34 protein-coding genes and 1 pseudogene are annotated in these 51,580 nt (G+C 75.0%); 7 read left to right on the forward strand and 28 right to left on the reverse strand.

Annotation, left to right across the window (positions count from 1 at the left end):
- Positions 1-160 precede the first annotated feature (160 nt).
- Positions 161-1,537 (reverse strand): hypothetical protein, encoded by a 1,377-nt coding sequence (locus tag ACZ4W5_RS26225; protein WP_465657277.1) that lies wholly within the window; start codon positions 1,535-1,537, stop codon positions 161-163.
- Between the two features lie 287 nt (positions 1,538-1,824).
- On the opposite strand from ACZ4W5_RS26225, the gene ACZ4W5_RS26230 reads away from it, so the two are divergent.
- A complete protein-coding gene (locus ACZ4W5_RS26230; RefSeq protein ID WP_465657278.1) occupies positions 1,825-2,295 on the forward strand; it encodes an ArsI/CadI family heavy metal resistance metalloenzyme in 471 nt (156 codons plus the stop codon).
- A 20-nt stretch (positions 2,296-2,315) separates the two neighbouring features.
- On the opposite strand, the gene ACZ4W5_RS26235 is transcribed toward ACZ4W5_RS26230, so the two are convergent.
- Together ACZ4W5_RS26235 and ACZ4W5_RS26240 are read right to left on the reverse strand one after the other, a co-directional pair.
- Complete coding sequence (locus ACZ4W5_RS26235; RefSeq protein WP_465657280.1) at positions 2,316-3,032, reverse strand: type 1 glutamine amidotransferase domain-containing protein; 717 nt, start codon at positions 3,030-3,032, stop codon at positions 2,316-2,318.
- Positions 3,033-3,133: 101 nt separating this feature from the next.
- Positions 3,134-4,381 carry an NADH:flavin oxidoreductase/NADH oxidase family protein gene (locus ACZ4W5_RS26240; protein WP_465657281.1) on the reverse strand — a complete coding sequence of 416 codons (1,248 nt, stop codon included), beginning with the start codon at positions 4,379-4,381 and terminating at the stop codon, positions 3,134-3,136.
- A gap of 99 nt (positions 4,382-4,480) precedes the next feature.
- Between ACZ4W5_RS26240 and ACZ4W5_RS26245 the strand changes: the two genes are divergently transcribed.
- Positions 4,481-5,071, forward strand: coding sequence for a TetR/AcrR family transcriptional regulator (locus tag ACZ4W5_RS26245; protein WP_465657283.1), 591 nt, complete (start codon positions 4,481-4,483; stop codon positions 5,069-5,071).
- Positions 5,072-5,138: 67 nt separating this feature from the next.
- Here ACZ4W5_RS26245 and ACZ4W5_RS26250 read toward each other — a convergent pair.
- The 4 genes and pseudogenes from ACZ4W5_RS26250 to ACZ4W5_RS26265 all read right to left on the reverse strand — a co-directional run bounded on the left by ACZ4W5_RS26250 (position 5,139) and on the right by ACZ4W5_RS26265 (position 8,396).
- Positions 5,139-6,207 (reverse strand): annotated as a pseudogene (locus ACZ4W5_RS26250) (NAD(+)/NADH kinase).
- Positions 6,208-6,433: 226 nt separating this feature from the next.
- Positions 6,434-7,210 carry a polyprenyl diphosphate synthase gene (gene uppS, locus ACZ4W5_RS26255; protein ID WP_465657284.1) on the reverse strand — a complete coding sequence of 259 codons (777 nt, stop codon included), beginning with the start codon at positions 7,208-7,210 and terminating at the stop codon, positions 6,434-6,436.
- A 66-nt stretch (positions 7,211-7,276) separates the two neighbouring features.
- The gene (locus ACZ4W5_RS26260; RefSeq protein ID WP_360232836.1) at positions 7,277-8,065 is read right to left on the reverse strand and encodes a hypothetical protein; all 789 of its coding nucleotides are present in this window, start codon (positions 8,063-8,065) and stop codon (positions 7,277-7,279) included.
- A gap of 31 nt (positions 8,066-8,096) precedes the next feature.
- A complete protein-coding gene (locus ACZ4W5_RS26265; protein ID WP_402476142.1) occupies positions 8,097-8,396 on the reverse strand; it encodes a PadR family transcriptional regulator in 300 nt (99 codons plus the stop codon).
- Between the two features lie 84 nt (positions 8,397-8,480).
- Here ACZ4W5_RS26265 and ACZ4W5_RS26270 point away from each other — a divergent pair, with 84 nt between their 5' ends.
- Positions 8,481-9,530, forward strand: a complete 1,050-nt coding sequence (locus ACZ4W5_RS26270) for a hypothetical protein (RefSeq protein WP_465657286.1) — start codon at positions 8,481-8,483, stop codon at positions 9,528-9,530.
- 122 nt (positions 9,531-9,652) lie between these two features.
- Positions 9,653-10,012: an alpha/beta fold hydrolase gene (locus ACZ4W5_RS26275; RefSeq protein WP_465657287.1), complete on the forward strand. Its 360-nt coding sequence runs from the start codon at positions 9,653-9,655 to the stop codon at positions 10,010-10,012.
- A 59-nt stretch (positions 10,013-10,071) separates the two neighbouring features.
- Here ACZ4W5_RS26275 and ACZ4W5_RS26280 read toward each other — a convergent pair whose 3' ends face one another.
- The 10 genes from ACZ4W5_RS26280 to ACZ4W5_RS26325 form a co-directional block, all read right to left on the reverse strand.
- Positions 10,072-11,874 (reverse strand): ABC transporter ATP-binding protein, encoded by a 1,803-nt coding sequence (locus tag ACZ4W5_RS26280; RefSeq protein WP_465657289.1) that lies wholly within the window; start codon positions 11,872-11,874, stop codon positions 10,072-10,074.
- Positions 11,871-13,682: an ABC transporter ATP-binding protein gene (locus tag ACZ4W5_RS26285; RefSeq protein WP_465657291.1), complete on the reverse strand. Its 1,812-nt coding sequence runs from the start codon at positions 13,680-13,682 to the stop codon at positions 11,871-11,873. The genes ACZ4W5_RS26280 and ACZ4W5_RS26285 overlap by 4 nt, the downstream gene beginning before the upstream one ends.
- Positions 13,679-15,283 carry a (2,3-dihydroxybenzoyl)adenylate synthase gene (locus tag ACZ4W5_RS26290; RefSeq protein ID WP_465657292.1) on the reverse strand — a complete coding sequence of 535 codons (1,605 nt, stop codon included), beginning with the start codon at positions 15,281-15,283 and terminating at the stop codon, positions 13,679-13,681. The genes ACZ4W5_RS26285 and ACZ4W5_RS26290 overlap by 4 nt, the downstream gene beginning before the upstream one ends.
- Positions 15,284-15,408: 125 nt before the next feature.
- On the reverse strand, positions 15,409-16,830 hold the full coding sequence (locus tag ACZ4W5_RS26295; protein WP_465657293.1) for a salicylate synthase: 1,422 nt from the start codon (positions 16,828-16,830) through the stop codon (positions 15,409-15,411).
- On the reverse strand, positions 16,827-22,196 hold the full coding sequence (locus tag ACZ4W5_RS26300; RefSeq protein WP_465657295.1) for a non-ribosomal peptide synthetase: 5,370 nt from the start codon (positions 22,194-22,196) through the stop codon (positions 16,827-16,829). The genes ACZ4W5_RS26295 and ACZ4W5_RS26300 overlap by 4 nt, the downstream gene beginning before the upstream one ends.
- Positions 22,193-23,554 (reverse strand): FAD-binding oxidoreductase, encoded by a 1,362-nt coding sequence (locus ACZ4W5_RS26305; protein WP_465657296.1) that lies wholly within the window; start codon positions 23,552-23,554, stop codon positions 22,193-22,195. The genes ACZ4W5_RS26300 and ACZ4W5_RS26305 overlap by 4 nt, the downstream gene beginning before the upstream one ends.
- 3 nt (positions 23,555-23,557) lie before the next feature.
- Positions 23,558-24,253 (reverse strand): VOC family protein, encoded by a 696-nt coding sequence (locus ACZ4W5_RS26310; protein WP_465657298.1) that lies wholly within the window; start codon positions 24,251-24,253, stop codon positions 23,558-23,560.
- Positions 24,247-26,562, reverse strand: a complete 2,316-nt coding sequence (locus ACZ4W5_RS26315) for a Gfo/Idh/MocA family oxidoreductase (RefSeq protein ID WP_465657299.1) — start codon at positions 26,560-26,562, stop codon at positions 24,247-24,249. The genes ACZ4W5_RS26310 and ACZ4W5_RS26315 overlap by 7 nt, the downstream gene beginning before the upstream one ends.
- Complete coding sequence (locus tag ACZ4W5_RS26320; RefSeq protein ID WP_465657300.1) at positions 26,559-27,662, reverse strand: saccharopine dehydrogenase NADP-binding domain-containing protein; 1,104 nt, start codon at positions 27,660-27,662, stop codon at positions 26,559-26,561. The genes ACZ4W5_RS26315 and ACZ4W5_RS26320 overlap by 4 nt, the downstream gene beginning before the upstream one ends.
- A complete protein-coding gene (locus ACZ4W5_RS26325) occupies positions 27,659-35,455 on the reverse strand; it encodes an amino acid adenylation domain-containing protein (protein ID WP_465657302.1) in 7,797 nt (2,598 codons plus the stop codon). The genes ACZ4W5_RS26320 and ACZ4W5_RS26325 overlap by 4 nt, the downstream gene beginning before the upstream one ends.
- A 248-nt stretch (positions 35,456-35,703) precedes the next feature.
- Here ACZ4W5_RS26325 and ACZ4W5_RS26330 point away from each other — a divergent pair, with 248 nt between their 5' ends.
- Complete coding sequence (locus ACZ4W5_RS26330; protein ID WP_465657303.1) at positions 35,704-37,287, forward strand: MFS transporter; 1,584 nt, start codon at positions 35,704-35,706, stop codon at positions 37,285-37,287.
- A 112-nt stretch (positions 37,288-37,399) separates the two neighbouring features.
- Here ACZ4W5_RS26330 and ACZ4W5_RS26335 read toward each other — a convergent pair whose 3' ends face one another.
- From ACZ4W5_RS26335 to ACZ4W5_RS26385, 11 genes are all read right to left on the reverse strand, one after another.
- Positions 37,400-38,143 (reverse strand): thioesterase II family protein, encoded by a 744-nt coding sequence (locus tag ACZ4W5_RS26335; protein ID WP_402476175.1) that lies wholly within the window; start codon positions 38,141-38,143, stop codon positions 37,400-37,402.
- An 11-nt stretch (positions 38,144-38,154) separates the two neighbouring features.
- Positions 38,155-40,668: an ABC transporter ATP-binding protein/permease gene (locus tag ACZ4W5_RS26340; RefSeq protein ID WP_465657305.1), complete on the reverse strand. Its 2,514-nt coding sequence runs from the start codon at positions 40,666-40,668 to the stop codon at positions 38,155-38,157.
- Positions 40,665-41,642, reverse strand: coding sequence for an ABC transporter permease (locus tag ACZ4W5_RS26345; protein WP_465657307.1), 978 nt, complete (start codon positions 41,640-41,642; stop codon positions 40,665-40,667). Before ACZ4W5_RS26345 ends, ACZ4W5_RS26340 begins: the two co-directional genes overlap by 4 nt.
- Positions 41,639-43,225 carry an ABC transporter substrate-binding protein gene (locus ACZ4W5_RS26350; RefSeq protein ID WP_465657309.1) on the reverse strand — a complete coding sequence of 529 codons (1,587 nt, stop codon included), beginning with the start codon at positions 43,223-43,225 and terminating at the stop codon, positions 41,639-41,641. Before ACZ4W5_RS26350 ends, ACZ4W5_RS26345 begins: the two co-directional genes overlap by 4 nt.
- A gap of 189 nt (positions 43,226-43,414) precedes the next feature.
- Positions 43,415-43,903, reverse strand: a complete 489-nt coding sequence (locus ACZ4W5_RS26355) for a Fur family transcriptional regulator (protein ID WP_465657310.1) — start codon at positions 43,901-43,903, stop codon at positions 43,415-43,417.
- A 3-nt stretch (positions 43,904-43,906) separates the two neighbouring features.
- Positions 43,907-44,767: a metal ABC transporter permease gene (locus ACZ4W5_RS26360; protein ID WP_465657312.1), complete on the reverse strand. Its 861-nt coding sequence runs from the start codon at positions 44,765-44,767 to the stop codon at positions 43,907-43,909.
- On the reverse strand, positions 44,764-45,681 hold the full coding sequence (locus tag ACZ4W5_RS26365) for a metal ABC transporter permease (protein ID WP_465657314.1): 918 nt from the start codon (positions 45,679-45,681) through the stop codon (positions 44,764-44,766). Before ACZ4W5_RS26365 ends, ACZ4W5_RS26360 begins: the two co-directional genes overlap by 4 nt.
- Positions 45,665-46,627: a metal ABC transporter ATP-binding protein gene (locus ACZ4W5_RS26370; protein WP_465657315.1), complete on the reverse strand. Its 963-nt coding sequence runs from the start codon at positions 46,625-46,627 to the stop codon at positions 45,665-45,667. Before ACZ4W5_RS26370 ends, ACZ4W5_RS26365 begins: the two co-directional genes overlap by 17 nt.
- Before the next feature lie 73 nt (positions 46,628-46,700).
- Positions 46,701-47,678, reverse strand: coding sequence for a metal ABC transporter solute-binding protein, Zn/Mn family (locus ACZ4W5_RS26375; protein ID WP_465657316.1), 978 nt, complete (start codon positions 47,676-47,678; stop codon positions 46,701-46,703).
- Between the two features lie 340 nt (positions 47,679-48,018).
- Positions 48,019-49,809 carry a serine/threonine-protein kinase gene (locus ACZ4W5_RS26380; protein ID WP_465657318.1) on the reverse strand — a complete coding sequence of 597 codons (1,791 nt, stop codon included), beginning with the start codon at positions 49,807-49,809 and terminating at the stop codon, positions 48,019-48,021.
- 207 nt (positions 49,810-50,016) lie between these two features.
- Entirely contained in the window at positions 50,017-50,244 is a 228-nt protein-coding gene (locus ACZ4W5_RS26385; protein WP_465657320.1) for a hypothetical protein, read from the reverse strand.
- A gap of 273 nt (positions 50,245-50,517) precedes the next feature.
- On the opposite strand from ACZ4W5_RS26385, the gene ACZ4W5_RS26390 reads away from it, so the two are divergent.
- Both ACZ4W5_RS26390 and ACZ4W5_RS26395 read left to right on the forward strand, forming a co-directional pair.
- Positions 50,518-51,129 (forward strand): TetR/AcrR family transcriptional regulator, encoded by a 612-nt coding sequence (locus tag ACZ4W5_RS26390; RefSeq protein WP_465657321.1) that lies wholly within the window; start codon positions 50,518-50,520, stop codon positions 51,127-51,129.
- The gene (locus ACZ4W5_RS26395) at positions 51,122-51,472 is read left to right on the forward strand and encodes a nuclear transport factor 2 family protein (protein ID WP_360232866.1); all 351 of its coding nucleotides are present in this window, start codon (positions 51,122-51,124) and stop codon (positions 51,470-51,472) included. Before ACZ4W5_RS26390 ends, ACZ4W5_RS26395 begins: the two co-directional genes overlap by 8 nt.
- The last annotated feature ends 108 nt before the right edge of the window (positions 51,473-51,580 follow it).

The following is a 51,580-nucleotide window of genomic DNA, read 5'->3' on the forward strand; positions in this document are numbered from 1 at the left end:
TTCCGGAGGGGATGACAGGCAGGCGGAACCCTCGGCTCCGCCCCACGCCCTCACACCCCACCGGGGTGGACCCCCCCCCCCCCCCTCCCCCCCCCCCCCCCCCCCCCCCCCCGCCCGGGTTTCGGAGACGGCGGTCAGCGGCAGCGAGCAGTGGCAGCGATCAGCGACGGCGGAACAGCCCGCGCCGCTTCGCCGGGGGCGGCGGCGGGGGCGGGGGCGGGTCGAGCAGCGTCGTGACGGCGTGCAGGAAGGGCCGGGCCTGGGCGGTCATGCCCGTCCGGTGCAGCCGGTGGCGGCCCTCCCCCTCCCACTCGCCCAGCACCGCCCCGCGCTCGCCCGTGATCGGGTCGATCCCGTACTCCAGGGTGAAGAAGCGCTGCGCCGAGCCGTCGCCCGGCCAGGCCAGCACCACCGCGAAGGCCTCGGTCGCCGCCCGTGGCCTCGGCAGCACGACCAGGAGCAGCCGGTGCTGCCCGACCTGGACGAACCCGCCCTGGAGGCCCTCCGGCGCCACCCGCTGCTCCGCGGGCAGGCTCGCGCCGTACTCCTCCCACAGCCGCAGCAGTTCGGCGTCGATCCGCTTCCCCGGCACCGACCCCAGGTGGGTCTGCGAGGGCAGCACCCGGTGCGCGAAGCGGTAGTGGTGCCGGCGCGGCGCGGGCAGGTCCCCCTCCCCCTCGGCCAGCCGGGTGACGGCGGCGATCACCTCGTCCGCGTGCACGAGCTCCAGCAGTCCGCCCTCGGCCACCCGGGTGAGCGGGGTCAGCTCCCCGTCGCGCCACCAGTAGGTGTGCACGGACAGCGGCGCGCTGGACGCGTCGTACTCCCGGGCGGCCCTCTCGATCAACACCTCCAGCACGCCCGGGACTTGGAGGTCGAACGGCGCGAACAGCAGCCGGAACGGCGTGGGGAACGCCACCACCGCGCCGTCCGGGGGCAGTTCCCGGCCCGTGACCTCGCGGTGGACGGCGTCCAGGGCGAGGACCCGGCTCCCCGTCAGCGCCGAGTCCCCGGTGACGACGTGGAGGCCGCCGCCCTGCCCGGTCGGCAGCACCTCGTGCTGCTCGACGGGCAGCCGGGCGAGCCGCGCCCGCGCGGCCTCCCGCAACCGCGGCACCACCCCCAGTTCGGTGACCGCCTCCGAGGTCAGCACCTGCCAGCCGACGGGCGACTCCAGGGCGAGGAACTCCAGTACTCCCGGGGCGACTTCGAGCGCGTGCGGGTGCCGCGCGGACTCGGCCAGCGACGCGGCGTCCAGCAGCAGCGGATAGAGCCGGGCGGTCACCTCCTCCGGCGAGCCGCCGCCCGCCCCCGGGCCCCGCACGGCGGCGACCAGTTCCCGGACGTGGGCCCGGACCAGCTCCGGCAGCGGGACGTCCGCCCGCCGACCCACCAGGTCGAGCAGCCCGCCGAGCCCGTAGTCGCGCCCCTGGGCGTCCCGGGCGACGTCCCCGTGCAGGGTGACCTCGCACCCCGACGCCGCGAACGCCGCCCGCACCAGCGCGGCCAGCTCCGGCTCCAGCTCCTGCCGTGCCATCGTCCCCTCCCCACTCACGCTCCACCCCCGCCCCTTCGGGGACGCCACCAGCCCCCTGCCCGGTTGCCGTGCCCCGGACACCTCTGGCGGAGCGGCGTGGTGGGCCGGTCAGGCCCGGGGCTGGACGCCGAGGTCGGCGAGCAGGCCGCGGCCGCCGCCTCGTCCTGGTCGAGCACCCATCAGTTGCAGATTCGACATGCGTCTATGTTGACAGCCATCTATACAAGTGCCAATCTCGCCCATATCGACACCTGTCGAATCAAGACCACGGACCGGGGAGACCCACCATGTCCCGCGTACAACTCGCCCTCCGCGTCGCCGACCTCGACGGCTCCGTCGCCTTCTACTCCCGCCTCTTCGGCGTCGAACCCGCCAAGCGCCGGCCCGGCTACGCGAACTTCGCCGTCACCGACCCGCCGCTCAAGCTCGTCCTCCTCCAGGGCGAGGCCGGCACCCCGACCCGCCTGGACCACCTCGGCGTCGAGGTCGGGACCACCGAGGAGGTCAGCGCCGCCACCGCCCGCCTCCGGGACGCCGGCCTGGCCACCTTCGAGGAGATCGGCACCGCCTGCTGCTACGCCCTCCAGGACAAGGTCTGGGTCCACGGCCCCGGCCGGGAACCCTGGGAGGTCTACGTCGTCAAGGCCGACGCCGACACCCTCGGCAGGAACACCGACGGCACCCCTGGCGACGACAGCTCCACGGCCGCCTGCTGCACCGAACCGGCGCCCGCCGGCGCGGGGTGCGCCTGCGGCTGACCGCCACAGCCACGGACGCGCTACCCGGGCTGTGCGCCGAGGTCGGCCACCAACCGGGTCGCGAGGCGCTCGGAGGAGGCCGGGTTCTGGCCGGTGTAGAGGTTGCGGTCGACCACCACGAAGGGGCGCAGCGGCACCAGGCCCTTGACGTACCGGGCGCCGTTCTCGCGCAGGCGGTCCTCGACCAGCCAGGCGGCCTTCCAGCCGAAGGGGTTGAGCCGCTCCTCCAGGTTGGAGAGGGCCGTCATCCGGTAGCCCGCGAACGGCCAGGAGCCGTCCGCGTCCTCGGCGGCCAGTGCGGCGGCCGGGGCGTGGCAGAGCAGGGCCAGCGGCTTGCCGGAGTGCAGTACCCGGGTGAGCAGGGCACCGGAGACCGGGTCGACCGCCAGGTCCTCCATCGGACCGTGGCCGCCCGGGTAGAACACCAGGTCGTACTCGTCGGGGTCGACCTCCGCCAGGGTGGCCGGGCTGTTCAGCCGGTCCTCGATCGACTCCAGGTAGCGGGCCACCGCGCGCAGCCGGGCGGGGCGGCCGGCGGTGAAGGACATGCTCAGGCGGTCGAGCGTCGGGGGCCTTCCGCCCGGCGTGCCGACGGTGATGTCCCACCCGGCCCGGGTGAAGACCCGGTGCGGCACCGCCAGTTCCTCGCCCCAGTAGCCCGAGGGGTGGGCCGTTCCGTCCTTCAACGTCCAGCGGTCCGCCGCGGACACGACGCACAGGACCTGCATCTTCGCCATCGCGCCCTCCCGGGAGCTCGTCGTTCCGGCTGCCACGTCCACCCCGCCGGGGTCGACGTTACGGCGCGGGCGCCGGACCGGCGACCCGCCGGGGTCGGGGGTCACCGCTGCGCGGCGCGGGCCGTGGGCAGCCAGGTGCGGTAGCGGCGCAGGGCCTGGCGCTGCTGGAGCTGCTCGGCGAGGAGGGCGACGGCGGGGTGGGTGCCGGGCCTCGGGGCGCGGCCGCGGGCGAGGCGGCGGAGCTGGTGGCGGACCTGGGCCATGGTGGCGGCCGAGGCCAGGGCCTTGTCGGACCAGGTGACCGGTCGTATCCCGCGGTCGGCCTCGCGCCCGGCGGCCCAGCGGTCGGGCAGGTCGGGGGTGACGGCGAGGGCGGTGCCGATGCCGACGACCTCGACGCCGCCGGCCAGGGCCCGTTCGGCGGTCTCGCGCCGGGTGATGCCGCCGGTGAGCATCAGCGGGAGCGGGCTGGTGGTGACCAACTCCTCCGCGAGGTCGAGGAAGTAGGCCTCGCGGGCGCGGGTGCGGTCGTCGGCGGGGCGGCCGGTCATGGCGGGGCTCTCGTAGCTGCCGCCGGAGAGTTCGACCAGGTCGACGCCGAGCGGTGCGAGCATCGCGATCACCTGCCGGGCGTCGTCGGCATCGAAGCCGCCGCGCTGGAAGTCGGCGGAGTTGAGCTTGACGGCAACGGCGAAGGCGGGCGGGACGGCGGCCCGCACGGCGCGGACGACGTCCAGCAGCATCCGGGCCCGGTTCTCCAGGGATCCGCCCCAGGCGTCGGTGCGCCGGTTGACCAGGGGCGACAGGAACTGCGACAGCAGGTAGCCGTGCGCGGCGTGGATCTCCACGCCGTCGAACCCGGCCCGGGCGGCGCGCGCGGCCGTGGTCGCGAACCGCTCGACGGTCGCGCCGATCTGCTCGGGGGTCATCGCGGTGGGGCGGCCGAAGCGGCCGCTGTGCCGGCCCAGGTCGACGCCCACCGCGGACGGGCCCCACACCACGCCGGGCATGTCGGCGGCGACCTGGCGGCCGGGGTGGTTGATCTGCATCCAGACCGCCCCGCCGCCGGACTTGGCGGCCTCGGCCCAGGCGGTGAACGGCTCCAGCGGCGCGGCCTCGTCGAGCACGACGCCGCCCGGGCCGGTCAGTGCCTCGGCGTGGACCATGACGTTGCCGGTGATCAGCAGGCCGGTGCCGCCGGCGGCCCAGCGCCGGTACAGCTCCAGCATCCGCCGGTCGGGCAGTTGGCCGTCGCCGGCCATGTTCTCCTCCATCGCCGCCTTGGCGATCCGGTTGCGCAGAACAGCCCCCGAGCGCAGGTTCAGGGGCGAGAACAGCTCGCTGGCCATTCGGGTCTCCTCTCCTCGATGTCTCCGTCGACTAGGATGTGTACAGCGCTCACATTAGGCGAGAAATGTGAGCGGTGCATACATCAGGGAGGGTGACCCATGCCACAGCCGACGACCGGCTCGTACCACCACGGCGACCTGCGCGCCGCCTGCCTGCGCGCCGCGCGGGAACTGCTGGAGGAGGACGGCGGCTCCGGCCTGTCCCTGCGGGCGGTCGCCCGGCGGGCCGGCGTCTCGGCGACCGCCCCCTACCGTCACTTCGCCGACCGCGAGGCCCTGGTCTCCGCCGTCGCCTCGGAGGGCTACCTCGAACTCGCCGCCGCCCTCACCGCGGCCCACCCCGCGCCCGCGACGCCCGACGAGCTCGCCGCCGTCGCCGTCGCCTACGTGCGCTTCGCCCTGGACCGCCCCGCGCTGTTCCGGGCGATGTTCGCCGAGCCCTGCGACCCGGCCAACGAGGAACGGGCCGCCGCGACGGCCGCCGTCCGCCAGTACGTCCACGGCATCGTCCACGGCGTGTTCCCCGGCGCCGACCCGGAGGCGCTGTCCACCGCGGTGTGGGCGCTGGTCCACGGCCTGGCCTTCCTGCACCTGGACGGCAAGCTCGACGCCGCCTCCCCCGAGGCGGTCTCCGCCCAGGTCACGGCGGCCGTCCTGGCGGCCTTCGCCGTCGCACCGACGAAGGCCTAGGGTCCGTCAACGTGCCGTCAAAGGGAACGTCCGCCCGCCTCCCGTACCCGCCGGCTCCGGCCGCCGGTCAGCGGGCCGCCGTGGGCGGGGTCAGCCGCAGGGCGGCCAGGTCCGGCGGTACGGCGGCGCCGGAGTCGGAGCCCGGGCGGAAGAACGGGGCGGACTCACCGTCCGTTGCGGTGGCGGGCGCGTCGGTGAGCCGGAACCGCTCCCGCAGCCGGCCGTAGAAGTCGGTGGGCCGGAGGCGGATCAGCCGCACCCGCTGCGGGGCGCGGTAGACGCCGATCCAGTCCCCCGGGTCGAGGACGCCGCGCAGCTGGCCGTCGATGCTGACCGCCGCCCGGCCGGAGTGCGGCAGGACGCGCAGCGCGACCGGCTCGTCGGGGGCCGCGACCACGGTGCGGTTGAAGGTCATGTGGGCGGCGATCGGGGTGAACACGACCGCGTCCATGTGCGGGGAGAGCACCGGGCCGCCGGCCGCGAAGCTGTAGGCGGTCGAACCGGTGGGCGTGGCGACCACGAACGCGTCGGCCGAGTATGCGGCCAGCAGCCGGCCCGAGATGTAGACCCCGGCGCTGACCTGGTGGTCCCGGGCGAGCTTCTCCACCACCACGTCGTTGAGCGCGTTGACGTCCAGCGCCAGGCCCCAGCCGTCTCCGGCGCCGTCGCCGGGCCGCACCGACGGGGGTGGCAGGGGCGCGGGGCCCCGCCCGTAGCAGAGGAAGGCCTCCATCTCGGCGGGCATCCCCGGCGGCCTGGAGGCCCGCATGGTCAACGTCATCCGTTCCTCCACCGGGGCGTTCCCGGCGTGGACGGCGTCCAGGCCGGCGGCGAGGTCGCGGACCGGCACCTCGGTGAGGAAGCCGACGCTGCCCAGGTCGACGCCGAGCACGCTGGCCCCGGTCTTCACCGCGATCCGGGCCCCGCGCAGGAAGGTCCCGTCCCCGCCCAGGGTGACCACCAGGTCCGGGTCACCGGCCGCGCGGGCCTCCTCACGGCCGGAGCGGCGCCGGTGCTCCGGCGTCCAGACGTCGATCTCGGTGCAGCGGACGCCCTGTGCCGCGCACGGCACGCGCGGCCTCCCGGGCGGCCTCGCGGCCCTGGTGGACGACCAGACCGAGTCGGTGCACGGGCATGGCGGAGGACCTCGTCTCGTCGCCGGGGTACGGCGGCCCGGCCCGCTCGGATGCGGTGGAGCCGCGCCTTCCTACCGGCCCATCGTGGCGCCTCGCCGCCCGATCGGCTCGCCGGACGGCGGGGTGCCTGGCACGGGCGCCCACTGGCCGGGAAGCCCCGAGGCCGTCCTGCCAGCCGGCCGGGACCGGGCCGGGGACCGGGCAGGAGAACCTACGAGACCGGGGCTCAGCCGCCGTAGCGCCGCTGCCTGGCGGCGAAGCTGCGTACGGCGCGCAGGAAGTCGACCTCGCGGAACGCGGGCCAGTAGGCCTCGCAGAAGTACAGCTCCGAGTAGGCGCTCTGCCAGAGCAGGAAGTTCGACAGCCGTTGTTCGCCGCTGGTACGGATGACCAGGTCGGGGTCGGGTTGGCCGGCGGTGTACAGGTGCGGGGCGATGTCGTCGACGGTCAGGGCGTCCGCGGCCTCGGTCAGTGACACGCCCGCTTCGGCTCGCGCGTACATCAGGTCGCGCACGGCGTCGACGACCTCCTGGCGGCCGCCGTAGCCGATGGCCAGGGTGACGTGAGCGCCGGTGGTGCAGGTCCGGGTGGCCTCGACGGCCTCCTTGAGGGCGCGGGCGGTGCTGTCGGGCAGGGCGTCGGTCATTCCGGCGAGGTGGACCTGCCAGCGGGCGTCCGGGCGGGTGAGGCGATCGACGACCACCTGCTCGATCAGCCGCATCAGGTAGGCGACTTCGGTGTCGCCGCGGCGCTGGAGGTTCTCGGTCGAGCAGACGAAGACGGTGATGTGCTTGATCCCCAGGACCTCGCACCACGAGAGCACCTCCTCGACGTGCTCGGCGCCCACCTTGTGGCCGAGGCTCGGGTTGGCCATGCCCATCTGCCGGGCCCAGCGGCGGTTGCCGTCCATGATCAGCCCGACATGCCGGGGCAGTGGGCCCGCCATCACCTCGCGGCGCAGGCGGCGGGTGTAGAGCGAGCGGAGCAGGTCGGGCATGGGCACCGTCCAAGTGGGATGGGAGCGGCCCGCCGGTTCGGGCGGGCCCTGGGCAGGCGGGTGTCGCGTGGCTCACCCGGCCGACGGCAGGTCGCGCAGGTCGCGCAGGGTGCCCGCGCACACCGCCGTCAGCAGCAGCAGACCCACGCCGATGCCGACGCCGAGCGGGTGGAATCCGGCACCGGTGAGCGAGAGTCCGAGGATGGTCGCGCCGCCGGTGGCACTGGCGCCGGCGAGGGTCCACACACCGGCCCGGAGGCGGTCGGTGCCGGGGGGCACGACGGCATCCGCGCCGACGCCGGTGAAGATGCGGGGGATCTGGATCGCGCCGAGGCCGAGGGAGATCCACCAGGCCGCGAGTACGGCGGTGCGCAGGGTGGGCGGTGAGGCGTCCGCGTCGACGCCGCCGTGCACCAGGACCACCACCGTGGTGCCGAGGAGCGTCGGTACGGCGAGGCGACGGAGCGCCCAGCCGAGCAAGGTGACCGTGGCGCGCAGCGTGGGCCGGGGCCGGGGTGCGACGAGGGCGACGCCGAGCAGCAGCAGGGCGGTGCAGCCGTGCGTGACCTGCTCCCGGACGGCGTCGGCGGGCAGCGGGCCGGCCTGTTCGGCGGCCAGGTGGCTCAGGAACCAGGCGGCGAGGGCGACCGTGATGCCCATGGTGGCCACCCGTCGCTGGCGCTGGGCCGGGGAGTCGGCGGGCCAGTGGGCCGGGTGCAGCCACATGTCCACGATGCCCGCGATCAGGTTGGGCCAGGACTTCCAGCCCGCGCCCCGGGCCTCGTCCTCCACCATCGAGCCCCAGCGCTCGCGAAAGGCGTCCGGGTAGAGCCTGACCAGGCTGCGGGTGACGACGCTCATGCCCGCTCCTCGGTTCGCTCGCTGCGCCTGCTCATGCCGGGTTCACCCCCAGGCGCCGCAGTCCCGCGTTCGCGACCCGGGCCATGGCGCGCAGTTCGCGTTCCAGGACCTCGCGGCCGAGGGAGGTCAGCCGCACGGGACGCTGGCGGCCCTGCCCGTCGAGCGGCTCGATCAGCCGCTTCGACTCCAGCCTGGCCAGCGCCCCGTACAGGCTGCCGGGGCCCAGCCGCTCCCCGGTCAGCTCCTCGATCGCCGTGTTGATGGCGTATCCGTGCAGCGGCCCGTCGGCCAGCGCGCAGAGCACCAGCGTCTGGGCATCGTTGGCTTGCATGTCGCTCCTTTCGATCTGACGGAGCACCATACTACGTGCCACGAAGTACGCGCCACGTAGTACGCGATGTGTACTATCGCCGCCATGCGACATGACTTGACGATCGATCAGCTGGACGTCGGACACCCTGCTCGGCCCGCCGCGGCCGCGGCGCTGTCGACGTCCGCCGCCGGCGCCGCCGCCTTCACGCTGTTCGCCTACCTGACGACGCAGGTTCGCCCGGTGCGGGCGGGCAGTCCCTGGCAGGGCGATCCGTACGACGCGGTGGTGACCTTCACCATGTTCTTCGTCCCCCTGCTCGGGGCGCTCGGCGCGGCTAGGGCGCTGCTGTGCCGCCGCGACCGACCACTGCCGCACTACCGGATCGAGCAGGTACTTCGGGCCGGGCTGGTCTGCACGCTGCTCGTCGCCGCCACGCTCGCCACCGACTGGGCGGCGGTGGCCGCGCGGGCGGACCGCGCGTCCTGGGACGGCGACACCCCCTGGCTGATCGCGTCACTGCTGCCGCTCACCGGGGTGACGGCCGGGAACCTGCTGCTGCACCGCCGGGCGATCCGACGGCTACCGAAGCCGGTGCGCGGGGCCGAGGACACGGGCGGGACCGAGGACACGGGCGGGGACTGGCTGGACGACCTCGCACCCCTCGCGACTCTCCTCGCCGACCCCCGCTCCCGCACCTGGCGCGCGCTCGCCGCGCTCATCGGCCGCGCCAAGGTGCTCGACTTCGTGCGCCTCCGGTTCACCCTGCTCGCCGCCGCAGCCGCCGTCGCCGCCGGCCTGTTGGTCGCCACGGGAATGGCTTCCGGCGAGGGCTGGCCAGGGGTACTGCTCTTCACCGTGGAGACCGCGGTCTTCGCGGGCGGCACCTTCGCCTTTGTGATGATCTGCAACAGCGTCCTGCGGTTCGCCGCGCCTCCTCCCGCGTCGACAACGAGCCGGGCCGCCCGGATCGCGGCCACCGCAGGCGCGTTGACGCTGCCGGTCGCACTGGCACTGCGGGACACCGCCTGGCAGCTGCTCGGGCTCGGCGACCAGGTCGACTCCATCGGACAGTGGGCGGCCGCCACCCTCGCATTCGCGCTACTGACGGGCGGGCTCACCTTCGGTGCGACTGCGACCGCAATCAGGAAGTGACAGCCGGAGGCATCGGTCGATTGCCGGAGCCCTGCGACCTACCGCCGCCCACAGCGCGCTTCCTGGCGCACCTCGCGCAACGCGCTGCTCTCCCGCAGGGGACTCGCGACCAATACGTCACAGTGAACCTGGAGACGTGGCGAGTGCTCAACGGCGACGTCCTTCCCTTCGACGAGCCTGCCGCTCGCCGCTTCGTGGAAGCCTCCTTCGACCGGACCGCCAACCACAGCGCGGCCCTCAACCACGATCTGGCAGGACGTCACATGACCGAGGACCGCCTCGCGCCGCTGTCCTCGATCAAGGCCCCGACACTGGTCGTGCACGGCACGGAGGATCCCCTGCGCCCGCTACCGCACGGCCGTGCCCTCGCCGAGGAAATCCCCCGTTCCCGATTCCAGCCGATTTCCGGCATGGGGCACACACTGTTCTCCCCTGGACTTCCCCAGCAGATCGGCGAAATCATTCGCGAGCACACCGCATAGAAGGCGGAACGTCGAACGGATGCCCGCCGGTGGGTTTCCCCAATACCGTCCGACCGCACTCATCCCTCATCGACGGTGACCGGATCCCGCAAGGGACGCAGCCCATCCAGGGGCGTCGACGGGCCGAGGTGCCATTCGCGGGCCGCCAGCTGGGCGTGCCACATCCGGGCGTAGCGGCCGTCCGGTTCGGCCAACAGGGCTGCGTGGGTGCCGCGTTGGGCGATCCGGCCGCCGTCCAGGACGAGGATCTGGTCCGCGCCGGCGATGGTGGACAGCCGGTGGGCGATCACCACGACGGTCCGGCCGGCCACGAGTCGGGCGACGGCCTGTTGGACCACGGCCTCGGACTCGGTGTCGAGGGCGGCGGTCGGCTCGTCGAGCAGGACGACGGGGGCGTCCTTGAGGATGGCGCGGGCGATGGAGATGCGCTGGCGTTCCCCGCCGGAGAGGGCCGAGCCGATCTCGCCGACCCGGGTGTCGTAGCCGTCCGGGAGGCAGGAGATGAACTCGTGGGCGTTGGCGGCGCGGGCGGCCGCGGTGATGTCGGCGTCGGTGGCGTCCGGGCGGGCGAGGGCGATGTTGGCACGGATGGTGTCGTCGAAGAGGTAGACGTCCTGGAAGACGACGGCGAGGTGGCGCAGCAGGTCGTCGGGGTCGAGGCTGCGCAGGTCGGCGCCGCCGAGGCGTACGGTGCCGTGCTGCGGGTCGGCGTAGCGGGCGATGAGTTTGGTGACGGTGGTCTTGCCGGAGCCGGAGGGGCCGACGAGGGCGGTGAGGCTGCCCTCGGGGACGGTGAACGAGACCTTTTCGAGGGTGGGTTCGTGCTGGCCTTCGTAGCCGAAGGTGACGTCGTCGAAGGTGATGTGGTGGCCGGTGGGCCCTGGGCCGCCGGGGGTGACGGGCAGCGGGCGGACGGTGAGCAGCTCGTCGACGCGGTGGAGGGCCGCTTCGGCCTGTTCGAAGAGCTTGGTCATGACGGCGGCGAGGCCGAGCGGTTCGGCGAAGCGGGCGGCGGTGACGACGACGGCGGCGACCGTGGCCGGGGAGAGCCGCAGGTCCAGGGCGAGCGCGGCGCCGAGCGCGACCAGGGCCACGAGGGCGAGCTGGACGATGAGTTGGGCGCCCGCGACCGGGAGCGCGGCGGAGCGGTTGGCGGCGCTCTGGGCGTGGTGCTGGTCGGCGAGCACGGTCCGCAGGCGCGGGGAGTCGGCTCCGGCCTGGCCGGTGGCCTTGAGGACGGGCAGCCCCTGGACGTACTCGACGATCCGGGCGGCGAGGTCGGCGTCGGCCTCGTCCACGTGGTGGAAGCCGGAGTTGGCGCGCCGCTGCACCTGGCGGACCAGCGGGAGGGCGGCGAGGGTGGCGGCCACCAGGACGAGCCCGAGCCGCCAGTCGAGGAGGAGTACCACCACGCCCAACACGGCCGGTACGGCGACGAGTTGGATGAAGAGGGTGGAGAGCGAGGAGATCGCTCCGGCGGCGGCGGTGGCGTTGCCGCCGACCACCGAGCCGAGGTCGCCGGCGGCCCGGCGGGCGAGTTCCTGTTGCGGCATGGCGCGCAGGGTGGCACCCAGGCGCAGCCGGGTGGCCTGGGTGACGAGGTGCCAGTGGTCGTAGGTGAAGGCCGTCTCGCGGATCCGCAGGACGGCTTCGACGGTGACCAGGCCGGCCAGCAGGCCGACCCACAGCCAGGCCCGGTCGGTGCGGACCGGGTCCCGGGTGAGTTCGGCGAGCAGCGGGACCAGGGTCGCGTACGCGGCGGCCTGGACCAGCGAGGCCGCGAGGGAAATCCGCAGGGTGCGGCGGAACTGCGGCGCGTAGGGGCCCGCGGCGGTGAGCATCAGGCGCAGGATCCGCCTCATCGTGTCGTCTCCAGGTCGGCGGTGGCGGCCGGCGTCTGCTGCGGGCCTCCGGTGGTGGTGAGGCCCCAGCGGGTGGCTTCCTCGTGCCGGGCCCAGAGCGCGGCGTAGCGCCCGCCGGCGGCGACGAGGTCGGTGTGCCGGCCGCGTTCGACGATCCGGCCGCCGTCCAGGACGGCGATCTGGTCGGCGTCGGTGACGGTGTTGAGGCGGTGGGCGATGATCAGGACGGTCCGCCCGGCCGTGAGTCGGGCGACGGCCTGCTGGATCGCGGCCTCGCTCTCGGGGTCGGCGAAGGCGGTGGCCTCGTCGAGGATGACGATCGGGGCCCGGGAGAGGATCGCGCGGGCGATGGTGATGCGCTGGCGCTCGCCGCCGGACAGACGGGCGCCGCGCTCGCCGACCTCGGTCCGGTAGCCGTCGGGCAGTTCGGTGGTGATGAACGTGTGGGCCGCGGCGGCCTCGGCGGCGGCCTGGACCTCGGCGTCCGTCGCGTCGGGGCGGGCGAGCCGGATGTTCTCGGCGACGGTGCCGGTGACCAGGAAGGGTTCCTGGAAGACCAGGGCGACGTGCCGCAGCAGGGCCGCGGAGCCGATCTCGCGGACGTCGACGCCGCCGACCCGGACGGAGCCGGAGTCGACGTCGTGGAAGCGCGGGATGAGCCGGGCGATGGTGGACTTCCCGGAGCCCGAGGGGCCGACCAGGGCGCAGACGGTGCCGGCCGGGATGTCGAGGTCGATGCCGTCCAGGGCCGGTCGGTCGGGTGTGTAGCCGAAGCGGACGTCGCGCAGGGAGACGGTGGCGTCGGCGGGCTCGCGGGGGTGTGCGGGCTCGGGCAGGACGGGGGCGGCGAGCAGCTCGGCGATCCGTACGGCCCCGGCCTTGGAGTCGTTGATGTGGTTGGCCAGGTTCATCAGGGGTGCGACGGCTTCGATGGGCATGGCGCCGATCAGCAGGCCGACCAGGAGGTCGGCGTCCGAGATCCAGCCGAGGGCGCGCATCGGGACGGCGGAGGCGGCGACGAGCAGGAGCGTCGGCAGCGGGACGATGAACAGCTTGGTGAGCACTCCGGAGGCCCGGGAGGTGGCCAGCCACTCGGCCACGGCTTCGGTGAACTCCCCCACCGCGGCGGCGAACCGCCGGAAGGAGGCCTGTCCGTCGTCGAAGGTCCGCACCACCGGCATGCCCTGGACGAACTCGACGACGGCCGCGTTGACGTTCTCGTTGGCCCGGTTGTAGCGCTCACGCTGGTCGGCGTAGTCGCGGGAGAGCAGGGCCAGGCAGACCGCCGCAACCGGCAGGACGAGGAGCACGGCGAGCAGGATCCGCCACTGGACCGCGCCGAGGGCGACCAGGGCGGCGAGCGGCTGGGCGACGCCCGAGCCCAGGAACGGCAGGGCGTCGGCGACGACGTTGTGCAGCGACTTGACGTCGTCCAGCACGATCTTCTTGATCCGTCCGGACCCGAGCCGCTGCACCTCGCCGAGCGGCATCCGGGCGAGGGCGTCGGCGAGCCGTCCGCGCAGTACCACTTCGAGTGCGTAGCTCGCCTCGTGGGCGGTGTGTTCGGCGAGCCACCTGGCGGCGAAGCCCAGGACCAGGGCCGCGAGCGCGGCCACCGTCCAGCCGGTGACGGCCCGGCCGCCGTGCCCGGCGAGCAGGTCCCCCACCGCGAAGGCCACCCCGAGGTACCCGGCGACGGAGCCGAGCCCGCCGGCCACGCCGAGCAGGGCGGCTCCGCCGAGCCGCTTGCGGACGGCCGGGGCGAGGGCGGTGAGGTCGAGGACGGCGCGCAGGCCGCCCGGCTTCATCGGACACCTCCGCCGACCAGCGCGGCCAGGGCCCGCTTGTCCACCTTGCCGAGGGCGGTGCGCGGGAAGGCCTCCACCACCTCGACCCGGTCGGGGAGTTTGAAGGCGGCGAGGCCGATCGCGGTGAGGTGGGCGTTGAGCTCCGCGCGGGTGGGCGGGGTGCCCCGGGCGATGACGCAGGCGCAGCTGCGTTCGCCGAGGGCCTCGTCCGGGACGCCGACGACGGCGACGTCCAGCACGGCGGGGTGTCCGGCCAGGTGGTTCTCGACCTCCTCGACGGGGACCTTGTCGCCGCCGCGGTTGATGACGTCCTTGATCCGGCCCTCCACGACCAGGTGCCCGCTGGGGAGGCGGCGGACGAGGTCGCCGGTGCGGTAGTAGCCGTCGCCGGTGAAGGCCGTCCGGTTGTGGTCGTCGGCGCGGTAGTAGCCGCGGAAGGTGTACGGGCCGCGGACGTGGAGTTCGCCGGGTTCGCCGGGGGCCACCTCGCGGTCGTCGGCGTCGACGATCCGCAGTTCGTCGTCGGGGGCGAGCGGGCGGCCCTGGGTGTGCAGGACGAGGTCGTCCGGGTCCTCGGCCCGGGTGAGGTTGAGCAGCCCCTCGGCCATGCCGTACACCTGCTGGAGGCGGCAGCCGAGGGCCGGGGCGATCCGGGCGGCGGTGTCGGGCGACAGGCGGGCGCCGCCGACCTGGAGCAGGCGCAGGCTCGCCAGGTCGGCCCCGCTCCAGTCGAGCGCCTCCAGCCAGAGCAGGACCAGCGGCGGGACGAGCGCGGTGGCGGTGACGCGTTCGCGTTCGATCAGCCGGAAGGCGTCCTCGGGGCTGGGGGTGGGGCTCAGCACGACCGTGCCACCGCCGTGGAGGGTGCCGAGGACGCCGGGGCAGGCGAGCGGGAAGTTGTGGGCGACGGGCAGGGCGGCGAGGTAGCGGGTGTCCGCGTCGAAGCCGCTCAGCTCGGCGGCGGCGGTCAGGTTGTAGACGTAGTCGTCGTGGGTGCGCGGGATCAGCTTGGGCACGCTGGTGGTGCCGCCGGACAGCAGGAGCAGGGCGACGTCGCCGGGGTCGGGCGCCGGGAGCGGCTCCGGTTCGGCGTCGACCTCCGCGAGGGCGGTGAACTCCGCCGCGTCCCCCAGGATCAGGACGTGGCGCAGGTCCGGTGCCTGCTCCCGCAGGGTGCGGGCGAGGGGGCGGTGGTCGAAGCCCAGGTGGGTGTCCGGGGCGACGTAGGCGACGGCCCCGGAGAGCCGGGCGAGGTGGACGAGCTCGGTCTCCCGGTGGGCGGGGAGCGCGTAGACGGGGATCGCGCCGAGCCGGAAGAGGGCGAAGGACAGGGCGAGGAACTCGGCCGTGTTCGGCAGGTGCACCAGCACCCGGTCCCGGGGGGCGGTGCCGAGGCGGCGCAGGCCCGCGGCCAGGCGGTCGGCGCGGTCGTCGAGTTCGCGGTAGGTCCAGCGGCGATCGCCGTCCACGACCGCGGTGTGGGTGGGCCGTTCGAGCGCCCGGTCGCGGAGCAGCGAGCCGAGGGTGCGCCCGCGCCGGTACCCGCGTTCGCGGTAGCGGGCCTCGAACTCCTCGGGCCAGCCGGTGAATCCGTCCAGCATGTCAGCCTTTCTGGGTGGAGCGTTCGGGTCGGAACGGTCGGGGTGGAGCGTTCGGGTCGGAACGGTCGGGTCGGAACGGTCCGGTTGGAACGGTCCGGTTGGAACGGTCGGATCGTCGGCCGTCGTCAGCGGTCGGCCGGGACGACGTAGGGCGCCACGGCGGCGAGCTTCTCGCAGGTCTCCTCGTATTCCCGGGCCGGGCGGGACGCCCCCACGACCCCGGCGCCCGCCCGCAGCCAGGCCCGCCCGTCCCGCTGGTACACCGCGCGCAGCACCAGGGCCGCGTCCAGCGAGCCGTCGCTGCCGGCCATCAGGACGGTTCCCGCGTAGAGGCCCCGCGGTTCGTCCTCCAGCTCCTCGATCAGCCGGTACGCGGCGGACTTCGGGATCCCGGAGGCGGTCACGGGCGGGAACACCGCGCCGAGGGCGTCCCAGGCCGTACGGCCGTCGGCCAGGGTGGTGGCGACCCGGGAGGCCAGGTGCTGGACGCTGCCGCGCGGTCGGACCGCGAGGAACTCGCTGACCGCGGTGCTGTCCGGCCGGCCGACCGCGGTCAGCTCCTCGACGGCGAGCTTGACCGAGGTGGCGTGTTCGAACACCTCCTTGGGATCGGCCAGCAGCTCGGCGCGCAGGGCGTCGTCGTGCTCCCGGTCGCCGGTGAGCGCCCTGGTGCCGGCCAGCGGCTGGGTGGACGCCCCCCCCGCGGCGTCCACCTCCAGGACGGTCTCCGGGCTGAAACCCGCCGCCTGCCAGCCGCCGAGGTCGAGCAGGAAGGAGCGGGCCGGGTCGTTGTGGCGGCGGCCGAGGACGTAGGTGGCACAGAGGTCGACCGGGTACGGGACGGGCACCGGGCGGGAGAGGATGACCTTCTGCAGCCGCTGCCGGCCGATCTCGGCGACGGCGTGCGCGACGGCCGCCCGGTAGGAGCCGCCGTCGACCCGGGCGTCGACCGGCACCGGCTGCGGTCGCGGGTCGTCGGCCGGCTCGGCGAGCAGCTCGCGGACGACGGCGGAGGCGTCCTCGTCCAGGGCGCGGACCAGGATCCCGTCGGCGCCGAGGCGGAGTTCCAGCCGGGGGACCATCAGGTGGGCCAGCCGTTCGCCGACGGCCCTGGCGTCCGCGCTGGCCAGTTCGAACCGGGCCCAGCCGTAGGCGTGCCAGTCGGCGACCGGCACCCGGTCGAGCGCTGCCCGCACGGCGGACCACGGGGTGCCCGACCAGCGGACGGCCGGCCCGAAGGTGCTGCGGACCTCGCCCGCGTCGACGCGGACCTCGCCCAACGGATCGCCGGCGACGTACCAGCTCTGCCCGCGCTCGTACACCACGTACTCGGTGAGCAGACCGGAGCGGACCAGCCGGGAGACGACCGCCAGCGGGTCGAAGCTGCCGCCGATCAGGGTCTCCCGGTAGTGCCTGCGCTCGACCTGGTGCCCGGCCTCGACCTCGTGCCCGGCCTTGAACTCGTTGCCGGCCTCGGCCTCGTGCCCGGCCTCGGCCTGGTGCCCGGCCTCGGCCTGGTGCCCGGCCTCGATCTGCTGTCTGGTCACGACGTGCCGCCCTTCGCGGTGGTGATCGGTGCGGCGATGAGCTCGGCGACGCGCGGCGCGTTGTGCTCCTCGATGCAGCTGAAGTGGTTGCCCTCGATGTCGGTGACCGGCAGCTCACCGAGGCAGACGTCCCGCCAGAAGGCGAGCGTGGTGTCGTCCATGCCGGGTGCGAAGCCGGACTCCCCGCGCGGGCGCAGGAAGCGGATGTCCCCGGCGTAGGGCGGCGGCGTGAACCGCGCGGAGAGGAAGCTCTGCCGGAACACCCGGAACATCGCGCCGACCATCTCGACCGGCATCTCCTGGCCGGTCGCCTCGGTGACCGCCGCGGCGTAGCGGGCGAAGCGCTGCTCCCGGGTGTGCCCGGCCAGGCGGCGGAAGTAGGCGCCGGCCCGGTCGAGTTCGTCGTCGCCGCCGACCGTGCCGAGCGCACCCAGCGGCACCCGGCCGCCGTTCTGTTCCAGCACCCGGCCGAAGGCGCGCAGCACGGCGGCCGGGTCGATCTCGCCGAAGCCGGTCTGCGGGAGGCTGATGTGCAGGTTGGGGACGAACAGGATCTCGATCATCAGGTCGTCCTCGACGTCGACGACCACCGGGTGGCTGCTCACCAGGACCAGGTCCTCGACCTGCGCGCCGCGTTCGGCCAGGCGCCGGCCGACCTCGGTGGCGAACAGGCCGCCGAGGCAGTACCCGACGAGCTGGAAGCGGGTGTGCCCCTCGGCCAGCAGCCGGTCGGCGTAGTCGTCGGCCAGCCGCTCGACGACCTCGGACGGGTCGAGCCCGCAGTACACCTCGGTGTCGGCGATCACGATCCCGAGCACCGGACCGAGGTCCTGGGCCACCAGCTCCTTCGCCAGCGGCCGGAAGCAGTCCATGGTGCCGAGCCCGGCGTGGAACAGCACCCGTACCGGCCCGTCACCGCCGGTGCTGAACGGCACCAGGACGGCGTTGCCGCGGTCGGCGGCCTGGCCGGCCTCGCCACCCTCCGCTCCGCCGCCGGACGCCTGCCCGGCGCGGGAGCGCAGGAAGGCGGCGAGTTCGGCGACGGTCGGCTGGTTGAGCAGCTGCCGCAGCAGGGTGTCGAACGGGACGTCGGCGGCCTCGGGCAGCTCCTCGCGGAGCCGCCCGGCCATCCGGGCCATGATCAGGGAATCGGCGCCGAGGTCGTAGAAGCGCTCGGTGCGCCCGACCCGGCCGACGGCCAGGGCCGTGGCCCACAGCTCGGCGAGCGCGGCCTCGAAGGGGTCGGCGGGCTGTTCGGCGCCGGACGTCCGGGCTCCCCCGGCCGTGACCGGCCGCCAGGTCCGTACCGTGGACCGGTCGACCTTGCCGTTGCCGGTGAGCGGGAGCGCGTCGACGACCTGGACGTGGGTGGGGAGCATGTGCGCGGGCAGCCGCTCCGCCAGGTGCCGCAGCAGCTCGGCCTCGGTGACCTGCTCGCGGTCCGTCTTGAGCCGGGCGGCGAAGAGGTGGATGCCCTGCGGGGCGAGCACGTGGTCGTCCCCCGGCAGACAGAGGATCCGGTCCGCCCCGGCGCTCTTCGCCAGCAGGTCCAGCCACTGGTCGCGGTCGAGGTAGGACGGGCCCGAGGTACGGACGGCGTCCTCCGGGGCGGTCATCATGAACGCCTGCGAGGCGAGGATCCAGGGGTGTTCCATCGTCGGCTCGGTCAGCACCAACCAGCCGCCCGGGGCGACGAGTTCGGCGAGCCGGTCGAGCGATGCCGCGGTGTCCCGGGCGTTCTCCAGGACGCCGGCGGCGAGCACCACGTCGAAGGAGTTCGGGGCCAGCCCCTGGGCCCGGTGGTCCGCGTCGACGTCGAAGGTGCCGAAGCGCACCCACGGGTGGCCGCCGAAGCGGTTGCGGGCCTCGGGCAGGAAGAACGGCGAGACGTCGGTGAACAGGTACTCGGCATCGAAGCCCGTCAGGGTCCGCAGGACGCCCTCGGTGGTGCCGCCGGTCCCCGCGCCCACTTCGAGGACGCGCAGCGGGCGGCCGGCCGGCTGCTGCTCCGCGATCCGCCGGAACAGCGAGGCGACGGCCCGGTTGAGGTAGCGCGCCATGCCGTGCTCGCGGTAGAGGGCGTCGGCGGTGTCGAACCTCCCCTCGGGGAAGAGGAGTTGGACCGGGTCCTGGGCGCCGGTGAGCAGGGCGGGCAGGCACTCGGCGTTGCGGCGGAGGTAGGCGATGAACTCCGGCGAGCCCAGTGCCCCGGGCCAGTCGGCTTCGAGCCGCTCCCACCGCTCGGCGGCCGCGGCCTCGGTGACCTCGCCGGTTCCGGCCTGGCGCAGCACCTCCCGCCAGCGGTCCGCCAGCCACGCGTGCTGGGGCGCCGGGGTCTCGCCCGTGCGCTCCAGCTCGGCGAGGGCCAGGGCCATGGACGCGAGCACGGCCGCGTCGAGCTGTTCGGCGCTGCGCTCGGCCTGGGCGCGGGTCAGGCCCTCGACCGCGGGCTCCACCTCGGGGAGCGGCCCGGTCGCGGGCCGCGAGCGGCGCGCCGTCTCCACCACGGCGAGCAGCCCGCGGTCCTCGCCCGTCCCGTCGACGACGGCACCCGCCGCCGCCACCGCCGGGTGCTCCAGGAGCGCGGCCTCGATCTCGCCGAGCTCGATCCGGTGACCGCGGATCTTGACCTGGGTGTCCTCGCGGCCGAGGAACTCGATCTCCCCGCCCGGCAGGTAGCGGCCGAAGTCGCCGGTGCGGTAGCCCCGTCGGCCGTCCGGGAGGGTGACGAACCGGTGGGCGGTCGTCTCCGGGTCGCCGAGGTAGCCCTCGGCCAGGCCGGCGCCGGTGATGTACAGCTCGCCCGCCGCCCAGACCGGGCGGTCCCGCAGCGCGCCGTCGAGCACCCGGAAGCCCTGGTTGGCCAACGGCCGTCCGTACGGGATGCTGCGCCGGCCCGGTTCGCGTCCGGTGCACCGGTGGTGGATCGACCAGATGGCCGCCTCGGTGGCGCCGCCGAGGCTGATCACGTCCAGCCCGGGCAGGCGCGCGGTGATCTCGTCCGGCAGGGTGACCGGGATCCAGTCGCCGGACAGCAGGGCCAGTCGCAGCGTGGGGAGCGCGTGGGCGGGCTCGGTGGCCAGGTAGGCGGCGAGCATCTGCATCAGCGCGGGGACGGAGTTCCAGACGGTGACGCCGTGTTCGGCGATCAGGGCGGCCCAGTGCGAGGGGTCGGCGCCGCGTCCGGGGTCGGGCAGGACCAGGGCCCCGCCCACGGAGAGCGGCCCGAGGATGTCGTAGACGGAGAGGTCGAAGCCGAGGTTGGCCAGTCCGAGCACCCGGTCGTCGGCGGTGACGGCGAAGCGGCGGTTGACGTCGGCGATGGTGTTGCCCGCGGCCCGGTGGCTGATCACCACGCCCTTGGGGCGGCCGGTGGAGCCGGAGGTGTAGATCACGTAGGCGGGCGCGTCCGGGTCACCGCCGGTGGAGGAGGGCGCCGGGGCCGCGGCCGGCAGTTCGTCGACGGCGATGACGGCGGTGCCCTCCGGCGCGTCGACGGCGACCCAGGACTGGGTGAGCACGTGGCGCACCCCGGCGTCGGTCAGGATCGCGGCCCGGCGCAGCGGCGGCTGGACGGTGTCGACCGGCAGGTAGACGGCGCCCGCGAGCAGCGTGCCGAGCACGGCGGCGACCTGCTCGACGCCCTTGTCCATGACGATCGCGACCCGCTCCCCGGGGGCGCAGCCGGCCGCGCGCAGGGCGTCGGCGACGGCGGCGGCCCGGCCGGCGAGTTCGCCGTACCGGACGACCCCGTGCGGGCCGTACACGGCCGGCCGGTCCGGGGTGCGGGCGGCCTGGGCGAGGACGGGCTGGTGGAGCAGGGTGTCGGGCAGGGCGGTGGCGGTGTCGTTGGCCCGGCGGCGTTCCTCGGCCTGCCGTGCGGGCAGCGGGACGGACTGCTCGGCGTCCCAGGCCGCGTCGCCGTCGGCGAGACCGCGCAGCAGCGCCTCGAAGGCGGCGAACATGTCGTCGACCAGGCCGTCGGGGAAGACGCCCTCGCGGACGTCCCAGTTGACCTGGAGACCCTCCGCGTCGTCCATCGCCTGGCAGTCGATGAACACCTGCGGGGTCTGGGTGATGCCGTTGCCGTCGAGGCGTCCGGTGGCGCGGTGGCCGTCGCCGTCCTCGCCGAGGCCGATCGCGCTGGTGAAGACGATCGGCAGCAGGGCCGCCTCGCGCCCGCGCCGGCGGGCGAGTTCGCGGAGCACCTCGACACCGGAGCAGAGCCGGTGGTCCAGGTCGTCGAAGAGCCGTTCGGCGAGCGCCCTGGCCCCTGCGGTGAACGGCCCGCCGGCGCTCCAGTCCACGGCGAGCGGGCTGACGGAGGTGAAGTCCCCGACGATCCGGCCGACGTCGGGGTGCAGCGGGAGGCGGTTGAGCACGGTGAGGTTGAGCGAGAAGCGGGGGCTGCGGCTCCAGCGCTCCAGGACGGCGGCGTAGGCGGCGAGCACGGCCGCGGACGGGGTGAGGCCGCGGTCGCGGGCGCGCTCCGCCAGCCGTTCCCAGGCGGGGCGGTCCAGCTTGAGGAAGCGGCGCCGGAAGCGCGGCTGGGACGGGCCGTCGGCGAGGGGCAGTTCGGGCGCGGCGGGGAGGTCGTCGATCCGGTCCCACCAGTAGTCGCGGTCGCGCTGGTGGGCGGGGCTCTCGCGCAGCCGTCGCTCGGCGAGCAGGTAGTCGCGGAACCGCAGCTCCAGCGGCGGCAGTTCGCGCTCGGGGCCGGCGTGCAGGGCCTCGAACTCGGCCAGCAGCAGCCAGATGCTCGCCCAGTCCGCGATCAGGAAGTCCATGGACAGGTGCAGCACCGCGCGGTCGGGACAGCGGCTGACCTGGACGTCGAACAGCGGCCACCGGGTGGTCTCGTACAGCCGGTGGCCCATCTCCTCGCGCACCGCGTCGAGTTCGTGCTCGCCGCGGTCGGCCGCCGGGACGGCCAGGTGCGGGACGCGGGGCAGGACGCGCTGGTAGCCGTCGGCCTCGACGACCGCCCGCAGCATGTCGTGCCGGGCCACCAGCCGGTTCCACGCGGCCTCCGCCCGCCGCGGGTCGAGGTCGGGGTAGTTCACCTCCAGGTAGACGTGGCAGGCGACGCCGCCGTGGCCGAAGGCACCGCCGCGCCCCAGCAGGTAGGCGGCCTGGACGTCGGTGAGCGGGAACGGCTCGTGGGCGGCCGAGAGGTCCGGTACGAGCGCGGTCGGCGTGCTCTCGGCCCGCAGCTGCTCGACGACGGCGGACTTGGCGGCCTTCAGCGCCGCCGCCCGCGACGGGGTGAGGACGCCCTTCGGGGCGCGGTAGCGCAGCTGTCCGTCCTCCTCCCACAGGGTTGCTCCGGCGCGTCGCAGCTCGGCGATCAGTTCGGCGGGGGTCATGCGTCTCGGCCTTCTCTCGGGTCGCGTCGCGGCGGGATGTTGGCGTTGAACCGGAACAGGTTCTCCGGATCCCAGGTCTGTTTGAGGTGCGCCAGCCGGTCGTGGGTCTCGGCGCCGTAGGCGGCGTGCACCCACTCGGGTTCGGGGTCGGGCAGCAGGTTGGGGTACGGGCCGCAGCTCACCGGCTGGAGCGAGCGCCAGGCACGGACGGCCGGCCCGATGTGCACCGGGTTGTCCGCGGCCCCGTACCACTGGGCGCAGACCTCGGCGAACCACTGCGCCCGCCGGTGGGTGAAGGCGGTCGGCCCGGCCGGGGCCCGGCCGATCGCACCGCCGAGGGCGCCGAGGACCAGCGAGAAGTTGGGGCCGGCCGCCGCCCACTGGGCGAGCAGGGAGTCGATCGTCCGGTCGGAGAGCTCGCTGAGCAGTTCGCCCCGGTTGTAGACGTGCTGGTCGGCGAAGCCCGGCGGTGACGGCAGCAGCCGCTGGTAGTCGGCGTAGGCCATCGGTGCGACGCCGTCCGCGACCGGCCGCGGGCGGCCCTCGCGCAGGGGCGCCAGCACCTCCTCGCCCTGCGCCGGATCGCCGAACCAGCTGGGGATGAGCAGCGCGCCGCGTTCGAAGTGGAGGTGCTCCGGGACGAACGGCAGCGGCGGGGCGGTCCACACGATCGCGATCAGCGAGGCCTGGTCGGGGGCGGTCGCCAGCCAGTCGCGGGCCGTGCGCAGCGCCGCCCCGACCTGCCCCGCCGGGTGGACCAGCGGGCCGGCCAGCACCTGGCCGACGGGGTGCAGCCGGAAGCCGAACCGGACCACCACGCCGAAGTTGCCCCCGCCGCCGCGCAGCCCCCAGAACAGCTCGGGGTGCTGCTCGGCGTCGGCCCTGACCCGCCGGCCGTCGGCGGTGACCAGGTCGAAGAAGAGCGCGTTGTCGCTGGTCAGTCCGAACTGGCGGGAGAGGTCGCCGACGCCGCCGCCGAGGGTGTGGCCGGCGATGCCGACGTCGGTGTTGCGGGCGCCGGGCAGGGCGAGACCGTGCCGCTGGGTGGCGGCGTCGAACTCGCCCCAGGTCAGGCCGGGTTCGGCGACGGCGGTGCGGGCCGCCGGGTCGACCTCGATCCGCTTCATGCCGCCGAGGTCGATCACCACGCCGTCGTCGCAGGTGCCCCAGCCGGCGACGTTGGCCCCTCCCCCGCGCACGGCGACGGGCCGTCCGAGGGTGCGGGCGTGGGCGAGCGCGGCGATCATGTCCTCGGAGCTGGTGCAGCGGGCGACGGCGGCCGGGCGGCGGTCCACCCGGGCGTTGCGCACCCGGCGGGCGGCGTCGTACCCGGGGTCGCCGGGGGTCAGCAGTTCCATCGTCTAGACCTTTCCGGCGGTGCTGGTGAGGATCGCGCCGTGCAGCTTGCCCTGGTCCAACTCGCGCTCCAGTCCGGCGAGTTCGACCGCGATGACGCCGGTCCGCGGGGCGGGCTCGACGGCCAGCCAGGGGTCCGCGCCGATCAGCGCGTCGTAGCAGGGCCGGTCGGCCGCCGCCACGCCCAGGCGCACCCGGGCGACGCCCCGCGCGCCGTTGGGGTGGGCGGTCCGGGCCGGGCGCTGCGGCGGGTCGTAGGCCGAGACGACGAACGGCAGCCCGGCCGGGCGCGGGGCGAGGAACTGATAGCGGACCACGGCGCCGTCCGGGCGGGTGCGCCTGCCCCTCATGACCCGGGAGACGGGCAGCCGGGCCGAGCGCAGTGCCGTCCGGACGCCGGTGAGGTCCCGCTCGTCCGTCTCCAGGGCGAGGTCGCGCCAGCCCTCGCCCGGACGGGCCCAGCGGGCCAGCCGCCGCCCGGCGGCACGGCCGTACACGGCGCTCAGCGGCCAGCGCAACGCGGCGGCTGCCGGGGGCAGTTGGAAGAACTCGATGAACGGGCCCGCGTCGAACCAGAGCAGTGCGTTGTGCGCCCGGGCGGGGTCGCTGCCGTACTCCACGGTGAAGCCGAGCGCGGTGTAGTCCGCGACGACGGCCCGCACGTCGTCGACCTTGCAGAGGATGTGACTCGCCCTCAGCATCGCGGGCTCCTCGCGGCGAACAGGCGCTGGCCCAGCGGAGCCAGGGCGTGGTCCTCGCCCGGCAGGGTGAGCACCTCGTCGAGACCGGCGCCGCTCAGGGCCTCCAGCCACTGGCCGCGGGTGAGGAAGGCCCTGCCCGAGGCGGCGCGGGCGTCCTCGGGCGCGGTCATCATGAACGCCTGCGAGGCGAGGATCTCCGGGTGCTCGCGGGTCGGTTCGGTGATCAGCAGCCACCCGCCCGGTGCGAGCAGCCCGACCAGCCCGCGCAGGGTCGCCCCGGTGTCCCGGGCGTTGTTCAGCACGCCGGCCGCGACGACCACGTCGGCGGAGCCGGGCCGGTGCCCCTGCTCCTGCGGTGGGCGGTCGACGTCGAGCAGGCCGAAGCGCAGCCCCGGGTGCCGGCCGAAGCGCTCGCGGGCCGGGCCGAGGAAGAACTGCGACACGTCCGTGAAGAGGTAGTCCGCCCGGAGGCCGGCCCCGTCGAGCGCGCCGACGACGGCCTCGGTCGTCGCACCGGTTCCGGCGCCGACCTCGACGACGCGCAGCGGGCCGGGGCCCGGGTGCGCGGCCGCGACGGCCCGTACGGCGGCGGCGACCGCGGTGTTCAGGTAGCGGGCCGTCACGGTGTCCCGGTAGACGGCGTCGGCGCGCTCGGTCCGGCCCTCGGGGAAGAGCAGCAGGGCGGCCCGCTGCTCGCCGGCCATCAGCTCGGGCAGGCACTCCGCGTTGAGGCGCAGGTAGTCGATGAACGCGGCCGATCCCAGCCCGGCGGTCCAGGCCTCGGCGGCGCGGTCCCAGGCGCGGCCGACCTCGGCCGGGCCGACCGTCCGGGTGGCGTGCAGCTGGTCGCCGTCGCGTTCGAGCAGGCCGCGCTCGGCCAGCAGGTCGATCCACCGCCGGATCAGCCGGTGGTGCGCGGGTGCCACCCGGCCGAGGAGCTCGGACAGGCGGCCGGGCTCGGCACGTCCGGGCGTGGCGCGTCCAGACGTGGCGCGGCCGGGCAGCAGCGCGAGGAGCATCGAGGACAGGACGGCGTCGTCGAGGCGTTCGACGAAGGCCGCGCTCTGGACGGCGGTGATCCCCCGTACCTGCGGCTCGGCGCTCGCCGCCGCCTCGGTGACGACGCCGTGCAGGGTGAGCGGGCCCTGGGCGGGCCGCCCGCTCGGTTCAGGGCCGCTGCCGACGCCGGCCACAAGTGCCCCGGTTGCCACGGTTGGCACGGCTGCCACGGCGGCGACCAGGTCGGCGACGGGCAGCGGCCGGTGCACCTGCCCCGGGCGCAGCTCGGGGTAGCCCGTCCGCGCGGTGACGTCCTGCCACATCCGGCAGAGCGTCAGCAGGTACTGGTCGGGGCGCTCGCCGCCCGGCCCGCCCAGCACGGCGGCCCGCAGGGCCAGCAGGTCGTCGCCGATGGCGGCCGGCCACAGCTCGCGCAGCGTGCGCCGCAGGCTCGGCAGCCCGCTCGGCCCGCTCGGATCGAGCACGGTCGTGGTGGGATCGCCGAGGTGGCCGGTGCCGGGGCCCTCGAAGTCGAACCGGTGCTTGACCGCCTCCGGGATGTGCAGGCGCGGGGTCCAGGTGAGCGGGCCGTGGGTGTCCCCGAGGGTGAGGCTGCCGCCGGCCGTTCCGATGGTCACCCGGTGCAGCAGGTGGAGGTGGTTGTCGGGGTCGCCGGGGTCCACCTGGTTGTGCACCCGCAGGGTGAGCGGGGCTCCGCCGATCCGTCCGGTCAGGAGCGCGAACGGACCGCCGGTGCCCTCGGCGGCGGAGATCCCCCAGGGGCGCACCGGGCCCAGCGCGTCGCCGAGGATGTGCAGCAGCGGGAACGCGACCTGGACCGAGCAGGCCGCGTCCAGGTACGCGGCCGGCTGCCGCTCCAGCAGGGCGCGGGCCGCCGCGGTGAAGCGCCGTACGGACGGCAGCCGCACGTACAGGTCGCCCACCCGGTAGTGGACGCCCGCACGGCGGGCCTCGCGCAGGCACGCGGCCAGGTCGTCGTGGTGGACGGGCTGTTCCTGGATGACGTGGACGCCCCGGCGCAGCAGCCGCAGCGCCAGGTCCGTCCCGGCGCCGCCGAGGACGCCCGAGCGCAGCACGACGCAGGCGAGGTCGATGTCGTCGGGGAGTCGGTCGGGGTCGGTGAACAGCGGCACGCCGTACCGTTCGGCGCACTCCGCCGAGCGTGGGCTGCCCTGGGCGAGCACCCCGGCGATCTCGAACTCCTCGGGCCGGGCGGCGAGCGCGGCCAGGTAGAACTGCCCGAACGTCGTCCCGCACACCACTGCCCGCAGCCTGCGCTGCCCGTTCACAGGGCTCCCTCCTCGACGGCGACGAGCCGCTCGATCGCTTCCTGGTGGACCGTCGGCTCGGCCACCGCGCTGATCCGCGCGAGGGTGGTCGACGGGTCGAGCACCTCCGCGGCGCGGTGCACGCCGGCGGGGACCTCACCGCCCAGCACGGCGGCGGTGGCGGCCGCGGTTACGGCGCCGGTGAGTTCCGCGATGCCCGGGGCCCGCAGGACCGCCGTCCGGGTGGCCGGCCGGCCTTGGGCCGTGCCGACGAGCTGGGCGAGGAGGGTCACGTACGGCGTACGGCCCGCGAGGTCCAGGGCGGTGGCCCGGCACAGTCCGGCGACGGCGTCCGCCGGGGCCTGGGTGCGGGCGGCGTCGAGGGCGCCCGCCAGGTGCCCGCCGTCGAGCACGCTGTACCAGCTGCCGTCGCTCAGGGCGAGGTCGCGGGCCAGCCGCACGCCCTCGGCGTCGAGGTAGGGCAGGGCGTCGACCGGCCGGGGGAAGAACGGCAGGGTGACGGCGGAGCGGCGGGTGAGCGCGCCGGGGCGGCGGACGCCGCCGCGCCAGGCGGCGAGCGGTTCGTTGGCGCCGCCGAGGACGCCGTGCAGGTAGTCCTCGGCGCCGGTGGCGGTGAACCGGTCGAGCACCCCGGCGTAGCAGGTCAGCTCGTGCACAGTGGCGAACTCGCGCGCGGCGAGCCAGCGCGGGAGCAACCCGGACAGGCCGGGCAGCGCGCCCGCGGCGAAGACCGCGCAGCGGCCCTGGGTGGGAAGGGGTGCGGGGTCACCGCCCGCGTCCACGTGGTGGGCGCCGGCCGCGAGGGCCGCGCGGGCGATCCGGGCGGCGCTGCGGTGGGACGGTCCGGCGCAGTTGACGACCACCTCGCAGCCGCGCACGAACGCCGCCAGCGAGGCGTCGTCCTCGACGTCGACCGCGACCGCTTCGACCTCGGCCGCTTCGACTGCGGCCGTTTCCACCGCTCCGGTCAGGGCGGCCGCGGCGGCCTGCGAGCGCTGCCGGCTCCGGCCGCCGAGCCGCAGCGGGCCCGCGCCCCACCCGGCCAGCAGGCGGGCCGCCTGGGTGCCGACCGCGCCGTATCCTCCGATGACGCCGATCACAGCGTGCCCTCCTCCATGGCGTCCAGTGCCGCGCGTTCCTCGGCGAGCGCCGCGGTGACGCGTTCGAGGCTCGGCCCGGAGAAGATCCGGCGCAGCGGCAGTTCCACGCCGTAGCGCTGCTTGACGCGCTCGATGAAGCGGGTGGCCAGCAGGCTGTCGCCGCCCATCGCGAAGAAGCTGCGTTTGCGGCCGATGCCGGTACGCCCGAGCAACTCGGCCCAGATCAGGGCGACTTCCGTCTCCAGTTCGCCCTGCGGCTCCTCGTCCGGGTCCTCCGGGTCGGTCGCGGCGGCAAGGCTGACCAGGGCCTTGCGGTCGACCTTGCCGTTGGCGCCGAGCGGGAGCCAGGGCAGCACCTCGATCTGCTCGGGCACCATGTGGGCGGGCAGCCAGGCGGTCAGGTGGGTGCGCAGCGCGGCCAGGTCGAGGTCGGCGGCGTCCTCCGGGCGGCGGGCCTGGAGCAGTTGGGTGAAGGTGTCGCCGACCGGCCGGTGGCCGGGGTCGCGCAGGCCCGCCCGGGCGAGGAGTTCGGCCCAGCGCCCGCCCGTCAGCATCGGGCTGCCGGCCAGCCGGCGCTCCCGGTCGAAGCCGGTGTAGCCGCGGTCCAGCAGTGCGGCGGTGAGCAGCGCGACCGGTGTCAGTTCGGTGCGCTCGACGGCGGTCAGGGCGCCGCCGGGCCGGAGCAGCAGGGCCGCCAGGGCGGGGCCCCGGGCCGGGTCGGGGTGGCGGTGCAGGACGTTGTCGGCCAGCACGACGTCGAACCGGTGCCTGAGCGCCTCGGGGATCCGGCTGCCGGGGAAGGGGTGGCATTCGGTGGGGTGCGGCAGGGCGTCCAGTCGGCGGCCGGCGAGGTCGAGCAGCGCGGGGGCGGCGTCGAGCAGCGTGTAGCGGACCAGGCCGGGATCGAGGAGCTGGAGCAGCCGGGCCGCGAACCGGCCGTCCCCGCCGTCGAGTTCGGCGATCTCGACGGGCCGTCCGAGCCGCTCGGCCAGGGCGGTGAGGTCCTCGGCGATCGCGGTGAGGGCGGCGGCGGTGCCGGGGTCGGCGTCGGCGAGGCGCACTGGGGAGAGCACCTCGTCGTCGAGCAGCACGGCGGGGTCGAGCCGGCCGGCCAGGATCCGCCGGTAGTCGTCCAGCCGTTCCAGCAGCCGGGCACGGGCCCGGGCGACCAGCCGGCCGTACCCGTCCGCGCCGTACCCGCCGTCCCCGCCGTCCGCGCCGTCGGCTGCGGGCGCGGTGCGGGCCGCGGCCTCGGGCAGGCCGGGCCCGGCCTCGTAGCGTTCCGCCTCCTCCACCAGGACCTTCTGCTCGACCAGCCAGGCCAGCCACAGCCGCAGGGCGGGCAGGTGTTCGTCCGCCGTGTCCAGTCGGGCGGCGAGTTCGCCGAAGGTCGCGGCCGTGGACTCGTCCAGGCGCAGCAGTTCGACGAGGAACGCCTGCGCGGCCTCGGCCTCGCGCTGGGCGGCCCCGGCGCGGGCGGCGAGCAGCCCGGCGTCCGGCTCGGTGCCGTCGACGGGGCCCGCGGGGCCGGCCGGCGCGGCCGGGACGACGGCGGCGACCAGGCGGCGGCCCGCCCCCTCCCCCGCGACCGCGGCGAGGCCGTGGCCGACGCCGGGGTACTCGCGCAGGGCGGCTTCGACCTCGCCCAGCTCGATCCGGTGGCCGCGGATCTTGACCTGCTGGTCGGCCCGGCCGAGGAACTCCAGGGTGCCGTCCGGCCAGTGGCGGCCGAGGTCGCCGGTCCGGTACCAGCGTTCACCGGCCGTCTCGACGAACCGGCGCCCGGTCAGTTCGGGGGCCGCGCGGTAGCCCCGCGCCACGCCCGCGCCGCCGATCCACAGCTCGCCGGCGGTCCAGTCGGGGCAGTCGCGGCCCAGCGGGTCGACGACGCGGTAGCGCTGGTTGCGCAGCGGGTGGCCGTACGGGATCGAGCGCCAGCCCGGGTCGACGGTGGCGACCTCGAAGGCGTTGGACCAGATCGCGGCCTCGGTCGCGCCGCCGAGGGCGACGAACCGACAGTCGGGACACAGCGCCGCGAGGCGCCCGGGCAGGTCGAGTCCGACCCAGTCGCCGGAGAGCAGGGCCAGCCGCAGCGAGGCCGGGGGCCGGTCGCCCTCGGCGACCACGAGCAGCATGTCGAGCAGGGCGGGGACGGTGTTCCAGACCGTCACCCCGTGCCGCCGGACCAGTTCCAGCCAGCGGCGGGCGTCGCGCCGGGCCTCCTCCTCGACCAGGACGACCGAGCCGCCGACCGAGAGCGGGCCGAAGACGTCGAAGACGGAGAGGTCGAAGTCGAGGGCGGAGACGGCCAGGACGCGGTCGTCCGCGCCGATCCGGTAGCGCTCGTCGATGTCGGCGACGGTGTTCGCCGCCGCGCGGTGGGTGATCTCGACGCCCTTGGGTTCGCCGGTCGAGCCGGAGGTGAAGATCACGTACGCGAGCTCGTCGGGCCCGCTGCCGACGGGGCCGGGCGCGGCCGCCGCCGTCAACTCCTCGACCACGACCGGCCGGACGGCCTCCGACCAGGCCGAGGCGGCCTTCCCGGCCCGGTCGGTGACGACCAGGCGCACGCCCGCCAACCGGTGGATGCGCTCGCGCCGGGCCGCGGGCTGGTCGGCGCCGACGGGCAGGTAGGCCGCCCCGGCGGCGAGCACGCCGAGGACGGCGGCGATCTGGTCGGGGCCCTTGGGGAGGGTCACCGCGACCGGCTCGCCGGGGCCGACGCCCTGCGCGGCGAGCGTCGCCGCCAGCCGGAGGGCGCGGTCGGCGAGGTCGCGGTAGCTCAGCCGCCCGTCCTCGCCCCAGCGCAGGGCGATGCGGTCGGGCTCCTGCCGGGCCCGTTCGAAGAAGCCGTCATGGAGGCGCCGGTCCGGGGCGCCGGTGCCGGTGGCGTTGACCCGGGCCCGGACGGCGCGCTGGGTGTCGGGCAGCAGGTCGGGGGCGGGCGCGTCCCAGTCGCCCCAGCCGAGCCAGTCGACCAGCCGCAGCTGGGCGGCGAACATCGCGTCCAGCAGGCCGTCCGGGAAGAGCTCCTCGACGGCGTCCCATTTGAGCCGCACGCCGCCGTCCGGGGCGTCGGTGACCTGGTGGTCGAGCCACACCTGCGGGGTCTGGGACACGCCCCAGACGTGGTCGCGGAAGATCCCGGGGCCGCTCCCGCCGCCGACGCCGAGGGCGCTGGTGAACACCACGGGCATGGTGGTCTCCGGTTCGCCGGTGTACCGGGCGAGGTCGCGCAGCACCCGGACGGCCGACACCGCGCGGTGGTCGAGCGCGCCCCACAGCTCCTGCTGGACCCGCCGGGCCCGCGCCAGCCAGCTGTCGCCGGGCTGCGGGCGGGCGGCGACCAGCAGCAGGGAGGTGAAGTCGCCCAGCACGTGGGGGATGTCGGGGTGCACGTCCTGACGGTCGAAGAGGGTCAGGTTGAGCGTGAGGTCGGGGCGGGCGCTCCACCGGCCGAGCACCTCGGCGAAGGCGGTGAGCAGCACGGCCGACGGGGTGAGGCCGTGGGCGCGGGCGCGCTCGGCGACCGGGCGCCAGTGGGCCGCGCCGATCTGCGCCTCCCGGCGGGTGAAGCGCGGCCGGCCCACCTCGGAGGGGTCGACGGCCAGCGGGAGCTGGGGGGCGGGCGGCAGTACGGGCAGCTGCCGGTCCCAGTACTCCCGGGCGGCGGCGAGGGCGGCCGGCTCGGGTGCGGCGGCGAGCACGTAGTCGCGGAACGAGACGCCGACCGGCGGCAGTTCGGCCTCCGGGTCGGCGTAGAGGGCGCCGAGTTCGGTGTAGAAGGTGAGGATGCTCAGGGCGTCGAGCACGATGTTGTCGATGCCGACGGCGAGGCGGACGCGGTCGCCCGCGCGGACGGCGCGGATCGCGAACAGCGGCCAGGCCGCCGGGTCGAACACCTGGTGCGAGGCGGTGTCGCGCAGCTCCCGGAAGGCGGCCTCCGGGTCGGCGCCGGCCTCGGTGACGGCGATGCGGTACGGCGGGACCTCGGGCAGGATCCGCTGCTCGCCGCGCCCGTCGACCACGGCGCGCAGCATCTCGTGGCGCCGGACGAGCCGGTCGACGGCGTCCTCCAGACGGGCCAGGTCGAGCCCCGGTACGTCGTACTCCCGGTAGAAGTGGCAGCCCGTGCCGCCGAGGGTGAACTCCTCGCCCCGGCCCAGCCAGTAGGCGCGCTGGACGTCGGTGAGCGGGAAGGGCTCCGACCGGTGTGCCGGATCGGCCGCGAGCGGCGGGCGGGCGGGGGCGCCCTCGTCGCGCCGCAGGGAGGCGGCGAAGTCGGCCAGCACCGGCCGGGCGAACAGCTGGGCGAGCTTGACGTCGGCGAAGCCGTCCGCGCGCAGCCGCGCCACCAGGCGGGTCGCGAGCAGCGAGTCGCCGCCGAGCGCGAAGAAGTCGTGCTCCCGGCCGACGTCGGGCACGCCCAGCACCTGCGACCAGGCCGCGGCGGCCCGGCGCTCGGTCTCCCCGGCGGGCGGGGTGACGGGGGCTGCGGCCGGGTCGGCGACCAGGTCGCGGCGCAGCGCGGCCCGGTCGACCTTGCCGTTCGCGGTGAGCGGCAGGGCGGGCAGCAGCACGATCCGCTCGGGGACCATCGCGGCAGGCAGGCGCTCGCTCAGGTGGGCGCTCAGCTGGGCGCTCAGCGCGGCGGGGTCGGGCTCCTCGCCCGGGCGGGCGGGCGGTCCGCCGGCGGAGACGGCGGCGAGCGCGCTCCAGTCGGGCACCTGGTCGGCCGTCGGCGCGGTGACCGCGGCGGCCAGCCGGCCGTCCTCGCAGACCACGGCGACGCCCTGGCCGATGCCGGGGAAGGCGGTCAACGCGGCCTCGATCTCGCCGAGTTCGATCCGGTGGCCGCGCACCTTCACCTGGTGGTCGGCCCGGCCGAGGAACTCCAGGGTCGCGTCGGGCAGGTAGCGGGCCCGGTCGCCGGTGCGGTACCAGCGCCGGCCGTCGAGCTCCGGGAAGCGCTCACGGGTGCGGTCCGGGTCGTTGCGGTAGCCGCGGGCGACGCCGGCGCCGCCGATCCACAGCTCCCCGGGTACGTGGTCCGGACAGTCGCGCCCGAGCGGGTCGACCACCCGGCAGACGACATTGCGCAGCGGCAGGCCGTACGGGACGGACGTCCAGCCCGGGGGCACCGGGGCGGCCACCTCGCACACGGTGGAGTGGACGGCGGTCTCGGTGGTGCCGCCGAGGGCGACGAACCGCCCGACGGTGGTCGCGTCCGTGGTCGCGTCAGTGGTCGCGGCGGTGAAGCGGCGCGGCAGGTCCAGCGGCACCCGGTCGCCGCCGACCAGGGCGAGGCGCAGCGGCAGGCCCGACGGTGCCGCCGTGACCAGCATGTCGAGCAGCGCGGGCACGCAGTTGACGACGGTGGCGTGGTGGCGGCGGGTCAGTTCGGCCCAGGCGTGGGCGTCGCGCCGCTCGCCCTCCTCGACGCACACGACGGCGCCGCCCGCCGAGAGCGGGCCGAAGACGTCGTAGACGGAGAGGTCGAAGTCGAGGGCGGAGAGCGCCAGGGTGCGGTCCCCGGGCCCGACGGCGAAGCGCTCGTTGAGGTCGTCGACGGTGTTCATCGCGGCGGCGTGGGTGAGTTCGACGCCCTTGGGCTCGCCGGTGGAGCCGGAGGTGTAGATCACGTAGGCGAGGTCGGCGTCGCCGCCCGGGACGGGAGCGGCCAGCGGCACGGTGTCCGGCGGTACGTCGACGGTGTCGAGGACCAGCCGGATCCCGGCGGTGCGGTGGATGCGTTCGCGCCGCAGCTCGGGCTGGTCGACGCCGATCGGCAGGTAGGCGGCGCCCGCGGCCAGCACGCCGAGCACGGCGGTGACCTGGTCCGGGCCCTTCGGCAGGGTCACCGCGACCAGGTCGCCGGCCGTGACGCCCCGGGCCCGCAGGTGGGCGGCCAGGGCGAGGGAGCGGCGGGCGAGCTCGCCGTAGCCGAGGGTGCCGTCGACGCCCCAGCACAGGGCGGTCGCCCCGGGGTCGGCGGCGGCGCGGGCGAAGAACCCGTCGTGCAGCCGGGCGCCCGAGGTCGGGCCGGTGGTGGCGTTGGCGCGTTCCCGGGCGGCGAGCTGGGCGGCGGGCAGCAGCGGGGGGACGGGCCGCGCCCAGGCGTCGGGGTCGGTGAGCAGCCGGTCGAGCAGCGTGCCGTAGGCGGCGAACATGGCGTCCAGCACGCCGGGGAGAAAGGCGTCCTCGCGGGCGTCCCAGTTGACCAGCAGCCCGCCGTCCAGCTCGGTGACCTGGGCGTCCAGCCACACCTGCGGCCCCTGCGAGATGATCCAGACGGCCTCTCCGAAGGACTCCCGGACCTCGGCCGGGAACAGCTCCCCCAGCCCGAGGGCGCTGGTGTGGACGACGGGGGCGAGGATCCGCTGCCCGTGCAGGCGGGAGGCGTCGCGCAGCACCTCGACCCCGGAGTGCCCGGCGTGCGCGGCGTCGGCGTGGAAGCGCGCCTGGAGGCGGGCGGCGCGCTGGGCGAAGGTACCGGGCGTGGCACCGTCCCAGGCCAGCAGCACGGAGGAGGTGAAGTCGCCGACCAGGTCGCCGACTTCGGCATGCAGCGGCTCGCGGTCGAAGAGCGGGAGGTTGAGCGTGAAGCGCGGTTCGGCGCTGAAGGCGGTCAGCGTCTCGGCGAACACGGCGGCGAGTGCCAGTGCGGGCGTCAGGCCGTGCCCGCGCGCCAGTTCGCCGAGGCGGCGCATCGACGCGGCATCCAGCCGGCGGTGCCGGCGCACCACGGTGGGGGTCTGCGACGGTTCGCCGAGGGGCAGTCCGGGGGCGCCGGGCAGCTCGGGCAGGTGCCGGCGCCAGTGGTCGCGGTCGGCCTCGAGGGCCGCTGCCCGGGCCGGGGTGGCGCGGGCGGCCCGGCGCTCGGCCAGGTAGCGCGGGTAGCTGTAGCCGAGCGCGGGCAGCGGCGTGTCGGGGGCGGCGTAGCTGCGGGCGAGGTCGGCGAGCAGGATGCGCAGGCTGAGCGCGTCGGCCGCGACCATGTCGAGGTTGAGGTGCAGGCGGGTGCCGCCGGGCCTGATCGCGTCCGGCAGCTGCGACAGCTGGACGTCGAAGACCTCGCCGGCGGCGATGTCGAGGCTGCGGTGGGACAGCTCCCGCCGGAGGTCGGCGAGCCGCGCCTCGGCCTCGGCGGCGCCGGCGCCGCGCAGGTCGTGGACCCGCAGGCCGGGCCAGCTGCTGTGCTCGGGGATCCGCTGGCGGCCGTCGTCCAGGATGTGCACCCGCAGCATCCCGTGCCGGGCGAGCACCGCCCGGACGGCGGCCTCCAGCCGGGCCGGGTCGACCCCTTCGCCGTCGAACTCGTTGTAGAAGTGCGCGGCCACGCCGCCGAGTTCCTGGCCCTGCTGGCGTCCGACCCAGTAGGCGTGCTGCATCAGCGCGAGTTCGAAGGGCTGGGACTCGTCGACGTCCTGGAGTCCGGGCCGGACGCCCGCCCCGGCTCCGGTGCGCGGCCGGCCTGCGAGAGAGCGGCCGCTGAGCGGTTCGCCACCGAGCGGTTCGCCGCTGACCATTTCGCCGCTGCGCGGTTCGCCACTGAGCGGTTCGCCGCTGAGCAGTTCGTGCCAGGCCGCCAGGGTCGGCTGCGCGGCGAGCTCGGCGAAGCCGATCTCCAGGCCGGTCCGCCGGAGCCGGCCGGCCAGCCGCATCATCGCCAGCGAGTCCAGGCCGAGCGCGATCAGGTTGTCCTGCGCGCCGATCCGTTCCGCGGGCAGGTCGAGCAGTTCCGCGACGACTCCCGCGAGGTCGGCTGCTGCGATCCCGTGATCCTGCGACAAGTGGGTTCCCCTCCTCGGGATGTGGGTGCGCGCGCCGAAGGGCGGCGGGGTCGGGGTGGCGAGCGCCGGCCGCGACCGGTGGACCGGCCCGGATCCTGCGGCCGAAATCCCTATTGGTAGTGGTTATCATATGCAATAAGACCCTCCGGCAGGCAAGTCCCGTCGCGCAAACACCAGTTCAAGTCCACAGCAGCCGCCGGGGGAACGGAATATGACGACTCGTCATGACACAGGCAGAGAGGACGAGCATGAGTGCAACGGAACTCGACCCGGTCGAGGAGCAGGCCGCACCCGAGGTCCGCAGCGGCCGGCGCTGGACGACCGCGGTCACCTCCCTCGCGGCGGCGATGATGACCCTGGACATCACCGTGGTCAACGTCGCCCTGCCCCGCATCGGCCAGGACCTGGACGCCTCACTGGACAGCCTCCAGTGGATCGTCAACGCCTACACGCTGACCTTCGCCGCCCTGCTGCTCACCGCCGGTTCGGTCTCCGACCGGATCGGCCGCCGCAGGATCTTCCTCGGCGGCGTCGCCCTGTTCACCGCCGCCTCGGCCGGGTGCGCACTCGCGCCGAACGCGGCCGTCCTGATCGCGGCCCGCGCCGTCCAGGGCGCCGGCGGCGCGATGGTGCTCGGCACCTCGCTCGCCCTGATCGCCGGAGCGTACGAGGGCGCCCCCGTCCGCTCACGGGCGACGGCCATCGGGCTGTTCACGGCCGGCGGCGCGGTGTCGGCCGCACTGGGCCCGCTGGTCGGCGGCACGATCGTCGAATGGCTCAGCTGGCCGTTCCTGTTCGCGGTCAACCTGCCGATCGGCCTGTTGATCCTGCTCGGCGCGGCCCGTACCGTCCCCGAGAGCGTGGCCGACGACGTACCCCAGCGGATCGACTACGCCGGGGCGGTCCTGGCGGTGCTCGCCCTGTTCGCGCTCAACTACGCGCTGCTGACCGGGTCCGAGCAGGGCTGGTCGACGCCGGACGTCCTGACCGGGCTGATCGCGGGGACGGTGCTGTTCGCGGCCTTCACCGCCGTGCAGTGGCGGCTGGGGCCGGACGCCATGCTCGACCTGCGGCTGTTCGCGATCCCCACCTTCAGCGGCGCCGTGCTGCTCAGCTTCGCCGCCCGGATCTTCAGCTTCGGTCTGCTGCCCTTCCTCACCCTGTGGCTCGGCGGCATGCTCGGGCTCAGCCCGTTCCGGATCGGGCTGGTGCTGCTCGCCCAGTCCGTGGCGCTGGTGATAGCGGCCCCACTGAGCGGGCTGCTCACCAAGGTCATGCCGGTCGCCCGGGTCCTCGCGCTGGGGATGGCCGTCGTCGGCGTCGGCATGCTGCTGGGCGTGGGGATCGGGCCGCAGGACGACTGGACGGCCGTCCTGCCCACCCTGGTCCTGCTGGGCGTGGGCGCCGGACTGACGCTCCCCCACCTGCTCGCGCTGGCGGTCGGCGTCGTGCCGGCCTCCCGCGCGGGAACGGCCTCCGGCGCCGCCAACAGCTTCTTCCCGCTCGGCACCGCGACCGGCGTCGCGGCCTTCGGCGTGGTGCTCAGCGGCACGGTCGGCGCGACGATGTCCTCCGCCGCGCTCAGCGGGGCCGGCGTGCCGTCCGGCGACGGAGGCCACCTGCGGGCCCTCGTGGCCGCGGGCCAGTTCGACGAACTGGCGGCGGCCGTCCCGCCGACCGTCCGCGACCAGGTGCTCGCTCTCGCCCACACCGCCTACACCGACGCGCTGTCGACGATCTTCCTGGTCGCGGGCGTGGCCGGGCTGCTCGCCGCGGTGGCCGCCCTGGTGCTGGTCCGCGAACGGGACGGCCTGGACGCCCCGGCCGCCTGACCCGCCACACGAACGCGCCGCCCGTACCCGGCCGGTCAGCCGGGTACGGGCGGCGCGTGCCACGTTCTGGGCCCGTCGTCGAACTCCCGCAGGCGGGAGCTCGGAGACGGCCCTAGACGGCGCCGACGAGCCGGCGCCGGACCGCGGCGACCACCGCCCCCGGCTGCGCCGAGAGGTAGAAGTGGCCGCCGGGGAAGGTGAGCAACTCGAAGGCGGCCGAGGTCCATCGGCGCCAGCCGTCGGCCTCCTCGGCGGTCAGCTCGGTGTCGTCCGCGCCGACCAGCGCCGTCACCGGGCAGGGCAACGGACCGGCCGGCCGCGCCCGGTACGTCTCGATCAGCCGGTAGTCGCCGCGCACCGCCGGGAGGACGAGCCGGCGGACCTCGGGCATGGCCAGCAGCTGGGCGTCGGTGCCGCCGAGGCCCACGAGTTCGGCGCACAGCGAGTCGTCGTCGAGGAGGTGGGTGCTGCCGCCGTGGTGGTACTGCGGCGCCTCCCGGGCCGAGACGAACAGGTGCACCGGCGGGCGGTGGCCCCGGCGCACGAGCTCCAGGGCGAGCTCGTGGCCCACCGTCGCGCCCATGCTGTGCCCGAAGACCGCCCAGGGCCGGTCCACCAGCGGCGCCAGCCCGGCCGCGAACTCCCCCACCAGTGCCGGGAGATCGGCGGGAGCGGGGTCGTCCATCCGGTCCTCGCGCCCGGGCGGGCAGGGCAGCACCAGCTCCACCTCGGGCGGGAACAGCGCGGCCCACTCGCGGTAGAGGCCGGGCGAGCCGCCGGCGTGCGGCAGGCAGACCAGCCGCAGGGCGGCGTTCGGGCGGGGTCGGGGGCGGCGCAGCCAGGCGGCCGGGGTCATCGGGGTCGTCCTCACGGTCGGTCGGTCACGGCGGCGGACGGCGGCAACGCCGGTACGGCCGCGAGCAGTTCGCGGGTCAGCGGATCGGCGGGCGCGGTGAGCAGCTGGTCGACCGTCCCGCTCTCCCTGATCCGGCCGTCGGCGAGGACGGCGATCCGGCCGCCCAGCCGGGCGGGCACGGTGAGGTCGTGGGTCACCACGACCAGGGCCACGCCGAGGTCGCGGCGCAGCTCCGCCAGCAGGGCGACGACGGTGTCGGCGGTCGGCGCGTCCAGGGCGCTGGTCACCTCGTCGCACAGCAGTACGGCTGGTCCGGCGGCCAACGCCCTTGCCAGCGCCACACGTTGGCGCTGTCCCCCGGAGAGCTGGGCCGGCCGCCGGTCGGCGTGGCCGGGGGCGAGCCCGACCCGCTCCAGCAGCCGTTCCACCTCCCGGCGCAGCCCGCGCTCGTCCAGGTCCGGGCGGAAGCGGGCAAGCGGGCGGGCGACGATCCGGGCGACGCTGTGGCGCGGGTTGAGCGAGTCGTACGGGTCCTGCGGCACGAGCTGGAGCGACCTCAGCTGCTCGCGGGAGCGCCCGCGCAGTCCGTGCGCCGCCTCCCGGCCGGACAGCCGGAGGGTGCCCGACCAGTCGGCGTGCAGGCCGGTCAGGCAGCGCAGCAGGGTGGTCTTGCCGCCGCCGGAGGGGCCGACCACGCTGAGGCAGCCGCCGGGTTCCACGGAGAGGTCGATGCCGGCCAGCACCGTACGCCCGCTCCGGCGGGCGTCGAGTCCGCGCAGGGCGAGGGCCGCGGCGCCCCCGGGGGCGGGCGCGTCCTCGGGCCGGGGCCGCTCGGTCCGCCGGGCGGCGCCGACCAGCCGGCGGGCGGCGGCGCTCTCCGGACGGGACAGCACCCGGCCGACCGGGCCGCGCTCCACCAGCCGCCCGGCGTCGAGCACCGCCACCTCGTCGGCCACCGCGGCGACTTGGGCGAGGTCATGGGCGACCAGCAGCACGGCGGGCCCGCCCTCCGCGCGCAGGCGCCCGATGTCGGCGAGCAGCGCGGCGGCCGTCACGGGGTCGAGGGCGCTGGTCGGCTCGTCCAGGACCAGCAGGTCGGGTCGGTGGGCGAGGGCCGCGGCCAGCGCGACCCGTTGCCGTTGCCCGCCGGACAGCTGGTGCGGGAAGCGGCGCCGGAACTCCTCGTCGCAGGGCAGTCGCACGGTCCGCAGGGCGGCCCGGATCCGTTCCGGGCGCTCGTCCCGGGGGACGGCCCGGGCCCGCAGGAACTCGCCGATGTGGTCGGCCACCCGCAGGGTCGGGGCGAGGGAGGTGCGCGGGTCCTGGGGGACGTAGCCCGCGTGGCGGCTGCGCAGCCGGCGCAGCGCGCGCTCGGGCAGTCCGAGGACGGACCGGCCGGCCAGGTGGGCCTCGCCGCCCAGGAGCGTGAGCCCGGGGCGCAGTTCGCCGAGGGCGGCCAGCGCGAGCGTGGTCTTGCCGCTGCCCGAGGGCCCCACCAGGGCGAGGACGCGCCCGGGCGCGAGGTCGAGGTCGACGCCGTCGACGACGGAGCGCGGCCCGTCCGGACCGTCGGCCCGGATGGTCAGGCCGCGCAGCCGCAGCACCGCGGCCTCGCCGGTGCGGTCCCCGGCCACCGGCACCGGGCGCCAAGGGGCGGGCTTCGGGCGCCGGCTGGGCTTCGGGCGCCAAAGGGTGGGCCTGAGGCGCCGGGCGGGCTTGGGGCGCCGGGGGCGCGCGGCGGGGAAGGCGGCGTCCACGAGCAGGTTGGCGGCCAGCAGCAGCACCAGGATCCCGGCCGCCGGAACGGCCACCGCCAGGGGCTGCAGGGTGAGCCCGTCGCGGTTCTCCAGGACCATCAACCCCCAGTCCGCCGCGGGTGGTTGGGCGCCGTAGCCGAGGAATCCGGCGGTGGCGACGATGAACACCGCGCCGACGAACCGGACGGCGGCGTCGGCGGCGAGCACCGGCGCGAGGTTGGGCAGCACCTCGCGCACCAGCACGTGTCCCGTCCGCTCGCCGCGGGCGAGGGCCGCCTCGACGTAGTCGTGCTGCAGCGCCTGGAGGGTGGCGGCCCGCACCACCCGGACGATCTCCGGCAGCAGGACCACCGCGGCCGCGACCCCCACCCCGGTGACCCCCCGGCCCACCGCCACGACGGCGACGCTGAGCAGCAGGAAGCCGGGCAGGCTCAGCAGCACGTCGGCGGCGCGCAGCACCACGGTGTCCGTCCGCCCACCGCGCAGCGCCGCCGTCATGCCCGCCGCCGCGCCCAGGAGGTACGCGACGGCGAGCGCCGCCACGGACAGCAGCACCAGCGAGCGGCCGCCGGCCAGGAACCGGCTGAGGACGTCGGAGCCGAGGTGGTCGGTGCCGAGCGGCGTCGCGCCGCCGGCCGGGGCGTACGGCAGGTCCTGCACGTCGCCCGGCAGGTGCGGGGCGAGCAGCGGCCCGAGCAGGGCGAGCAGCACGCACCCGGCGAGCACCGCCCCGGCCGCCGTCGCGCGCCATCGTGTGGTGACGGTCAACTCGTGCTCCTTGCCGCCGGGTTGAGCGCGGCCGCGAGGAGGTCCGCGAACAGGTTGAGGGTGACGGTGACCCCGGCGACGAGCAGGGTCACGCCCTGCACGACGGGGGCGTCCCGCGCGGCGGTGGCGTTGACCAGCGCGGCGGCCAGTCCGGGGTAGCCGAAGAGGGTCTCGGCGACCAGGGTGCCGCCGAGCAGGTAGGCCAGGTAGCGGGCCAGCACCGGCACGGCGGGCACCACGGCGGCCGGCAGGATCCAGCGCAGCACCACCCGGTGCTCGGGGACGCCGCCCAGCCGGGCGGTGCGGGCCGCGTCGGAGTCGCCGGCGGCGACCACACCGGCCCGCACCAGCCGGACGTTCTGCGCCAGGCTGACCGACAGCAGGGTCAGCACCGGCAGGACGAGGATCTGCGGCCGGCTCAGCACGCCCTGCCCGGCCGGGGGCAGCGACACCGCGGGCAGCCAGCCGAGGCCGACCGCCAGCAGCAGGACCAGCAGCGTGCCGATCACGAACTCGGGCAGACTGACCAGGGTGAGCGTCACGCCCGACACCACCCGGTCGGCCGCCCGCCCGGCGCGCATCCCGGCCCACAGTCCCAGGCCGAGGGCGAGCGGAACCAGCAGCGCCGCCGCGACGGCCCCGAGCAGCAGGGAGTTCCCGGCCCGTCCGGCGATCAGCTCGGCCACCGGCCGGCCGTTGGCGTACGAGGTGCCCAGGTCGCCCTGGAGGGCGTGCCAGAGCCAGTGGCCGTAGCGGGTCCAGGGCGGCTGGTCCAGGCCCAGGCCGTGGCGCAGTTCGGCGATCTGCTCGGGCCCGGCGCGGCCGCCCAGCCGGGCCGCGGCGGCGTCGCCGGGGGCCAGCGCGGTCGCGGCGAAGACCAGCACCGAGGCGGCGAGCAGGGTGCCCGCCGCCGCGGCGAGCCGGCCCAGGACCGCCCGCGCCGTGCGCGCGGACCGCCGCCGGGGCGCCCTCACGGCGCGAGGAAGGCGTCGCGCAGGCACGGGTAGTCGAAGAAGCCGCGCGGCTGGACGCCGTGGACGCCCGGGGCGGACGCCGCCACCGGGGGGATCCGGGCGAACACCGCGTCGCCGCCGTGCTCGTAGAGGTGGTGCTGCACGTCGTGGACGGCGGCGGTGCGCTTCGCGTCCCCGACGGCGGTGTGTAGGGCGGCGATCAGCCCGTCCAGGGTCTCGCCGGCCGGGCCGGTGAACGGGTAGGAGGCCTTGGAGCCGTAGTACATGGAGAGTTGGAGGGGCAGCGGCATCGCGTGGTACAGGTTGGTCTGCAGCGGGGTGCTCAGCAGGGTCTTGATGTCCGCGTAGTAGTCCGCGGCGGGGACCTTGTCGACCGACACCGTGAGGCCGGCGCCCCGGGCCTGCTGGACGAAGGCGGTGGCGCTCTCCAGCGTCCCGTACTCGTAGTCGCTGGTGCGCACCGTGAGCCGCCCGCCCGGGAGCAGCTTCTTCGCCTGCTCGGGGTCGTAGGCGCGGCGCGGCAGCGTGGTGTCGTACCAGGACTGGTGGCGGCCGAGCGCGTCGTCGGCGACCTCGCCGTAGCCGAGGGTGACGGTGCGGACCATGGCCTCGCGGTCGATCGCGTACTTCACCGCCCGGACGGCCTCGGGCCCGGTGAACGGGTCGGTGCCGAGGTTCATGGTGAGGGCGAGCTCGCTCCAGAGCTCCTGCGGAGCGGTGAGGAAGCGCAGGGCCGGGTTCTTCTCCTCGGCGCGGGCGGCGGTGAGGGTGAGGCCGCCGGCGTAGTCGAACTCGCCCGCTTTCAGGCCGTTGAGCCGGGCGGCCGCGTCCGCGACCGAGAACAGTTCGATCCGGTCGAGGTAGGGGCCGCCCTCGGCCGCGCCCCAGTAGTCGGTGCGGGGGGTGAGCAGGCTGCTGCCGCCGGCCGTCCAGCTCTTGAGGGTGTACGGCCCGGAGCCGGGCGCGTGGGCGGGGTCGGTGGTGCCGTCGGGGAAGACGAACATCGACTGGGCCAGCACGAGGTCGAAGAAGCCGTCGGGGCCCTTGAGCCGCAGTTCCAGGGTGCGCGGGTCGCGGACGGCGGACCCGGCGGGGTCGAGGCCGGCCAGCAGCCCGGCCTGCACGGTCGGACTGGCGGCCAGCGTCCGGAGGCTGAACAGCACGTCCTGGGCGGTGAGTTTGCGGCCGTCGCTGAAGGTGACGCCGTCGCGCAGCCGTACCGTCCAGTGGGTGGCGTCGCCGTCGGGGGTGACGGACTCGGCGAGCCGCCACACCGGTGTGCTGCCGTCGATCTCGCCGAGGGTGTCCCAGATCAGCCGGGCCCGGACGTAGTCGACGGCGCTGCCGGTGGCCTGGAGCACACTGGTCGACTCGGCCGCGGATCCGGCGAAGGCCGCCCGGAGCGTCCCGCCCCGGCGGGGCGCGACCGTGGCCGTCGGGCCGGTGGCCGCGGCGAGCGGGGGCCGGGCGGTCGACGAGCTGCTGCCGCAGGCCGTCAGCAGGCCGCTGCCGAGCACCGCGCCGGTGCCGAGCGCACTCAGCACGGCTCTGCGGGATATCTGATGGTTCCGACGATTCGTCATGGTGTCCTCACTCTTGGGCGACGCCCCAAACCCTAGATTGAAACGATAATGCTTTTCAATAAGAGAGCCGCAGTCGCCCCCGCGGTCGCCCCTTCCGGCTCCCGCCGCAGGCCCGAAGGCGCCCGCACCGGGCCGGGCGGGCGTTGGCAGGGCGGGGCGGGGCGGGCCGTGCGGGCCAGGCAGGCCGGGTCAGTCGGCGGTACGGCAGTCCGGGCAGACGCCCGCCAGCTCGACGGTGTGCTGGACGTCCGCGAAACCGGACAGCTCCGCGACCCGCTCGGCCCAGGCCTCCACCGCGGCCGAGTCCACCGGCGAACTCAGGCCGCACGTACGGCAGATCAGGTAGTGCCGGTGGTCGGCGCCCGGCCGGTAGCGGAACAGCCGCTCGCCGTTGGTGTCCCGGACGACGTCGGCGCGGCCGACCTCGGCCAGCGCGGTCAGGGTCCGGTACACGGTGCTCAGGCCCACCCGCGAGCCGGTGATCAGCAGGCCGGCGTGCAGCACCTGGGCGCTGACGAAGTCCTCGCAGCCCCGCAGGGCCCGCAGCACCTCGGCGCGTTGCGGGGTGAGGCGGCCCAGCCCGTCGTGGTCGTTGTCCGGTTGCGCGTCCGTGTCCTTCCGCCGCTCGGCGGCCCGCCGGAAGGCCGTGGTCAGCGCCCGGCTGCGGGTCTCGGCCACGGGTCAGCCCGTCCCGGGGGCCGCGGTGCGAGCCGGCAGCGGGTCGGAAGCACGGCGCGGCCGGACCAGGAAGGTGGCCGCGTACACGACCGTGGCCGTCGCCATGATCGCGAAGCTCGGCGGCAGCTTCGGCGCCGCCGCGCTCAGCAGCAGCCCGCCCCACATCTCCGCGACCGCGAGCCCGGCGGACAGCGCCAGCGCCCTGAACGGCCGGTCGGTGAGCCGCAGCGCCGCGCCCGCCGGCGCCGCGAGCAGGCCCAGGAGCAGCAACGAGCCGACCGCCTGGGTGGCCTCCCCGGCGCAGGCGCCGACCAGGGCCAGGAAGCCGAGCCCCAGCGCCCGCACCGGCACGCCCCTGGCGGCCGCCACGGCCTCGTCGAGGGTGGCGAACAGCAGCGGGCGGGCGATCAGCAGCAGGACGACGCAGATCGCGCCCGCGATCGCCACGGCCACCGTCGTCTGACTGCCGTGCAGGCCGAAGATCGAGCCGAACAGCACGCTCGTCCCGGCGCCGCCCTGGGCGCCGCTGCGGGAGGTGGCGTAGACGGTCAGGAAGAAGGCGCCCAGGCCGAGGATCCAGGCGAAGACGCTGCCGATCACCACGTCGTCCGCCCGCCCCCGCCGGCCGAGGCCGCCGATCAGCAGGCCCACCCCGACGGTCGCCGCGAACAGCCCGAGCCGCAGGTCGTAGCCGCCCGCCAACGCGGCCATCGCGCCGGTGAAGGCGACATGGCTGAGCGCGTCGCCGGTGAAGATCTGCGCCCGCAGCACCAGGAAGCAGCCCACCAGCCCGCACGCGAGCGCGATGAACGTCCCGGCGAGCAGGGCGTGTTGGAAGAACGGCTGGGACAGGACGGCGGTCATGGCGCAGCTCCGATCGCGACGGCCGTACGGGCGCCGCCGGGCAGGCGGTCCCGGGCGAAGCGCACCAGGTGCGCCAGGACGTAGCCGGCGAAGGCGAAGCCGGTCACGAAGAAGCCGAGCGGGTACGGCCGGTAGTAGGCCGCGACCAGGCCCGCCCAGCAGGCCGCCAGCCCCAGGGCGACCGACAGCAGCAGGCTCAACCCCGGCCGGGCGGTGAGCTGTTGGGCCGTCGCCGCCGGGATCACCATCAACGCGAACACCAGCAGGGTGCCGGTGATCTGGCTGGCCTCGGCGGTCGCCGCGCCCAGCAGCACCAGGAACAGGGTGTCCAGCAGCCGTACCGGCACCCCGCGCCCGGCCGCCACCTCCGGGTCCACGGAGGCGAACAGCAGCGGCCGTCCGATCACCGCCAGGGCGGCCAGCACCACCCCGCCCACCACCGCCAGGGTCACCACCTGGCCGGTGGTGATGCCCAGGAAGCTGCCGAACAGCAGCGCCGTCGGCCCCTCCAGCAGGCCCTTGTACAGGCTGATGAACAGGTATCCGCAGGCCAGCACGAAGGCCTGCACCGTACCGGTGCCCGCGGACTCCTCGGCGCCGCTCCCCCGGCCCCGGCGGCCGAGCGCCGCCAGCACCAGCGCGGTGGCGACGCAGAACCCGAAGTAGCCGAGCGTGGTGGCGAAGCCGAGCAGCACGGCCAGCGAGGCGCCCGGGAATGCGGACACCGACAGGGTGTGCCCGACGAAGGTCTGGCGGCGCAGCACCATGAACCAGCCCACCACGGCGCACACCAGAGCCACCACCAGGCCGGCCCGGAAGGCGTTCACCATGAACGCGTAGGACCACATGTCCTGGAAGTCGGCGACCAGGTCCCAGCCGAAGGCCGGCGGGGTCGCGTCAGCTGCCAGCAGCACGGCCGCCCCCGTTCCCGTGCCGGTCGCTGTGGAGGTGCCGGTCGGAGTGGATCGCCGGGGCCTCCGGCTGGCCGACCACGACCAGCCGCCCGTCGCCGGTGCGCAGCACCTCGACCGGCGTGCGGTAGAGGCGGCTCAGCGTCGCGGTGGTGATCACCTCGTCCGGGGCACCGGAGACGGCACCGCCCTCGGCGATGTAGACCACCCGGTCCAGGTGGTGGAGTATCGGGTTGACGTCGTGCGCGACCATGACCACCGACACCTGTTCCAGGTGGCAGACCTTGCCCAACAGGCAGGCGATCGCCGCCTGGTTGGTCAGGTCCAGGCTGTCCAGCGGCTCGTCCAGCAGCAGCACTCGGGGACGGCGGACCAGCGCCTGGGCGATCAGCAGCCGCTGCTGCTCGCCGCCCGAGCACTGCCCGATCGGCCGGTGCGCGTACTTCGACGCGCCCACCAGCTCGATGACCTCCCGCACGCGTTCACGGGCGGCCTGGCGCTTCGCGCGGTTCAGGAACGGAACGGGGATCCCCCACGAATCCCCGTCCAGCCCGAGCCGCACCACATCGATCCCGCGGATCCGGACGGTGGCGTCGAAGTTGCGCCGCTGCGGCAGGTACCCGATCGCCGCGTTCCGCCCGCCGGGCGCCGCGCCGAGCACCCGTACCTCACCGGCGGCCGCCGGGAGGACGCCCAGCAGGACCTTGACCAGGGTCGACTTCCCGACCCCGTTGGGGCCGAGGACGGCGGTGAACTCCCCGGCCCCCACGGTCAGATCGACACCCGACCAGAGGGTCCGCCCGCCCACCCGGACGGCGGCCCCGCGCAGCGACAGCACCGGCTCCCCGCCGGGCGCGGTGCGCTCCGTCTCCGTACGGACCTCCTCCGTACGGGCCTCCTCCGTACGGACCTCCTCGGTACGGACCTTCTCGGTCGGGTGGATGCTCATGCGCCCGCCTCACTCCGCTCGCCAGGGGCATTCGCCCGTGCGCACCTCTTGACGGTGAGCTCGCTCCGCTCGCTCACTTGCCCGTCGCCTGCTTCAACGCGTCGGCGAGGCCCTGGAGCTGCCGGGCCTGCCAGTCCTGGAAGCTGGCCCCCGCCGGGGTGAGGGTCTCGGTGACCTCGACGACCGGTATGCCCTGCGCCTTGGCGGCGTTGACCTGGGCCACCACGTCGGGGTTGGAGTTCTGGGAGTTGTAGACGTAGACCTTGATCTGCTTGCCGGCGATCTGCTGGTCGATGGTGGCCTTGTCGGCGGCGGTCGGGTCGGTGCCCTCGCTCTCGGCGTCCAGGAAGGTCTCCGGGGTGAGCAGCTTGAGGCCGACGCTCTCCGCGAGCGGGGTCACGATCGACTCGGAAGCGCCGATCGGGGTGCCCGCGTAGGTGGTCTTGATGTCGGCTTCCAGCTTGTTGTACGTGGCCAGGGTCTGGGTGGTGAAGGCCTTCTCCTGGCTGTCGAAGTAGGCCGCGTCGGCCGGGTCCAGCTTCTTGTAGTCGGCCGTGATCCGGTCGATGACCTTGGTGACACCCTCGGCGGAGTACCACTGGTGCGGGTTGTCGCCCTCCTTCTTGCCCAGCAGGTCGCCGACCTTGAGCACGGTCCGGCCCTGCGCCGGGTTCGCGGACAGCAGCTTGTCCGACCAGGCGTCGTAGCCGATCCCGTTGCTGATCACGTAGTCCGCGCCCGCGATGGTGCGACCGTCGGCGGCGGTCGGCTCGTAGGAGTGCGGGTCGGTGTCGGGGTTGGTGATGATGCTGTTCACCTTCACGTGGTCACCGCCGAGTTGGGTGGCGATGGAACCCCAGAAGTTCTCCGCGGCCGTCACCTGGATCACCTTCGAGCCGCTGCCGCTGCTCGCGCCGCCGGACGCACCGGACGTGTTCTTGGCCGACGAGCCGGTGGAGCACGCACTGGTCGCGGCGAGGGCGGCGACCGCGGTCAGGCCGAGCACGATTCTCGGAAGGCGGCGGGGCTTGCTGGACGGGACGACACGCATGGCGGACTGCTCCTCGAAACCTGCCGGTACCGCCGTCTGGGCGGGTCCGGCTCCGTTGGACGCCTTCACCATAGATGGAAATGATTTTCATACCTAGGGGATCCGGGGGCTAGGTGGAAATCATTGCCAAAACTTGGCAACCGGCGAACCGAGGCCACCGACGGACCGGGACACCCTGGCCACATCACTCAACGCACTGATCATGTCGCGCACGGTGACACCAGTGGCCGTGGAAGTGGCTGACGAACCGTCAAGGTTCGTTTCTGGCAGGGAAATCGAAACCGCCCCCCGCCCCGAGAAAGGGGCGGGAGGCGGAAAGCCCGTGCGCGGAGCGGGGCGATCAGGAAGGCGGCTTCCAGAGGGTGACCAGCCCGGCGAACGCGGGCGGGTCCATCGGCGTCCCGGCCGGCCGGACGTCAGTGATTCTCAGCATGGCGAGGTTGCCCTTCGAGGTGACGGTGCACAGCACGTCGCCCTTCGCGATCGCGTGGCGCTCGATCAGCGCGGTGTTGCTGAGCTCCGACGGCAACGGGGCACTGTCCACAGCCTGGCGGCAGGCCTCCGGTGACGTTCCCGCGCTCTTGGCGACCGGGGTGCCGAAGGTCAGGTACTGAATGATGTAGGTCAGCTCGGCTTCGTGGTCGCCGACCTCGCCGCGCGGATTCACCTTCGGGGCGTCCAGGTCCACCGAGATCAGCTCGCCGACGGCGGGGGTCCCGATCATCAGGGGGCGGTCGGTGAACACCGCGGTGTAACCGCCCTTCGGGGACGGCGCGCCGGATCCCGGTCCCGCCCCCGGTCCCGCCGCCGATCCCGAGGCCGCGTCTGCCGGGCCGGTGGCGCCCGGCTGCCCGCTCGCGCTCGCGCTCGCCCGGGGGCTCACGCTCACCTCCGGCTGCGCAGCCGCGGCCGTACCGGACCCGGACTTCCCGTCACCGGACAGGGCCCACGCTGTACCGGCCGCAGCGGCCAGCACCACGGCGAGCGCACCGGCCACCAGGGCCCGCTTGCGCCGCGAAGCTGCCGCCGCCTGCGCCGCCGACCCCGCTGCCGCCCCCGCCGCTTCGCCCGCACCCACCGGCCCGGGCGCACCCGCCGTCTGCGTGGGCGCGCTGTGCACCTGGTCCCCGTACGGGGCGCCGGCGTTCCCCGAGGCCTGGGTGGGCACGTAGGTGGCCGTCGGCCGGGGCGGGGCCTCCGCCGCACCGGGAGCCGGCGCGTCCGGCCCCGTCAGCAACTGCTCCACCCGGCGCCGGCGTTCGGCGACCGCCGCCGCCAGGGAGGCGGGCAGCCAGTCTCCCAGGTCCCGCGACGGGCGCCCGGACGCCTGCTCGCACAGCTCCGCCAGTTCGGCCGGGGTGGGCCGGGCCGCCGGATCCGCCGCGAGGCAGCGCTCCAGCAGAGGGCGCAGCCCGTCCGGGTAACCGGACAGGTCCGCCGGTCGCTGCGCGGTGTTGGCGATCCGGGTGGCCACGGTCAGCGCCCCGCCCGTCCCGTAGGGGTGGCGGCCGGTGGCGGCGACGGCGGCGATCAGACCGAGCGCGAACACGTCGGTGGCGGGGGTGAGTTCACTCCCGATGCCGTGCTCGGGCGACATGAACTGCGGGGTGCCGATGAAGCCCCCGCTCTGCGTCAGCCTGGTGGCCTCGGCGGCACGCGCGATCCCGAAGTCGATCACCCAGGGCCCGTCCGGGCCGAGCAGGAGGTTGCCGGGCTTGAGGTCGCGGTGGACGATCCCCGCGGAGTGCATGGAGTCCAGCGCCCGGGCCACGCAACCGACCAGCTGGAGGGCGACGGGCAGCGGCAGCGGACCGTGGGCGTCGAGCGCCTCGTCGAGCGGCAGGCCGGGGACGTACGCCGTGGCCAGCCACGGCTGTTCGCCGTGGGCGTCGTGGTCCAGCACGGGCACCAGGTGGTAGCCCCGCACCTTCTCGGCCGCGCGCACCTCCTGCTGGAAGCGGCGACGGAACTCGGGGTCACCGGCGTACTCCCGGCGGATCACCTTGATCGCGAGCGGCTGGTTGCCGCGCGTGCGCGAGAGGTAGACGGACCCCATCCCGCCCTCGCCGATCTGCGCGAGCAGCCGGTACCCGGCGATCTCCCGCGGCTCGTCCGTGCTCAGCGCACGCAACGCGCCCTTGCTCCCGTTGATGGACCCCACCCCCGATGTGCCGTGACTTCGAAGATCAAGATCTTAGCGAACAAGATCCTCTCGAACACGAACGTGACGGCCCTGATCAGGTCGCCGGGGGCAGCTCGGCGGCGCGCACCGCGACCTCGCGGCAGCGCGAGCGCATCGTCGACGGCCACCCGCGCACATCGGCGCGTCCGGCCGGGGCTACAGCTGGGGGGTCCCCCGCTCGCTGTCAGAAGTGACCTCCAGCAGCCCGTTCCTGCGCTGCGGGATGATGACGAACTGCGGATGAGCCTGGTCACCGGCGAGGTGGAACTCCGTCGGTGAAGCATGGGCGGCCGTCGGGCAACGGGTGAGCTGGGACGCTGCCGTGGGCCCCTCGGTGAAGAACTGTTCAACCGTCCACGGCAGAAAGACCTGCTTGTAGACCACGGGAACCGCCCCCCTGAGGCACCGAAACAAGAGCTTTCAACCAGGCTACGCCGCACCGGGGTTGCTGAACAGCAGTGTCACCGGGATCACAACACCGCCCGAACCGGCCAGGCACTGTCCTGGCGATCACTGAGCCTGGCATCCGGCGCCGCGCTGGGTCCTCCAGGAGCCCGTCTGGACGAAGGTGTTCGACCCGTCGGCCGTAGTGATGGAAACCGCATTGGACCAGGTCGTGCTATTTTTGTGAGCAGTCGTTCAACTACGGAGGCCGCGATGGGGCGCAGACAGCTCTGGGACCAGGACGAGGTGCTGGCCTCGGCCATGCGGCTCTTCCGCCACCGGGGCTACCTCGGCACCTCACTGCGGGACATCGAAGAGGCCACCGGACTGCACCCGGGGAGCCTCTACCGGACCTTCCAGAGCAAGGACGGCCTGTTCCACGCCGCCCTGGACGCCTACAACGAGCGGGTGGTGCAGGACCGCGTCCGGGTCCACCTGCTGGAGCCGGTGGACCCTCTGGCCAGCATCCGCTCGTTCTTCACCTCGGCGATCGAGACCGGCGCCGAGCCCGACCCGGGCTGCCTGCTCACCAACACCGCCGTCGAGTCCTTCACCCTCCCTGCGACCGCCGCCGGCGTGCACCACGGCCTGGCAGTGATCGAAGGCGGCTTCGCCGACGCGCTGACCCGCGCCCGGCTCCGCGGCGACACACCGCCGGACCTCGACGTCGCGACCACGGCAGCACACCTGCTCGCGCTCTACCAGGGCCTGCTGGTGCTCGTCCGGGCCGGCCTGCCCCACACCACATTGCACAGCGTCACCGACGGCGCGATGGCGTCGATCGGCTCTCTGAGAACCGTACGAAAGCAGGACGACCATGAGTGACACCCAGCGGCTCTGGAACGACTATGCCGCCTGCTGGTCGGCCGACCCCGCCGACCGGATCGCCGCCCTCGGCGCGGTCGCGGTGGACGAGGTCGCCTACCGCGACCCCGGGGCCGAGGCTGCCGGCCTGACCGAACTCGCCGCCTACATGGCCGGATTCGCCACGGCCTTCCCCGGCCACCGGTTCCGCATCGACGAGGTGCTGGAGCACCACGACCGCTCCCTCGCCCGCTGGACCCAGCTCGGCGGGCAGGGCGAGACCGCGTCGACCGGCATCAGCACCGCCCGCCACCACGAGGACGGGCGCCTCGCCGACATCACCGGCTTCTTCCTCCCGGCCTAGTTCCTCCCGGCCCAGGGCGTGTCTTGTGGATCAGGCCAGGCCCGCGACGCCAGGGCACGCACCTCGCCGCGTTGTCGTCGGTCGCCGATGCTCCGCATGGACTCCCTC

Source organism: Kitasatospora sp. NPDC029367, assembly GCF_055569135.1.

Bases quoted from the DNA above. Each gene is read 5' to 3' on its own strand.
- ACZ4W5_RS26290 (WP_465657292.1), bottom strand. From the start codon at position 15,283: ATGCTGGACGGATTCACCGGCTGGCCCGAGGAGTTCGAGGCCCGCTAC.
- ACZ4W5_RS26370 (WP_465657315.1), bottom strand. From the start codon at position 46,627: ATGAGCATCCACCCGACCGAGAAGGTCCGTACCGAGGAGGTCCGTACG.
- ACZ4W5_RS26270 (WP_465657286.1), top strand. From the start codon at position 8,481: ATGCGACATGACTTGACGATCGATCAGCTGGACGTCGGACACCCTGCT.
- ACZ4W5_RS26310 (WP_465657298.1), bottom strand. From the start codon at position 24,253: ATGCTGAGGGCGAGTCACATCCTCTGCAAGGTCGACGACGTGCGGGCC.
- ACZ4W5_RS26375 (WP_465657316.1), bottom strand. From the start codon at position 47,678: ATGCGTGTCGTCCCGTCCAGCAAGCCCCGCCGCCTTCCGAGAATCGTG.
- ACZ4W5_RS26240 (WP_465657281.1), bottom strand. From the start codon at position 4,381: ATGGCCAGCGAGCTGTTCTCGCCCCTGAACCTGCGCTCGGGGGCTGTT.
- ACZ4W5_RS26390 (WP_465657321.1), top strand. From the start codon at position 50,518: ATGGGGCGCAGACAGCTCTGGGACCAGGACGAGGTGCTGGCCTCGGCC.
- ACZ4W5_RS26360 (WP_465657312.1), bottom strand. From the start codon at position 44,767: ATGACCGCCGTCCTGTCCCAGCCGTTCTTCCAACACGCCCTGCTCGCC.
- ACZ4W5_RS26395 (WP_360232866.1), top strand. From the start codon at position 51,122: ATGAGTGACACCCAGCGGCTCTGGAACGACTATGCCGCCTGCTGGTCG.
- ACZ4W5_RS26230 (WP_465657278.1), top strand. From the start codon at position 1,825: ATGTCCCGCGTACAACTCGCCCTCCGCGTCGCCGACCTCGACGGCTCC.
- ACZ4W5_RS26225 (WP_465657277.1), bottom strand. From the start codon at position 1,537: ATGGCACGGCAGGAGCTGGAGCCGGAGCTGGCCGCGCTGGTGCGGGCG.
- ACZ4W5_RS26235 (WP_465657280.1), bottom strand. From the start codon at position 3,032: ATGGCGAAGATGCAGGTCCTGTGCGTCGTGTCCGCGGCGGACCGCTGG.
- ACZ4W5_RS26285 (WP_465657291.1), bottom strand. From the start codon at position 13,682: ATGAAGCCGGGCGGCCTGCGCGCCGTCCTCGACCTCACCGCCCTCGCC.
- ACZ4W5_RS26280 (WP_465657289.1), bottom strand. From the start codon at position 11,874: ATGAGGCGGATCCTGCGCCTGATGCTCACCGCCGCGGGCCCCTACGCG.
- ACZ4W5_RS26350 (WP_465657309.1), bottom strand. From the start codon at position 43,225: ATGACGAATCGTCGGAACCATCAGATATCCCGCAGAGCCGTGCTGAGT.
- ACZ4W5_RS26260 (WP_360232836.1), bottom strand. From the start codon at position 8,065: ATGAGCGTCGTCACCCGCAGCCTGGTCAGGCTCTACCCGGACGCCTTT.
- ACZ4W5_RS26300 (WP_465657295.1), bottom strand. From the start codon at position 22,196: ATGACCCCCGCCGAACTGATCGCCGAGCTGCGACGCGCCGGAGCAACC.
- ACZ4W5_RS26305 (WP_465657296.1), bottom strand. From the start codon at position 23,554: ATGGAACTGCTGACCCCCGGCGACCCCGGGTACGACGCCGCCCGCCGG.
- ACZ4W5_RS26245 (WP_465657283.1), top strand. From the start codon at position 4,481: ATGCCACAGCCGACGACCGGCTCGTACCACCACGGCGACCTGCGCGCC.
- ACZ4W5_RS26265 (WP_402476142.1), bottom strand. From the start codon at position 8,396: ATGCAAGCCAACGATGCCCAGACGCTGGTGCTCTGCGCGCTGGCCGAC.
- ACZ4W5_RS26330 (WP_465657303.1), top strand. From the start codon at position 35,704: ATGAGTGCAACGGAACTCGACCCGGTCGAGGAGCAGGCCGCACCCGAG.
- ACZ4W5_RS26335 (WP_402476175.1), bottom strand. From the start codon at position 38,143: ATGACCCCGGCCGCCTGGCTGCGCCGCCCCCGACCCCGCCCGAACGCC.